Annotated in this window: 53 protein-coding genes and 2 pseudogenes; 32 read left to right on the forward strand and 23 right to left on the reverse strand. The window is 70.5% G+C overall.

Annotation, left to right across the window (positions count from 1 at the left end):
• Window positions 1-117: 117 nt before the first annotated feature.
• The 3 genes from ACFV9O_RS13080 to ACFV9O_RS13090 all read left to right on the forward strand — a co-directional run bounded on the left by ACFV9O_RS13080 (window position 118) and on the right by ACFV9O_RS13090 (window position 2,870).
• Window positions 118-969 (forward strand): hypothetical protein, encoded by an 852-nt coding sequence (locus ACFV9O_RS13080; protein ID WP_385416320.1) that lies wholly within the window; start codon window positions 118-120, stop codon window positions 967-969.
• 121 nt (window positions 970-1,090) lie between these two features.
• Window positions 1,091-2,197 carry a serine hydrolase domain-containing protein gene (locus ACFV9O_RS13085; protein ID WP_385416322.1) on the forward strand — a complete coding sequence of 369 codons (1,107 nt, stop codon included), beginning with the start codon at window positions 1,091-1,093 and terminating at the stop codon, window positions 2,195-2,197.
• A 76-nt stretch (window positions 2,198-2,273) separates the two neighbouring features.
• Complete coding sequence (locus ACFV9O_RS13090) at window positions 2,274-2,870, forward strand: hypothetical protein (RefSeq protein ID WP_385416324.1); 597 nt, start codon at window positions 2,274-2,276, stop codon at window positions 2,868-2,870.
• A 52-nt stretch (window positions 2,871-2,922) separates the two neighbouring features.
• Here ACFV9O_RS13090 and ACFV9O_RS13095 read toward each other — a convergent pair.
• Together ACFV9O_RS13095 and ACFV9O_RS13100 are read right to left on the reverse strand one after the other, a co-directional pair.
• Window positions 2,923-3,753 (reverse strand): annotated as a pseudogene (locus ACFV9O_RS13095) (IS5 family transposase).
• Window positions 3,754-5,078: 1,325 nt separating this feature from the next.
• Window positions 5,079-6,536 (reverse strand): M1 family metallopeptidase, encoded by a 1,458-nt coding sequence (locus ACFV9O_RS13100; protein WP_385416581.1) that lies wholly within the window; start codon window positions 6,534-6,536, stop codon window positions 5,079-5,081.
• Between the two features lie 744 nt (window positions 6,537-7,280).
• Between ACFV9O_RS13100 and ACFV9O_RS13105 the strand changes: the two genes are divergently transcribed.
• Both ACFV9O_RS13105 and ACFV9O_RS13110 read left to right on the forward strand, forming a co-directional pair.
• Window positions 7,281-9,059, forward strand: coding sequence for a trypsin-like serine peptidase (locus tag ACFV9O_RS13105; RefSeq protein ID WP_385416328.1), 1,779 nt, complete (start codon window positions 7,281-7,283; stop codon window positions 9,057-9,059).
• Between the two features lie 227 nt (window positions 9,060-9,286).
• Window positions 9,287-9,358, forward strand: a pseudogene (locus tag ACFV9O_RS13110) (hypothetical protein); the annotation flags it as partial.
• A gap of 160 nt (window positions 9,359-9,518) precedes the next feature.
• On the opposite strand, the gene ACFV9O_RS13115 reads toward ACFV9O_RS13110, so the two are convergent.
• Window positions 9,519-9,923 carry a DUF5958 family protein gene (locus ACFV9O_RS13115; RefSeq protein WP_385416330.1) on the reverse strand — a complete coding sequence of 135 codons (405 nt, stop codon included), beginning with the start codon at window positions 9,921-9,923 and terminating at the stop codon, window positions 9,519-9,521.
• Between the two features lie 249 nt (window positions 9,924-10,172).
• Here ACFV9O_RS13115 and ACFV9O_RS13120 point away from each other — a divergent pair, with 249 nt between their 5' ends.
• Window positions 10,173-11,750 carry a glycosyltransferase family 39 protein gene (locus ACFV9O_RS13120; protein ID WP_385416333.1) on the forward strand — a complete coding sequence of 526 codons (1,578 nt, stop codon included), beginning with the start codon at window positions 10,173-10,175 and terminating at the stop codon, window positions 11,748-11,750.
• 75 nt (window positions 11,751-11,825) lie between these two features.
• On the forward strand, window positions 11,826-12,782 hold the full coding sequence (locus tag ACFV9O_RS13125) for an aminoglycoside phosphotransferase family protein (protein ID WP_385416335.1): 957 nt from the start codon (window positions 11,826-11,828) through the stop codon (window positions 12,780-12,782).
• Window positions 12,783-12,837: 55 nt separating this feature from the next.
• Here the strand turns inward: ACFV9O_RS13125 and ACFV9O_RS13130 are convergent, their stop codons facing one another.
• Window positions 12,838-14,199 carry a BTAD domain-containing putative transcriptional regulator gene (locus ACFV9O_RS13130; RefSeq protein WP_385416338.1) on the reverse strand — a complete coding sequence of 454 codons (1,362 nt, stop codon included), beginning with the start codon at window positions 14,197-14,199 and terminating at the stop codon, window positions 12,838-12,840.
• 124 nt (window positions 14,200-14,323) lie between these two features.
• Here ACFV9O_RS13130 and ACFV9O_RS13135 point away from each other — a divergent pair, with 124 nt between their 5' ends.
• Both ACFV9O_RS13135 and ACFV9O_RS13140 read left to right on the forward strand, forming a co-directional pair.
• Window positions 14,324-14,893: a hypothetical protein gene (locus tag ACFV9O_RS13135; protein WP_385416341.1), complete on the forward strand. Its 570-nt coding sequence runs from the start codon at window positions 14,324-14,326 to the stop codon at window positions 14,891-14,893.
• Between the two features lie 84 nt (window positions 14,894-14,977).
• Window positions 14,978-15,814 carry an MBL fold metallo-hydrolase gene (locus ACFV9O_RS13140; protein ID WP_385416343.1) on the forward strand — a complete coding sequence of 279 codons (837 nt, stop codon included), beginning with the start codon at window positions 14,978-14,980 and terminating at the stop codon, window positions 15,812-15,814.
• Between the two features lie 164 nt (window positions 15,815-15,978).
• Here the strand turns inward: ACFV9O_RS13140 and ACFV9O_RS13145 are convergent, their stop codons facing one another.
• Complete coding sequence (locus ACFV9O_RS13145; protein ID WP_385416345.1) at window positions 15,979-16,335, reverse strand: DUF1330 domain-containing protein; 357 nt, start codon at window positions 16,333-16,335, stop codon at window positions 15,979-15,981.
• A 68-nt stretch (window positions 16,336-16,403) separates the two neighbouring features.
• Window positions 16,404-17,456 (reverse strand): NAD(P)-dependent alcohol dehydrogenase, encoded by a 1,053-nt coding sequence (locus ACFV9O_RS13150; protein WP_385416347.1) that lies wholly within the window; start codon window positions 17,454-17,456, stop codon window positions 16,404-16,406.
• 128 nt (window positions 17,457-17,584) lie between these two features.
• On the opposite strand from ACFV9O_RS13150, the gene ACFV9O_RS13155 reads away from it, so the two are divergent.
• Entirely contained in the window at window positions 17,585-18,448 is an 864-nt protein-coding gene (locus tag ACFV9O_RS13155) for a helix-turn-helix transcriptional regulator (RefSeq protein ID WP_385416349.1), read from the forward strand.
• A gap of 101 nt (window positions 18,449-18,549) precedes the next feature.
• On the opposite strand, the gene ACFV9O_RS13160 is transcribed toward ACFV9O_RS13155, so the two are convergent.
• Both ACFV9O_RS13160 and ACFV9O_RS13165 read right to left on the reverse strand, forming a co-directional pair.
• A complete protein-coding gene (locus ACFV9O_RS13160) occupies window positions 18,550-19,818 on the reverse strand; it encodes an Ig-like domain-containing protein (RefSeq protein ID WP_385416352.1) in 1,269 nt (422 codons plus the stop codon).
• Window positions 19,819-20,050: 232 nt separating this feature from the next.
• Window positions 20,051-20,419, reverse strand: a complete 369-nt coding sequence (locus ACFV9O_RS13165; protein WP_385416354.1) for a hypothetical protein — start codon at window positions 20,417-20,419, stop codon at window positions 20,051-20,053.
• Window positions 20,420-20,538: 119 nt separating this feature from the next.
• Between ACFV9O_RS13165 and ACFV9O_RS13170 the strand changes: the two genes are divergently transcribed.
• The gene (locus ACFV9O_RS13170; protein ID WP_385416356.1) at window positions 20,539-20,853 is read left to right on the forward strand and encodes a hypothetical protein; all 315 of its coding nucleotides are present in this window, start codon (window positions 20,539-20,541) and stop codon (window positions 20,851-20,853) included.
• 28 nt (window positions 20,854-20,881) lie between these two features.
• Here ACFV9O_RS13170 and hutH read toward each other — a convergent pair whose 3' ends face one another.
• The 5 genes from hutH to ACFV9O_RS13195 form a co-directional block, all read right to left on the reverse strand.
• Window positions 20,882-22,423: a histidine ammonia-lyase gene (gene hutH, locus ACFV9O_RS13175; RefSeq protein WP_385416584.1), complete on the reverse strand. Its 1,542-nt coding sequence runs from the start codon at window positions 22,421-22,423 to the stop codon at window positions 20,882-20,884.
• Between the two features lie 229 nt (window positions 22,424-22,652).
• Window positions 22,653-23,789: a diguanylate cyclase domain-containing protein gene (locus tag ACFV9O_RS13180; RefSeq protein WP_385416358.1), complete on the reverse strand. Its 1,137-nt coding sequence runs from the start codon at window positions 23,787-23,789 to the stop codon at window positions 22,653-22,655.
• Between the two features lie 30 nt (window positions 23,790-23,819).
• Window positions 23,820-24,620 carry an enoyl-CoA hydratase/isomerase family protein gene (locus ACFV9O_RS13185; RefSeq protein ID WP_385416360.1) on the reverse strand — a complete coding sequence of 267 codons (801 nt, stop codon included), beginning with the start codon at window positions 24,618-24,620 and terminating at the stop codon, window positions 23,820-23,822.
• Window positions 24,621-24,665: 45 nt separating this feature from the next.
• Complete coding sequence (locus tag ACFV9O_RS13190) at window positions 24,666-25,970, reverse strand: adenylate/guanylate cyclase domain-containing protein (RefSeq protein WP_385416363.1); 1,305 nt, start codon at window positions 25,968-25,970, stop codon at window positions 24,666-24,668.
• 116 nt (window positions 25,971-26,086) lie between these two features.
• Complete coding sequence (locus ACFV9O_RS13195; RefSeq protein ID WP_385416365.1) at window positions 26,087-26,971, reverse strand: biotin--[acetyl-CoA-carboxylase] ligase; 885 nt, start codon at window positions 26,969-26,971, stop codon at window positions 26,087-26,089.
• 205 nt (window positions 26,972-27,176) lie between these two features.
• Here ACFV9O_RS13195 and ACFV9O_RS13200 point away from each other — a divergent pair, with 205 nt between their 5' ends.
• From ACFV9O_RS13200 to ACFV9O_RS13215, 4 genes are all read left to right on the forward strand, one after another.
• Window positions 27,177-28,778, forward strand: coding sequence for an acyl-CoA carboxylase subunit beta (locus tag ACFV9O_RS13200; RefSeq protein ID WP_385416367.1), 1,602 nt, complete (start codon window positions 27,177-27,179; stop codon window positions 28,776-28,778).
• A gap of 24 nt (window positions 28,779-28,802) precedes the next feature.
• Window positions 28,803-29,009 (forward strand): acyl-CoA carboxylase epsilon subunit, encoded by a 207-nt coding sequence (locus ACFV9O_RS13205; RefSeq protein WP_385416370.1) that lies wholly within the window; start codon window positions 28,803-28,805, stop codon window positions 29,007-29,009.
• Window positions 29,010-29,152: 143 nt separating this feature from the next.
• Window positions 29,153-29,281 carry a morphogenic membrane protein MmpB gene (mmpB, locus tag ACFV9O_RS13210; RefSeq protein WP_385416373.1) on the forward strand — a complete coding sequence of 43 codons (129 nt, stop codon included), beginning with the start codon at window positions 29,153-29,155 and terminating at the stop codon, window positions 29,279-29,281.
• A 135-nt stretch (window positions 29,282-29,416) separates the two neighbouring features.
• Window positions 29,417-30,040, forward strand: a complete 624-nt coding sequence (locus ACFV9O_RS13215; RefSeq protein WP_385416375.1) for a Maf family protein — start codon at window positions 29,417-29,419, stop codon at window positions 30,038-30,040.
• Between the two features lie 56 nt (window positions 30,041-30,096).
• On the opposite strand, the gene ACFV9O_RS13220 is transcribed toward ACFV9O_RS13215, so the two are convergent.
• Window positions 30,097-30,576, reverse strand: coding sequence for a hypothetical protein (locus tag ACFV9O_RS13220; protein ID WP_385416377.1), 480 nt, complete (start codon window positions 30,574-30,576; stop codon window positions 30,097-30,099).
• A 472-nt stretch (window positions 30,577-31,048) separates the two neighbouring features.
• Here ACFV9O_RS13220 and ACFV9O_RS13225 point away from each other — a divergent pair, with 472 nt between their 5' ends.
• On the forward strand, window positions 31,049-32,812 hold the full coding sequence (locus ACFV9O_RS13225; protein ID WP_385416380.1) for an acetyl/propionyl/methylcrotonyl-CoA carboxylase subunit alpha: 1,764 nt from the start codon (window positions 31,049-31,051) through the stop codon (window positions 32,810-32,812).
• A gap of 73 nt (window positions 32,813-32,885) precedes the next feature.
• The gene (locus tag ACFV9O_RS13230) at window positions 32,886-33,467 is read left to right on the forward strand and encodes a TetR/AcrR family transcriptional regulator (protein ID WP_385416383.1); all 582 of its coding nucleotides are present in this window, start codon (window positions 32,886-32,888) and stop codon (window positions 33,465-33,467) included.
• Window positions 33,468-33,734: 267 nt separating this feature from the next.
• On the opposite strand, the gene ACFV9O_RS13235 is transcribed toward ACFV9O_RS13230, so the two are convergent.
• Both ACFV9O_RS13235 and ACFV9O_RS13240 read right to left on the reverse strand, forming a co-directional pair.
• Window positions 33,735-34,622 carry a DeoR/GlpR family DNA-binding transcription regulator gene (locus tag ACFV9O_RS13235; protein WP_385416587.1) on the reverse strand — a complete coding sequence of 296 codons (888 nt, stop codon included), beginning with the start codon at window positions 34,620-34,622 and terminating at the stop codon, window positions 33,735-33,737.
• Window positions 34,623-34,802: 180 nt separating this feature from the next.
• On the reverse strand, window positions 34,803-36,242 hold the full coding sequence (locus ACFV9O_RS13240; protein ID WP_385416385.1) for an NAD(P)H-quinone dehydrogenase: 1,440 nt from the start codon (window positions 36,240-36,242) through the stop codon (window positions 34,803-34,805).
• A 158-nt stretch (window positions 36,243-36,400) separates the two neighbouring features.
• On the opposite strand from ACFV9O_RS13240, the gene ACFV9O_RS13245 reads away from it, so the two are divergent.
• From ACFV9O_RS13245 to ACFV9O_RS13260, 4 genes are all read left to right on the forward strand, one after another.
• Entirely contained in the window at window positions 36,401-36,838 is a 438-nt protein-coding gene (locus ACFV9O_RS13245; RefSeq protein WP_385416388.1) for a gamma-glutamylcyclotransferase, read from the forward strand.
• A gap of 241 nt (window positions 36,839-37,079) precedes the next feature.
• Window positions 37,080-37,892 (forward strand): purine-nucleoside phosphorylase, encoded by an 813-nt coding sequence (locus tag ACFV9O_RS13250; protein WP_385416391.1) that lies wholly within the window; start codon window positions 37,080-37,082, stop codon window positions 37,890-37,892.
• A 521-nt stretch (window positions 37,893-38,413) separates the two neighbouring features.
• Window positions 38,414-40,063 (forward strand): phospho-sugar mutase, encoded by a 1,650-nt coding sequence (locus ACFV9O_RS13255; protein ID WP_385416393.1) that lies wholly within the window; start codon window positions 38,414-38,416, stop codon window positions 40,061-40,063.
• A gap of 142 nt (window positions 40,064-40,205) precedes the next feature.
• The gene (locus ACFV9O_RS13260) at window positions 40,206-41,402 is read left to right on the forward strand and encodes a hypothetical protein (protein WP_385416396.1); all 1,197 of its coding nucleotides are present in this window, start codon (window positions 40,206-40,208) and stop codon (window positions 41,400-41,402) included.
• Between the two features lie 28 nt (window positions 41,403-41,430).
• Here the strand turns inward: ACFV9O_RS13260 and ACFV9O_RS13265 are convergent, their stop codons facing one another.
• Genes ACFV9O_RS13265 through ACFV9O_RS13275 form a run of 3 tightly spaced genes read right to left on the reverse strand, consistent with a single transcriptional unit; the run spans window position 41,431 to window position 42,668 of the window.
• On the reverse strand, window positions 41,431-41,727 hold the full coding sequence (locus ACFV9O_RS13265) for a sensor histidine kinase (RefSeq protein ID WP_385416589.1): 297 nt from the start codon (window positions 41,725-41,727) through the stop codon (window positions 41,431-41,433).
• A complete protein-coding gene (locus tag ACFV9O_RS13270; protein WP_385416398.1) occupies window positions 41,655-42,290 on the reverse strand; it encodes a PH domain-containing protein in 636 nt (211 codons plus the stop codon). Before ACFV9O_RS13270 ends, ACFV9O_RS13265 begins: the two co-directional genes overlap by 73 nt.
• Window positions 42,291-42,314: 24 nt before the next feature.
• The gene (locus tag ACFV9O_RS13275) at window positions 42,315-42,668 is read right to left on the reverse strand and encodes a sortase domain-bontaining protein (RefSeq protein ID WP_385416401.1); all 354 of its coding nucleotides are present in this window, start codon (window positions 42,666-42,668) and stop codon (window positions 42,315-42,317) included.
• Between the two features lie 174 nt (window positions 42,669-42,842).
• Between ACFV9O_RS13275 and deoC the strand changes: the two genes are divergently transcribed.
• From deoC to ACFV9O_RS13290, 3 genes are read left to right on the forward strand one after another with little or no spacing between them, the layout of a single operon-like run.
• Window positions 42,843-43,790: a deoxyribose-phosphate aldolase gene (gene deoC / locus ACFV9O_RS13280; protein ID WP_385416592.1), complete on the forward strand. Its 948-nt coding sequence runs from the start codon at window positions 42,843-42,845 to the stop codon at window positions 43,788-43,790.
• A complete protein-coding gene (locus ACFV9O_RS13285; protein ID WP_385416595.1) occupies window positions 43,790-45,226 on the forward strand; it encodes an aldehyde dehydrogenase family protein in 1,437 nt (478 codons plus the stop codon). The genes deoC and ACFV9O_RS13285 overlap by 1 nt, the downstream gene beginning before the upstream one ends.
• Entirely contained in the window at window positions 45,219-46,115 is an 897-nt protein-coding gene (locus ACFV9O_RS13290) for an aldehyde dehydrogenase family protein (RefSeq protein ID WP_385416403.1), read from the forward strand. The genes ACFV9O_RS13285 and ACFV9O_RS13290 overlap by 8 nt, the downstream gene beginning before the upstream one ends.
• 72 nt (window positions 46,116-46,187) lie before the next feature.
• On the opposite strand, the gene ACFV9O_RS13295 is transcribed toward ACFV9O_RS13290, so the two are convergent.
• Window positions 46,188-46,511 carry a hypothetical protein gene (locus ACFV9O_RS13295; protein ID WP_385416406.1) on the reverse strand — a complete coding sequence of 108 codons (324 nt, stop codon included), beginning with the start codon at window positions 46,509-46,511 and terminating at the stop codon, window positions 46,188-46,190.
• Between the two features lie 83 nt (window positions 46,512-46,594).
• Here ACFV9O_RS13295 and ACFV9O_RS13300 point away from each other — a divergent pair, with 83 nt between their 5' ends.
• Window positions 46,595-47,299 (forward strand): uridine kinase, encoded by a 705-nt coding sequence (locus ACFV9O_RS13300; RefSeq protein ID WP_385416409.1) that lies wholly within the window; start codon window positions 46,595-46,597, stop codon window positions 47,297-47,299.
• Between the two features lie 314 nt (window positions 47,300-47,613).
• Here the strand turns inward: ACFV9O_RS13300 and ACFV9O_RS13305 are convergent, their stop codons facing one another.
• Entirely contained in the window at window positions 47,614-48,357 is a 744-nt protein-coding gene (locus ACFV9O_RS13305) for a SigE family RNA polymerase sigma factor (protein ID WP_385416411.1), read from the reverse strand.
• A 180-nt stretch (window positions 48,358-48,537) separates the two neighbouring features.
• On the opposite strand from ACFV9O_RS13305, the gene afsQ1 reads away from it, so the two are divergent.
• The 5 genes from afsQ1 (at window position 48,538) to ACFV9O_RS13330 (ending at window position 52,320) form a co-directional block, all read left to right on the forward strand.
• Window positions 48,538-49,215, forward strand: coding sequence for a two-component system response regulator AfsQ1 (gene afsQ1, locus ACFV9O_RS13310; protein ID WP_351229557.1), 678 nt, complete (start codon window positions 48,538-48,540; stop codon window positions 49,213-49,215).
• Window positions 49,212-50,756, forward strand: a complete 1,545-nt coding sequence (locus ACFV9O_RS13315) for an ATP-binding protein (protein ID WP_385416415.1) — start codon at window positions 49,212-49,214, stop codon at window positions 50,754-50,756. Before afsQ1 ends, ACFV9O_RS13315 begins: the two co-directional genes overlap by 4 nt.
• Window positions 50,753-51,397, forward strand: a complete 645-nt coding sequence (locus ACFV9O_RS13320; RefSeq protein WP_385416417.1) for a hypothetical protein — start codon at window positions 50,753-50,755, stop codon at window positions 51,395-51,397. The genes ACFV9O_RS13315 and ACFV9O_RS13320 overlap by 4 nt, the downstream gene beginning before the upstream one ends.
• A 65-nt stretch (window positions 51,398-51,462) precedes the next feature.
• Window positions 51,463-52,029, forward strand: a complete 567-nt coding sequence (locus ACFV9O_RS13325) for a VanZ family protein (protein ID WP_385416420.1) — start codon at window positions 51,463-51,465, stop codon at window positions 52,027-52,029.
• 90 nt (window positions 52,030-52,119) lie between these two features.
• The gene (locus tag ACFV9O_RS13330; RefSeq protein WP_385416422.1) at window positions 52,120-52,320 is read left to right on the forward strand and encodes a PspC domain-containing protein; all 201 of its coding nucleotides are present in this window, start codon (window positions 52,120-52,122) and stop codon (window positions 52,318-52,320) included.
• A 68-nt stretch (window positions 52,321-52,388) separates the two neighbouring features.
• Here the strand turns inward: ACFV9O_RS13330 and ACFV9O_RS13335 are convergent, their stop codons facing one another.
• Complete coding sequence (locus ACFV9O_RS13335) at window positions 52,389-52,670, reverse strand: hypothetical protein (RefSeq protein ID WP_385416425.1); 282 nt, start codon at window positions 52,668-52,670, stop codon at window positions 52,389-52,391.
• Between the two features lie 134 nt (window positions 52,671-52,804).
• Window positions 52,805-53,992: an adenosine deaminase gene (locus tag ACFV9O_RS13340; RefSeq protein WP_385416427.1), complete on the reverse strand. Its 1,188-nt coding sequence runs from the start codon at window positions 53,990-53,992 to the stop codon at window positions 52,805-52,807.
• A gap of 295 nt (window positions 53,993-54,287) precedes the next feature.
• Here ACFV9O_RS13340 and ACFV9O_RS13345 point away from each other — a divergent pair, with 295 nt between their 5' ends.
• Entirely contained in the window at window positions 54,288-54,968 is a 681-nt protein-coding gene (locus tag ACFV9O_RS13345; RefSeq protein WP_385416597.1) for an alpha/beta hydrolase, read from the forward strand.
• A 191-nt stretch (window positions 54,969-55,159) separates the two neighbouring features.
• Window positions 55,160-55,717: an amidase domain-containing protein gene (locus ACFV9O_RS13350; protein WP_385416430.1), complete on the forward strand. Its 558-nt coding sequence runs from the start codon at window positions 55,160-55,162 to the stop codon at window positions 55,715-55,717.
• Window positions 55,718-56,155 lie beyond the last annotated feature (438 nt).

The following is a 56,155-nucleotide window of genomic DNA, read 5'->3' on the forward strand; positions in this document are numbered from 1 at the left end:
GAACAGGCTCACCCGCGCTAAGGCCAGCCGACGTCGACCGGACAGCACACCCAGTTTTCCCCAAGATCACGCCGCCCCGAAAGGGCCCCAGATGCTTTGGGGTAATTGGACTGCGTTGTGAATCCGAAAGGCTCCTGCGCCGCCAACCCTTTGTGGAACGCCCCGGTCTGGGGGGTAATTGCCGCTACGGGCCTGCTCTCACTACTCCGCGTCTCCCACATCTGGATCGCTGGAGCCGATTACGGCGTCGTGGACAACTCCGTTGCCTCGCTGAAACAGCCGGCAGCAGCTCTCCAGGCCGCCGCCTGGCAGTTCTCTACCCTGCTGGGCCTGCTCTGTGCCGGGATTTTGGTCGGTACAGGGCTGGGCCAGGCGCTTGAGGGCGGTACCTGGAGCATGCTCCGTCTGCATGAGCAGCGGGTGAGCATGCTCCTGTTCCGCAAGATTGCTGCCGCACTCATCGTTCAGACATCAGGTCTGGTGCTGACCGCAGGAGCCCTGTGGGCAGGCGTCATCACGCTCTCCCGTGTGTTCCCCGTCCGAGCCCGTACGCTGCCCTCCGGCGCTGGCGCTGTGCATCCTGTGCCGCCGGATGTGGTGACGTGGGGCGACGCTTTCGCAGCCGTCGCCTCAGCACTACTGGTGCAAATCTTCTTCATCGCGATGATCGCGTGCGCCACAGCGCTACTGCGCAGCGTCATCGGATCGCTGGCCCTCGGACTGGGCCCCATTGTGGTCACAGCCCCACTGGTACTGCTCCCAGTAGCGCCGCTACTCCCCCACAGGTGGATCGCCGACCTGCTCAACCTGCCGTCAGAGGCGCAATACCAGTTGTACTTCTGGAACCAAGCCCCACCCAACCCGTCGACCACTGTCGGAGGCCTGGCTCTTGGAGCAACCGCTGCTCTGCTGCTTGCGGCGGCCTGGAGTCTGCTGCGCTCTGAACACGCTCTCAAGCCTGTCGACTGAGTCGGGTCGGGCCAAGTGGCGATGTATCGCCCCTGCGCCGGAAGCCACTGACGGATAGCCGCCCCTAGCGGGCCGGGAATTCAGTTGCCTCGCGTCACCCCAAGCTGGCTGGATTCTTCGTATGGCGGACATTCAGGGCTCATACGATGATCTGTTCGCTGCCGTGCCCAGCGCGTTGGCGGCATTGCTGGACGAGGGAGACGCCGGTGGCTCGGTGGCCGTCTTCGTGGACGGCCGGCCGGTGGTGGACGTCTGGGGCGGATTCACCGACGCCGACCGTACGATGTCGTGGCAGCGCGACACGATCGTCAACGTCTGGTCCGTCACCAAGACGATGACCGCGCTGTGCGCGCTGGTTCTCGCCGACCGTGGCGAACTCGACCTGGCCGCGCCGGTCGCCCGGTACTGGCCGGAGTTCGCCGCGGCGGGCAAAGAGAAGGTGCTGGTACGCCACCTGCTCGCGCACACGGCTGGCCTGCCCGACTGGGACGGGCCGGTGGCGGAGCTGTACGACTGGACGTCCGCCACGGCACGACTGGCCGCGCAGGCTCCGCAATGGGAGCCGGGCAACGAGGCCGGATACCACTCGCTCACCCAGGGATTCCTCGTGGGCGAGGTCGTACGCCGCATCACCGGCCGGAGTCTGGGCGCGTTCTTCGCCGACGAGGTTGCCGACCCCCTGGGCGCGGACTTCCACATCGGCCTGCCCGCCGAGCACGACCACCGGGTGGCGCTCACAATCCCGCCACAGTCCCGGGACGACGGCTACGCCGCGAGTGCCCCCGCCAGCGGCGCGACTCCCGCCGCCGGGACCCCGATACGGGTCCACGACGGGAACAGCGTGGCCTGGCGCCGTGCGCAAATCCCTGCGGCGAACGGGCTCGGCAACGCCCGCTCGGTCGCCCTCGTCCAGTCCGTGATGGCCTGCGGAGGATCGGTGCGGGGGGCGCGGCTGCTGTCGCAGGCGGGTTGTGACCGTGCCCGGGAGGAGCAGTTCCACGGCGATGACCGCGTCCTGGGCATGCCGATGCGCTGGGGTCTGGGCTACGGACTCTTCGGCAACACCTACGGGTGGGGCGGTTGGGGCGGCTCACTGGTCATGATCGATCCTGACGCCCGTATGGCAGTGGCGTACGTGACACATCAGATGCGCGAACCGGCGGACGACAATCGGGGACTAGAGATCGTCACGGCCGCGTATGACGGGCTCACGGGTCTGCGCGCCTGATCCCACGGGTCACATGGCAGCACAGGCTCGCCGGGACCGGCGTGTCCTGCCCGATCGGCGTGGCGAAGGCCGACGGGTGACCGCTGGCGTCACACCTTCGCTGCTCGCGACGCTGTGGCGGGAACGACGGCCGTCGGGCCCGCCCATCGCCCACACCTTTCGTGGCACGCACGCGGATGGCTGGGTGCGCTTCCACAGCCTTCCCGGTTCGAAGCGCTACCCCGAGTCCGAGGACGAGTACGCGATCGTGCTGGACCGGTACAACACGATCCTCGACGAACTGTTCGCGGGCATGGACGTGTTCGTGGTGACCATGGACTGGTCGAACACGCCGACCGGGCCCGCCGGCTACCCGACACCACGACAAGAACTCCACCCCGACAGCGTGCACTGGTGGACCGAAGCGGAACTGGACGACCCTGACCCCGAGTTCCACACCCACACACGTCTCTACGCCGACCGGCGACCGTGGCGACATGGCTGCATCGACGACTTGTTGCGCGCCGTAGCGGACGAAGCGGTCGTCGAGGTGTTCATCACCGACACAGAACTCCACCGCATCCACCATCCCTACGACGGCGGCGCAGACGTCATCCTCACCACGCCTGCCGAACGAGACCGTATCCGGAACCGCCATAGCTCCTGGCTCTCCACCCACCCGTCCGGTCTCTGAGAGGGCGCTTCGTCCCGTTGCTTCATCCCGCTATGCGTGGTTGCTGGGGGTTTCAGGTGCCGCGCCATGTGGGGGTGGATTCGCCGGTGCGGCGTCGCGTCATGAGATTGATCATCGCGAGGTGGATCGTGGCTGCGGAGCGGTGGGGATGGGTTGCGTAGACGCGGGCCAGGCGACGGAGTTGCATCAGCCGGCCCAGCGTGCGCTCGACTGTCCAACGGCGCGGGCGGACGGTGAATCCCCTGGTGGTGGGATCGCGGCGGACGATGTGCATGTCGATGCGGGGTGGCGGCGTGCTCGACGAGGTGCTGACGGTAGCCGCCGTCGACCCAGGTCTTGCGGATCGTGGGGTGCTCGGCGGCCACCTTTTCGATGAGGGTCTGGCCGGCGACGGAGTCCTGCACGCTGGCCGCGGTGACCACGGCCAGCAGGAGGCCGACGGTGTCGATGACGATGCTCCGCTTGCGGCCCACGTCCTTCTTCCCTGCGTCGGTTCCCTGCCCGATCGCGGGGGCGTGGGTGGAGGTCTTGATGCTCTGGGTCGATGACACAGGCCGAGGTTCGGCCTCGCGACTCTCACGCTGCCGCACCTGTCGCCTCAGCAGACTGGTGAGTTGGCCGAAGACGCCCTCCTCCTGCCGGCGGGCGAGGTAGGCGCAGATGGTGGGCCAGGGTGGATAGTCGTGCGGGAGGTAACGCCAGGGGATGCCAGTGCGGTTCACGTAGAGGACCGCGTCCAGCAGGACCCGCAGGTCATGGTCGGGTGGCCGGCCGATAGCCAGCCCCGGCCGCGACGCTCGGCCCGCCAGGCTGTCAGGACCGGTTCGACCAACGCCCAACGGGCATCGGACAGATCACTGGGATAGCGGCGACGCTCAGCCATGATCCTGGAGTACCGCCCAGCCTGTCGCCGGCCCAGGCGTGAGGACCCCGCGCCAGAAGCGCATCGACTTCGCTGGTCCCCCTGCTCGCCTATGACTCCAGGTAGGGAGAGCTCAACCGGCGCCGAAGGGTTCCATCGAGATGCGGCCAAGTTTCCGAAAGGACTGGTTGGTCGGGCAACCCCCAAATACGATCTTGAGCCTGATCGCAAGAGGCTGGTCCGGCTGACCATCGGGCCACTCGCATGTCCATCAAGGGGGAAGCATGTTCCATGCGACTTGGACGCGCTCTGCCCGCGACGATGCTCGCCAACCGGGCCCCTGGTGACATCGGCTCGGCGGCCGAGTTCTGGGGCCTGGACCGCAAAGCACGCGGGTGCGCTCCGTCTCCTTCTCGTCGGGGTCGCGTCTCAGTCCGGCTAGACGGGCGCCACGGGCCACGCTCCGGCCGGGACGGCGTCCACCTTCTCGTACGCCGCCCTCAACGTCTCTTCGCCGAGCCTTAGTCGTCGGCCCGCAAATAGCAGCATCAGGCGTAGCCAGCAGCGAAGGCCTGTGGAGCCGACGCCAAGCTCGTGGCCCGGTTCGGCAACGAACTACCTCTGGGACACGACTTCAATGTCAAGGCCGACGTTCGCGCCACTCCTGATGAATCCGCAGCCTAATTCCCGCAACATTTAAAAATCACGTTGCATGGTTAGCAGGCACCGAGATAACTTTCGCGCGAAGATTCGATCATTTGGGAGGGGAATTGAAGTCATCTATTGCGACGGGAGTAGCCGCGGGAATGGCAGCCGTCGCTATCCTTGGTTCAGCCGGCACGTCCGACGCGGCAGACCGTTGCACCAAGTCGATCTATTCGGCTGGCGGGAAAAACTACGGGAAGGTCATATGCGACGCAGGCAGCGCCGTAATTCGGCACAAAGCCATGGCTACGTGCCGGGCGAGTGACGGCCGGACATGGGTAGCTGAAGGGCCATTCGTAAATCGGCTCCGTGCATCCATAGTTACGTGCGGAACGGCTAAAGTCACGTACGTGACCTGGATTCAGAGGGGTCACGGAGGATTTTAGCCATCGCACTCCGGGAGGTGGTTCCCGTTCTCGCCGGACGGGAACCGCTTCCTTGGGTATCTACTCCTGCCGAGGTTACACCTCGTCGGCTTCTAGACTTACGGCTCGAGTAGTTCCCCTCGAGTACCGAGATGTCTTTTGTTGGTTGCTGTCTTCTCAGCAGCGTGCGTCCGTGCGTCCGTGCCAATGCAGCAACTTACCAGTGGGATGCTCGGCGAATTGATCCTGGACGCCCGCAGGATCATGAAGAGTCTGTCACGCCGGCGCGTTAGGGGGCTTTCCCTCGCCGAAGAGCCAGGCGTCGAAGAGTCCCCTCAGGTCCTTCGCCGACATCTCTTCGCACAGCTTGATGAACTGGCTGGTGTCGGCATTCTTGTGGCGGTGCCGTTCCGCCCACGTCTTCAGAATGGAGAAAAACGTGTTGTCACCGACTGCCTCGCGCACTTTGTGCAGTGCCAGCGCACCGCGGCCATAGACAGGCGGGTCGGACACATGGCCGGCATCCGGCGGGTCCGCCGGCGGGAAGTCCCATATGCCCTTGCTCTCCGGGTGGGTGCCAGAATAGAAGGCATCGAAAGTTTCGCGGGCCGATTCACCACCCTGCTCTTCTTCCCACAGCCATTCGGCGTATGTCGCGAAGCCTTCGTTGAGCCACATGTCCTTCCACGATCGTGGCGTCACCGAGTTGCCGAACCACTGGTGGGCGATCTCGTGGAGCACAAGGCCATCCCCGGGGGCCTTCTGGAAGTACGGTTTGGTCTGCGTCTCAAGCGCATAGTCGAGTTCGGGAAAGTGGTCGACAATCGCGCCGGTGGAAGCGAACGGGTAAGGGCCGAACCGTGAAACGCTCCAAGCGGTCATTTCTCCTATCAGCGAAGGCATGTCCTGCGCCTTGTCCGCTTCGTCCGGGTCTGTCGCCACGTATACGGGCAGGCCGCCGGTGGTGGTCTCGCTGATGTCGAAGACGCCAACGGCTACCGTGGCCGCGTAACTGGGCATGGGTTCCGGGTTCTTCCATGCATATGTCGCCAGTCCCCCTTCCTCCGTCCGGCGTTTCAGGGTGCCGTTGGAGATGGCTTTCAATTCGGCGGGGACCGTGATGGTGATGTCGTAGCTAGCCTTGTCCGAAGGGTGATGGTTTCCGGGGAACCATGCCGTGGACCCCGTGGGTTCTCCCAGTCCCACCGCACCGTCGTCAGTCTCCATCCAGCCTTCAATCGAGCCGTCTTCACCCTCAATGGTCGCCGGCAGACCGTCATAAGAGACGGCGGTGGTGAACTCCTGCCCTCGGCCCACTGGGGCGGACGGCGTCACCACCAGCTCATCACCGCGACGCTCTGTTCGTGCCACGCGTTCGTTCACCGTGGTGTTGCGGACGGAGAGGCCGTGCAGATCCAGATTGAAGGAGCTCAGAGCCTGGGTGGCGCGTGCAGTAATCACTGCTGTGGCCTTGAGCGTGTTCGCCTCGGGCTGATAGGCGAGTGTGAGGACGTAGTGGGAAACGTCGTATCCGCCGTTGCCCAGTCCGGGAAAAAGCGGGTCGCGAAGGCTCGCCGCGCCAGATGAGGCGGCGGCAGGTGGCGCGGAGTTCCCTGAAGGGGTCGAGTTGGTGCATGCCGAGCACGTCAGCAGCACAGCGGCAGTGGGCAGGGCAACCCGCCGGAGCGCGCGGGACACTCGGCCTCCTTGTTGCAGCAGGTGTGGAGTAGTCATTGTGGGCCGAAGGAACGCGTGGTCGCGCAATGCGGAGCTCCATCGGAGAAATCTGTCAGGACTTCCTAGTCGTGGGACCGATTGGAGCGGGAGCGCGACCGTCTGATGAGTCTCCGAACCCCCGCTACAGCCAAGACGGCAAGCGTGGCGCCAAGCGCACCGACGGCTGCGCCCTGCCCGAATCCTGACGTGTCCGATACACCTCTAGCCTTGGCTACGACGGTTACTTTGCTCCACAGGACGGTAGGTTCGTAATCGCAGACGCTTTCCCGGTCCTCCTCGTTCATGCAGTGAGCGCTCTCGTAGGCCAGCCGCAACTTGACCTTGTAAGTTCCGGGCTTTGTTGCCGCAGGAATGCGAGCCGCGCCGATCCAGGCCCTGCCTGTGTCTCCGAGGGACACATGGGGTTCCAACGCGGGACTGGATAGCGCCACAGCTGTCGGGTGTGGATTCCCAGGTTCCTCTTTCACGGTGATTGCGACGAGCCCACCAGGTTCAACTGGCCCCTCGATGCGCACATATCCGGCTCCGGGAAACGGAATCTGTTCGGCGATCGCCGTCTCCCCACCGGCCACCAGTGCGGCAGCCACCCCGATTGCCGGCACCCACCGGCGGACGCGTTGTGGTGTGATCCTGGTCATTTAAGTCGTCCCCCTACGGCTCTCGGTCGTACGATCATGGCTCACTCCGGGGGATCTCGCTACAAAGGGTGATCTGCCTCTCACTTGACCAGGAGAAGCAACCATGCGAATACGTACGCTCATCGGGGCCTTATCGGTTGCGACCACACTGGCATTACTGCCGATGGCCCCAGCACACGCCGAACCAACGCCGCCCGCCACACCCGTGCCTGCAGCAGGAGATGACGACGCCAGAGGGTTCACACCTGCCGACGCAGACGCTTACTGGACTCCAGAGCGCATGCGGGCCGCCAAGCCCGTCAAGGAAGATGAGGCTGTTCCTTCCGGCACACGCAAGGCGCTGGCTGCCTCACCGAGCAAGCCGTTCGAAGGCCTACCCATAGTGGGCACGTTCTTCTGGAACGACGGCACGAATTCGGGTCGTTTCTGCGGCGGCACTGTGGTGAGAAGTCCGCACAAGAACCTGGTCATGAGCGCTGGCCACTGCTTCGACGACCAGGATGCTCGAAAGAATCTGACGTTCGTCCCTCAGTACGACGACGGCAAGAAACCACACGGGGCCTTCACCGTCAAGCCGGGCAGGATCTACGTCGACAAGCGGTATTTGGCGAAGGGGGTGGATGCAGCAGCGGACCTGGACTTCAACTTCCTCCAGCTTGAGAAGCGGGGCGGTAAAGAGGTCGAGGACGTCGTCGGCGGAGCGGAACTGGTGATCAACGCCGGGTACGAGCACAAACCAGTACGCCTCATCGGCTACCCGGCCAACCAGAAGCGGCCCCTCGACTGCACCGACAAGACCGTGCGCTTCAACAGCTCGACCCCCGGCATCCCAGGCAGCTTCCTCAAGATCGAGTGCAAGGCCTATTCCGGGGGTGCGTCGGGCGGTCCGTTCCTCATCAAGCGAGGCTCCGGTTGGGGGGTCATCGGTGTCATCGGAGGCTGGAAGACGGGCGGCGACGTCGATGACATCTCCTACAGCTCCTACCTCGACGGTGACGCTAAGGCACTCTACGACGACGCGGTCAACAACAGGCAACCAGCTGGCCGTGGCGTCCTGGGCACAGCGGCGACATGGAAGCATGCCGAAGTCCTCGCAGGTGGCTACTTCACAGACGGCAACCCTGGCGAATGGGACTACTCCGACCTCGTCGTGCGCTGGTCTGATGGCGAGCTCACCCTCTACCGGGGAGCGGGGGAGGATGAGGACAACTTTGACAAGGAGATCAAGCTCGCTTCCGCCGGTAGCGTTTGGAAGCACGCGACGACCATAGCCGCCGGCGACTTCAGCGGTGAGGATACGGACGACCTCATCGTGCGCTGGAAGGACGGCGAACTCACGCTCTACCCGGACGTCGACGAGAAGGGGTTCCACGGCGAAGTTCAGCTCCAGAAGCCCAACACGCTGTGGACCCATGCCGTATCGATAACCGGTGGCCGGTACACGACCAACAACAAGTGGACCGACGATCTGCTGGTCCGGTGGTCCGACGGTGAAGTGACCCTGTACACCGATGTCAACCGGGACGGGTTCCACGGCGAAAAGAAGCTCTCCGCACCGAACGGAACCTGGAAACATGCAGCCACCATCGCAGCCGGTGACTTCATCGGCAGTGCACAGTACGACCTGATGGTCCGGTGGACGGATGGCGAAGTGACCATCTACCAAGACATCGACCAGAATGGCTTCCACGGGGAGACGAAGGTCAAGTCACCCAACAGGTTGTGGACCCACGCCACCATCATCGCCTCCGGCGACTATACCGAGGACCGTCGGCCGAACGATCTCATCGTCCGCTGGTCCGACGGCGAAGTGTCGATGTACCCCGAGGTGGACCAGGCGGGCATACACACTGAAATCACCCTGGTCTACCCACCCGCGTAACGGAACTGACGTAAACCACCCGGTGTCCCAGCTGCTGCAGTTGGGACACCGGCGCGTGGCTGGAGGATCTGTCGCGAAAGTAGATCTTGATCAGTGATGATCACGCGTCGTGGCGCGTGGAGATCTGACAGATGCACAGTGTGCCCGGCTGGAGCGGTTGCTGCCGACGGGGAAGAAGCCTGGAAGCCACCGATTTGGACAAGGCGGCAGCTCATAGACGGGATACGATGGCGGACCCGGGGCGGCGCGGAACTCCGTGGCGGGATGTGCCGGAGCGGTGCGGCCCCTGGGACCGGGTCGACGACCCGTTCCGCAGGTGGCAGCGTAACGGAACGTGGCAGCAGGTCCTCGACCAACTGCAGGCCGACGCCGATGCGAAACTCCTGACGATCGTGCGGGGCGACGCCGCCGACCCGGAAGGACCGCCACCGGAACCACTCCGCACCATGGCGGCACCGATCACGTGGTGGGCGTCCCCAAGTCCCGCTCGCGCGACAGCCGATGCCACTCATGACTGCACCCGCCGACCCAGGAGCGCTCGCGTCGGCGGGCATCCGCGATGCCGAGCAGCGCGACCAGCAGCCGGAATGCCTTGATGTGCTCGTAAGAAGGCAGTCCGGACATGTGGAAGCGCCCCAGGCCGGCCATGACGGCGGGTGTGTGAGTGGGCCGTATTCCCGACCGTGCAATGGCCTCCGCCGCGTCCTCCTTCGTGGCGCGGGCCTGACCGCAGAACAGTGACAGTTCATGCAGCGCGGCACGCCGCTCCTCCTCCGCGAGGCTCTCGAACCACACGATGCCCTCCGGCATCGGACGCAGCCCCTGAGCAAGCTCGTTGAGAATGACCTCGCGTTCACGCAGCACGGCTCCCCCTGACCTGGCGACACCCGGCGACTCGGCCAGGCCGATTGAAGCAGGTCGCGAGGTCCGGCCGGGGGGAATACATCTCAGCCCCGGGGGCCTGCCCGGACGACCGAGCTGCTGACGTCCGGCGCGCCGGAGGGTTGTTCCACAAGCCGGGCGATTGATCGGCCATGCTCGGTATGTCGCGGCCTGATCGGCCCGGTCTGTCCCTAAGGTCGTCGCGCTACCGCCACGACGTAAGGCTCGGACATGGCTCTTCTCCCCGATACCGCAACCGATGCCGCATCTGCGCCGCCGGAACGGCAGGCACCACCGGCGTCGCAGACACCCCCGTCAACGGAGCGATTCCGTGGGGCGCTGCGCGCGGTCTGGCTGTGGCCTGCGGTCGCCACGCTGGCGTGCGCGCTGTACGGCATCGGTACGCCGCTGCTGTGGTCCGACGAACTGAACAGCTGGGACGTGTCCTCCCGCGACATCGGGCAACTGCTGGACACGGTCCGGCAGGTGGACGCGGTGCTGGGCGGGTACTACCTGTTCCTGCACGGCTGGATGGCGGTGTTCGGGGACTCCGCGGTGATGCTGCGTCTTCCCTCGGCGCTCGCGATGGCCGGTGCGGCGGCGTGCACCGCGCTGTGCGGGAAGCGGCTTTTCGGGCGGCGGCGGGCCGGGGTGGCCGCCGGGCTGCTGTTCGCGTTGATCCCGGCGGTGAGCCGGTACGCCCATGAGGTCCGTCCGTACGCCCTGGTGGTGTGTGCCGTGTCGCTGGCCACGTTGCTGCTGCTGCGGGCGCTGGACCGGCCGGGGAGCCGGTGGCGCTGGGCAGCGTACGGACTGTGCGTCGCGGTGGTCGGTCTGCTCAATCTGCTGGCGCTGACGGCGCTGGTCGGACACGCGGCCGTGGTGGTCCTGCGGACGAAGGCCGAGCGGCGGCGGCTGTGGGGCTTCGGCCTGGCGGCCGCGGCCGGTGTGGCGGCCGTGGCTCCGGTGGTGCTGCTGGGCCGGGCGCAGAGCCGGCAGATCGCCTGGATCCCCGAGCCCGACGCATTGAGCCTCGTCTCCGTCTGGCCGGAGCTGTTCGGGTCCTCACTGCTGGTGGGCGCGGTGCTCGCGCTCGCGGCGTCGGCGTGGGGGCGCAGCCGTGGTCCGGTGCTGGTCTGCGTCGCGCTGGGACTGTTGCCGGCGCTCGTGCTGTGGGCGGTCTCGCACGGCGACGTGTCGTACTTCTTCAACCGCTACCTTCTGATCACCGTGCCGGCGTGGGCGATGCTCGCCGGGGCCGGTATCGCCGCGCGGTCCCGGGCCGTTGCGGCGTCGGTGCTGGTGGTGCTCACGCTGCTGACCCTGCCCGAGCACCGGGACCTGCGGATGCCGTTCACACACACCGGCGGCCTCGACTATGCGGGGGCCGCGCGGATCATCGAGAGGTTCCGTGCACCCGGGGACGCGATCGTTCTCGACCGTGAGCGGCCCTGGGGGGACGTGCTCGACGTGGCGCTCCGCTTCTATCTGCCGGACCATGTGCGGATGCGCGATGTGTTCCTGGCCGAGTCGGCCGCGGAACGGAACCATCTGCGGGCGAACGAGTGCCCGGACCCGGCCGCCTGTGTGGGCAGCGAACCCCGCGTCTGGCTGGTCGTGGCGGGCGACCAGCCGAACCCGCTCATGGGTCTGCCCCTGGCCCAGCGGCAGGCGCTGCGCGCGAAGTACATGCCGACCCGCGCCGAGCACGTGCAGGGTCTGACGGTGGCGTTGCTGGAACGGATGCCTGATGCCCTGAGCCGCACCGGGGGCCCGCCCCCTTCGCTTCATCACCCGGGCGGGAATTGAGTTGCCCCGGCTCGGACCGAACCGCTTGCATGGCCGTTCAAGGTGCGGTGGTTTCCGTCCAGACCAGGAGTGCGCATGGGTGCCGGCAAGATGCACGCAGACGAGGTCGACACCGATGTGTCTCTCGTACGACGCCTGCTCGCCGGCCAGTTTCCGCAGTGGGCGGAGCTTCCCGTCGAGCCGGTCGACTCCGCCGGGACGGTCAACGCCGTCTACAGGCTCGGCAAGGACATGGCCGTGCGGCTCCCTCGTATCCCCGGCGGCGCCGAGGACGTGGACAGGGAGCAGCGATGGCTGCCGCGCCTCGCCCCACTGCTTCCGGTCGCCGTTCCCGTCCCGATCGGGCAGGGAAGGCCCGCCGAGGGCTATCCCTGGTCCTGGTCCGTCTACCCCTGGCTCGAGGGAGAGAACCCGGCCGTCGACGGCGTGGGCCGCATGGCCGACCGGGAAGCCGTGGAACTCGCGAAGGATCTCGCGGCGTTCGTCGTCGCACTGCAGCGGATCGCTCCGGCGGACGGGCCACCCGCGTACCGCCACGAACCCCTGGCAGTGCGCGACGCCGAGACGCGCGACGCGATCGAGGAGCTGCACGGAATCGTCGACACCGCCTCGGCCACCGCCGTGTGGGAGGCGGCCCTGCGGGCACCCCAGTGGCAGGGTCCGGCGGTATGGGTGCACGCGGATCTGTCACCGGGGAACGTGCTGGTCGACGACGGCCGGCTGGCGGCGGTCATCGACTTCGGGTGTGTGGGGGTCGGCGAGCCCGCCGTCGACCTGATCGCCGCGTGGAGCCTGCTCGACGCGGGTGCGAGGGACGTCTTCCGCACCGTCGTGGGAGTCGACGACGCGACCTGGGCCAGGGGGCGCGGCTGGGCGCTGTCGATCGCGCTCATCGAGCTCGCGTACTACCGGATCACGAACCCGGTGATGGCGGCCACCGCGCGCCACGTGATCCACCAAGTCCTCACCGATCACGGGCCGAGCGCGGGCACGGGCGCGGCGACGAGCGCGGGCGCCGCAACGGGCGCGTAGCTGAGGTGCGCTGAACCTGGCCTGAACCCGAACCTGAACCTGAATCCGAACCCGGTCACGGACCTGTGGTCCGCGCCAGTGGCTGAGGCCCGCGCCCGCACGTCGCCAGGCTGCACCATCTGCGGCGTCCGCCCTCGTCGAGGAAGAGCCAGCCGCAGTCCGAGCTGGGGCAGGCGCGGATCATGAAGCGGCGTGGGTCCGCGAGGAGTTCGGCGGCGCTGCGAGCCGTGGCGAGAGCGGGCAGGCGGAGGCCGGCGGACGGCGGGAGACGCCAAGTGCCGAGGCCGTCCTCGGCGCGGGTGAAGACCGAGAGCCGGGCCGCGTCCTGGGCGACGGCCGCCACCGCCTTGAAGGCGCGGGCGTCGTCCGGGTCGGTCAGGCCGGCGTACAGCTGGGTACGGAACTCGCGTGCCTCCTCCAGCGCTGCGGCGGCCTCGTCGGGCTGTTCCCCGGCCTGTCGGCGCAGGCGGGCGACGTCGTGGTCGTCCGCCAGGTTCATGTGGCCGGCCCACACCGCTAGGGTCTCGTAGCGGCGCAGCCAGTCCGAGCCGGGCATCGGCCCGCCGCGCTCGCCCCAGCCGGCGTACGTGTTGCAGAACTCCAGCGCCGGATGGCCGCTCGTGCTCCACGGCAGCCACTCGTCGCCGACCCGCACCGCGTACAGGGGCGCCGGTGGCCTGTCCAGTCGGGGGTCGCCGCGCAGGATGCGGTCCTGGAGTGTCCTCAGCTCGCTGCCCGGTTCGATGCCCAGCGTGTCCACCAGGGTTCTTCGGGTGTGCCGGTAGAGCTGGAGGGCGTCGGCTTGGCGGCCGCTGCGGTAGAGCGCGGTCATGTGGGCGGCGACGAGGCGTTCGCGCTCGGGGCGCTCCTGGGACAGCGGGGTCAGATCCGCCACGACCCGTTCGTGCAGACCCATGGTGAGCTGGGCCTCGGCGCGCTGTTCCAGGGCGGACAGGCGCAGTTCGGAGAGTGGGCCGCCGAGCCGCTCGCGCAGCCCGTCGTCCGCCACGTCGGCGAGCAGCGGACCGCGCCACAGCGCGAGTGCCTGGTCGTAGCAGCGCAGTCGCTCGCCGGGATCCCCGACGGCGGCCGCACGCTGGACGAGTGAGCGGAACTCCTGAGCGTCCGTCACATGCCCGTCGGGATCGACGGAGTAACCGTCGTGCCGGGTCTCGATGTGCAGCCCGTGGGGCTTGAGCCGGGCGCGCAGCCTTCCGACGTAGGTGTGGACCGTGCCGCGGGCCGAGGGGGGCGCCGCGCCGTTCCACAGCAGGTCCACGATGCGAGCGGTCGTCACGACGCTGCCCGCGTCGAGCAGCAGGATCGACAGCAGGCACCGCTCCTGGCGGCGGCTGCCCACCAGGATCCGCTGTCCCTCGTGGCGGGCCTCGAACGGCCCGAGCAGCTTGAACTCCATGGCGGGCGCCAGCCTAACCATGGCCGCGGTGCGGGTGTGGTGAGAGTGTGGTCAGCGGCCGCGGTGAGGCTGAGGTCGCTGAGGTCCTTGTCGTCCTCAGAGCCCACTTCACCAGGGAGCATCCATGCGACGCACCATCATTGCGCTCTCGGCGCTCGCCGCCGTCCTCCTCTCCGCGGTGCCCACCTCGGCCGCCACCGCCGCCACCGCCGCCACCGCCGCCTCGGCCGCCACCGCTGCCTCCGAAGCCGCCACCGTCACGCTCCCCGGCTGGGAGCCGGCGCCCTCGGCCCCCTGGACCGTGCCCGCCGGTGCGCGGTGCGACTTCCCCGTCCACGGCGAGCCCGTCGTCGACGAGGTCGTGCGGCGCGTGCTGGAGCGGCGGCCGGACGGCTCCGCGAAGCGGGTCGCGTACACGGGGGATCTGGTCGTACGGGTCACGAACACCGACACCGGCGCCTCCTACGACGCGGACGCGAGCGGCACCGCCGTCGTCGAGTACCGGACCGACGGATCGCAGTTCTGGTCCGTGCTCGGGCCCGTGCTCGTCGGGTTCGCGGAGGGCGGGGGCACACTGGCGCGCGGCCTGTACGTCATCGACGGGGCGTACACGATGGACATCAGCGCCACCGGGTACAAGACCGTGACCATGGCCCACGCCACCAGCGACGACCTCTGCGCACGCATCGACTGACGCCCGTGGCCCCGCGCCCGGACCCGCGCACCCCGCGTCCGGGCGCGGGGTGCGCGGGTCTGGGCGGGGGCCGACGATGGACGTATGCGCATTCACAAGGTCCGCCCCGACATCGGCGTCCTCAGTGACAGCCTGCAGGTGCCGGGGATCGGGTATCTGCCGGTCAACGCCTTCGTGCTGCTCGCCGCGCAGCCCGTCGTCGTCGACACCGGGCTCGGGCTGCCCGACAGGGACTTTCTGGAGGCGCTCGGGTCCGTGATGGACCCCGCCGACGTGCGCTGGATCTGGCTGACGCACGATGACCGGGATCACACCGGCGGGATCTTCGATCTGCTCGCGGCGGCACCCGAGGCCCGTGTCGTATGTACGTTCGGGACGGCCGGGCGCATGGCGAGCGAGCGGCCGATCCCGGTCGACCGGCTGTACCTGCTGAACCCCGGCCAGTCCCTGGACGTCGGCGACCGGACGCTCACGGGCTTCCGGCCGCCCTTGTACGACAACCCCACGACCGTCGCCTTCTTCGACGACCGGTCGGGGGCGTGCTTCAGCGCCGACTGCTTCGGCGGGCCCATGCCCACCGTGGACCTCGCCGAGGCCGACGACGTGGGCGAGGTCGACGACGATGATCTGCATGCCGCGCAGCTGCTCTGGGCGACCGTGGACAGCCCATGGGTGGAGAACGTCGATCCCGGGAAGTTCCTCGCCACCTTCCGGCCGATACGGGACCGGGACCCCGGCCTCATCCTCTCCGCCCATCTGCCGCCCGCCACGGGCCTCACCGCCCCCATGCTCGACACGCTGGGCGCGGCGGCGGGTGCCTCGCCGTGGGTGCCGCCGGACCAGGCCGCCCTGGAACTGTTGCTCTCCGGGTTCGAGCCGGAGGGGGACGACGAGGACGACGAGGACGGCGGCGCGCAGTGAGACGGGGAGCCCCGTGCCGCCCTGCCGGCCGATCCTCCAACTCCTCTGTGGAGCAGGCGACTTGACGGTTCGGCGGGGCCCCTGCCCGGCAATGGCGCCCCGGCCGGCACTACGGGCGGGCCGCCCGTTCCGACGGTGACGTCGGCACAGGCGGCCTCGAGCGGTCACGCCGCGTTCTGCTGCGCCTCCCTGAGGCGCGCGGCGGTCTCGGCGGCGTCGTATCCCGGCGGAACAGCGTCGATCAGGACGACGGCGCCCTTCATGTGCCGGGCGCGCAGCGGGGCGAGCTCCTGGTAGGCCTCGGAGTCGTACCAGGAGCGGGCGGCGTCCATCGACGGGAAGCCGATGATCACGAGCGCACCGGGCCACTCCCCCTCGCGCACGTCACGCTCCGGGGCGCCGTGCACGAGGAACCGGCCGCCGTAGGGGTCGAGGGTGGCCCCGATGCGCTCCATGTAGGTGAGGACCTCGTCGTCGAGACGGGCCGGGGGGAACAAGTTGGCGATGGCGTATGCGCTCATGCACCCGATCGTGCCCCCGGCCCGCCCGGCCGGTCGATTACCTCGGAGGTCGTGCCACCTCGGGGTCGTCAGATCGTCGAGGTGTCGATCACGAAGCGGTAGCGGACGTCACTCGCCAGCACCCGCTCGTACGCCTCGTTGATCCGGTCGGCCCTGATCACCTCGATCTCCGCGCCCAGCCCGTGCTCGGCGCAGAAGTCGAGCATCTCCTGGGTCTCCGGGAGGCCGCCGATGCCCGACCCGGCGAGCGACTTGCGGCCGCCCATCAGGGAGAAGACGTTCAGCGACACGGGCTCCTCGGGAGCGCCCACGTTCACCAGTGCCCCGTCCGTCTTCAGCAGGCCGAGGTACCTGTCCAGCGGGAGCGGCGCGGAGACCGTGTTGATGATCAGGTCGAGGGTGCCCGCGAGGGCCTCGAACGTCGCGTCGTCGCTGGTGGCGTAGTAGTGGTCGGCGCCCAGCTGCAGCCCGTCGTCCTTCTTCCCCAGCGTCTGTGACAGCACGGTCACCTCGGCGCCCAGCGCGTGCGCGATCTTGACGCCCATGTGGCCGAGGCCGCCGAGGCCGACGACGGCGACCTTCTTGCCGGGGCCCGCGTTCCAGTGCCGCAGCGGGGAGTAGGTCGTGATCCCGGCGCACAGCAGCGGCGCGGCCACGTCCAGGGACAGCCCGTCGGGGATGCGGACGGTGAAGGCCTCGTCGACGACGATGTGCGTGGAGTAGCCGCCGTAGGTCGGCTCGCCGTTCTTGTCGAGGCCGTTGTACGTGGGGACGCTGCCGCCTGTGCAGTACTGCTCGAGTCCGGCCTTGCAGTTGTCGCACTCACGGCAGGAGTCGACGAGGCAGCCGACGCCGACCCGGTCGCCGACGGCGAACTTCGTGACGCCGGGGCCCACCTCCGTGACGATGCCGGCGATCTCGTGGCCGGGGACCATCGGGAAGATGCCTTCGCCCCAGCCGTTGCGGGCCTGGTGGATGTCGGAGTGGCAGATGCCGGTGTACTTGATGTCGATCAGTACGTCGTGCTCGCCGACCGCCCGGCGCGCAATGGTGGTGCGCTCCAGCGGCGCACCAGCGGCGGGGGCGGCGTATGCGGGGACAGTGGAAGCATGCGTGGTCATGGTGTCCAGCGTGCCCGGATCCTCGCCGGTCACCCAGTGCTCTGTCGTACGTACGTCCGCTGTGCCTACCACTGACAGGGTCAGGCTCCGAGGCCTCCCTCCGGATGCGGAGCGGAATACTTGGCGGTATGGACCAGCGTGCCGAACTCAGCGAATTCCTGCACACGCGGCGGGCCCGGCTGAAGCCGGAGGACGTGGGCCTGCCTTCGTTCGGCCGCCAACGCCGGGTGCCCGGGCTGCGCCGCGAGGAGCTGGCGCAGCTGGCCGGGGTGTCCGTCGCGTACTACACCCGGCTGGAGCAGGGCCACGGCCAGAACGTGTCCATCGAGGTGCTCGACTCGATCGCCCGGGCCTTGCGCCTCTCGGACACGGAGCGCGACCATCTGGTCCATCTCGCGAAGCCGAACCAGAAGAAGAAGAAAAGGGCGGCGCGGGCGGTGCAGAAGCTGCGGCCGCAGCTCCAGATGCTGATCGACGCGATGGACGGGGTGCCCGCCTTCTTCGTCGGGCGGCGGATGGACATCCTGGGGTGGAACCGGATGGCGCGGGCGCTGCTCGGCGACTTCGCGGGGATGGCGCCGGAGGAGCGGAACGTGGCGCGGCTGGTGTTCCTCGACCCGGGCGCACGTGATCTGTACGTCGACTGGGAGTGCAAGGCGGTCGAGGTGGTGAGCGTGCTGCGGCTGTGCGCGGGCTGCTACCCGGACGATCCGCAGCTGACGGCGCTGATCGGCGAACTGTCGGTCAAGAGCGACGAGTTCCGCACCCTGTGGGCGGCGCACACGGTGCAGGAGAAGGGCCACGGCACGAAGCGGCTGCACCATCCGCTGGTGGGCGAACTGACCCTGTCGTACGAGACGTTGCGGCTGCCGGACGACGAGGACCTGTCGCTGGTGACGTATCACGCGGAGCCGGGGACGGCGTCGGCGGAGTCGCTGGGGCTACTGGCGCAGTGGGGAGTGGACGAGGTCGCCGCGATCGACCGGCGCTGAGCCGCGATCGACGGGCGCTGATACGAGGACGGCGGCTCCCGGAGTGTTCCGGGAGCCGCCGTCGTCCTGTCAACGGGCCGTCGACGTGCTGTCGACGGGCCTCAGGCCGCGGAGCCGGCCTTCCAGTCCGCCCAGCTCAGGTTCCAGCCGTTGAGGCCGTTGTCGGGGGCGATCGTCTTGTCCTTGGAGTTCTTGACGATCACGACGTCGCCGACCATGGAATTGTTGAAGAGCCAGGCGGCAGGCTGGTTCGCGTCACCCGCGCCCTTGACGTCGTTCAGGCCGACACAGCCGTGGCTGGTGTTGACGCTGCCGAAGATCGAGTCGGCACCCCAGTAGTTGCCGTGGATGAAGGTGCCCGACGTGGACAGCCGCATGGCGTGCGGGACGTCCTTGATGTCGTACTCGCCCTTGCCGTCGTCGTCCGTGAAGCCGACGGTCGCGCCGTTCATCCGGGTCTCCTTGAACTTCTCGGAGATCACCATCTGACCGTTGTAGGTCGGGTTCTCGGGGGAGCCGGCGGAGATCGGGATGGTCTTGACCGTCTTGCCGTCCTGGGTGACCGTCATGGTCCTGGTGGCGACGTCGACGGTGGAGACCTGGTTGCGGCCGATGGTGAAGGTCACCGTCTTCTGCTGGACGCCGAAGACGCCCTCGGCACCCTCGACGCCGTCGAGTTCCAGCTTCAGCGTGACGGTGGAACCCTCCTGCCAGTACTGGTCGGGGCGGAAGTCGAGGCGCTGGGAGTTGAACCAGTGCCCGACGACCTCCTGGCCGCTGCTGGAGGAGACGGTGATACCGCCCTGGACGGCCGCCTTGTCCGTGATCGGCTTGTTGAAGGTGATCGAGACCGGCATGCCGACGCCGACCGTGGAGCCGTCCTCGGGCGTGAAGTTGCCGATGAAGCTGTTCGCGGGCGAGACGGTCGTGAAGGACGAGTTCTCGTGCGCCTCGCGGCCCTTGGCGTCCTTCGCACTGGCGGCGATCTTGTAGGTGGTCGCACGCTCCAGCTGGCCGTCGGGTGTCCAGCTCTTGCCGTCGGCGGCGAGCGTGCCCTTGACGCTCTCGCCGGCGGCCGTGGTCATGGTGACCTCGGTGAGGGTGCCATCGCTGACGGTGACCTTGGCGTCCTTGTTGATGGAGGCGTTGGTGGCGCCGTTCTTGGGCGAGATGACTATTCGGGCGTCCGACGCGTCCTTCGCGGCCGCCTCGTCCACCTGCTCCTGTGACTTCTTCGAGCTCTCGGCGGAGGCACCCGAGTCGGCGTTGCTGCTGCTGCAGCCGGTGAGCACGAGCACACCGCCGAGCATCGCGGACGCGGCCATGAGCCTCTTGCGCCGCTTGCTGTCCGTCATCACACGCTTCTCCATCGTTGCCGATTCCCTGCCAACTCTTTCAAGAAGACCCAGAAAGGTCCGTCCGGTTCCACATCTGGGAAAAGATGTGGGCAACACCACTGATCGACGCACGCCGTGGGGCTCCGGTTCCCGCTCGGGGGCTCCGGGTCGTATGCCCCGGACCTCCCAAGGGATGCACGGATACGAACGGGCCCCGGTTCGCGGTGCGGCGACCCCGGGCCCGTTGCGCTGCTGCCACGGTGTGTCACGACCGTGTGCTGCCGCCCTCGCCCTCGTCCTCGAGGTCCTCGTCCTCGAGATCCTCATCTTCCTCGTCGAGGTCCCACTCCTCGGCATCGGGGTCGTACTCGACCTGCTCGCAGCTCCAGGACGCCTGGGCGAGCTCCACCCCGGGGACCTCGGTGACCAGATCGAAGGGATCGATGAGATAGGCGAGCGCCTCGGCGGAGTCCTCGCGGACGGTGGAGCGTGCGTGGGCGCGCTCGCCGTCGGGCATGTAGTCGTCGCCCTCGACGCGCTCCAGCGCGGCGTCGGTCAGGGCCTCCGGTTCCGCGACCTCGAGTACCAATTCGACGTGTAGGCGCACATAGCGTGATGTCTCAGAAGTGGTCATACGACGGAGCGTAGGCCCCGGGGTACCTCGACTTTCCTGCGACCCGCTGCTTTCACTAGCATCGCGGCAGCATCACCGCACGCGGCCAATTCGCCGTTGTCACAAGGGGGATCGATTTCGTGTCCGTCGCTCGCCGCCCGCTGCTGACCGCCACCGCGGCAGGGACCCTGCTCTGCGCGCTGTGGTTCGTCCCCTCGGCGAACGCGACGGCCGGGGCCGAAGGTGCCGAGCAGGCATCCGGAGCTTCCGCTTCCGCCGCCGCCCCGGCTTCTGCGTCCGCTTCCGCGTCCCGGCAAGGCGGCTCCGATGAGCTGCGCCTCGCCGAGACGGGCAGCGTGGACACGACGCCGTATCTGATCGGCGGCGTGACGTTCCTGGGGATCGGCGCGGGGTTCGTGTCCTTCGCCGTACGCCAGGGCGCGCGTATCTACTGACCGTACGGTCTGCCGACCGTACGGCCCGTCACGCCAGCGGGCCGGTGACCGGCTCCACGGCCGCGACGAGCTGTCCGTCCCGTACGAACACCTCCGCGGCGGCCAGATCGGGCGCGAGGAAGCGGTCGGGGCCGGGACCCTCGACGCCCGCCGCGCGCAGTGCCTCGATGGCCGCCTTCGACGCGGGGGCCGGGGTGAGGCCGCGCCGCAGCTCGATCGCGCGGGTCGACGCGTACAGCTCCACCGCGATGATCCGGGCGAGGTTGCCGACGGCGGTGCGCAGCTTGCGGGCGGCCGACCAGCCCATGGAGACGTGGTCCTCCTGCATGGCCGAGGACGGGATGGAGTCGACGGAGGCCGGGACGGCCAGCCGCTTCATCTCGCTCACCAGCGCGGCCTGCGTGTACTGGGCGATCATCAGGCCCGAGTCCACGCCGGCGTCGTCGGCGAGGAACGGCGGCAGGCCGTGGGAGCGGTTCTTGTCGAGGAGCCGGTCGGTGCGGCGCTCGGCGATGGAGCCGAGGTCGGCGGCGGCGATGGCGAGGAAGTCCAGGACGTACGCGACGGGGGCGCCGTGGAAGTTGCCGTTGGACTCGACGCGTCCGTCGGGGAGCACGACGGGGTTGTCGACGGCGGAGGCGAGCTCGCGCTCGGCGACGAGCAGCGCGTACGCGAGGGTGTCGCGCCCGGCACCGGCGACCTGGGGCGCGCAGCGCACCGAGTAGGCGTCCTGGACGCGGGGCGCCTCCTCCTCCTGGAAGTGGCCGGTGAGCTCGGAGCCCTTGAGCACGGCGCTCATGTTGGCGGCGGAGGCGGCCTGGCCGGGGTGGGGGCGGATGGCATGCAGCTCGGGGGCGAGGACCTTGTCCGTGCCGAGCAGCGCCTCGAGGGAGAGGGCGGCGGTGATGTCGGCGGAGGTGTAGAGCCGCTTCAGGTCGGCGATGGCCATGATCAGCATGCCGAGCATGCCGTCGGTGCCGTTGAGGAGGGCGAGGCCCTCCTTCTCGCGCAGCTCGACGGGGGCGATGCCATGGGCGGCCATGAGCTCGCCTGCGGGGCGGACGGTGCCGTCGGGGCCTTCCGCGTCCCCCTCCCCCATGAGCGTCAGCGCGCAGTGCGACAGCGGGGCGAGGTCGCCGGAGCAGCCGAGCGAGCCGTACTCGTGGACGACGGGGGTGATCCCGGCGTTGAGCACGTCCACCATGGTCTGGGCGACCTCGGGGCGTACGCCGGTGTGCCCGGAGGCCACGGTCTTCAGCCGCAGGAACATCAGCGCGCGGACGACCTCGCGCTCCACGCGGGGGCCCATGCCGGCGGCGTGCGACCGCACGATGTTGCGCTGGAGCTGGGTGCGCAGGTCATGACCGATGTGCCGGGTCGCGAGCGCGCCGAACCCGGTCGACACCCCGTACACCGGCTCGGGCTTCGCGGCCAGTGCGTCCACGATCCCGCGTGCGGCGGCGAGCGCGGTGACGGCGTCGTCGGAGAGCTCGATGCGGGCGTTGCCGCGGGCGACGGCGATGACATCCTCGACGGTGGTCCCGGATGTCCCCACCACGACAGTGTGCATATCCATATTCAGCACCCTACGGATTGAATCCCTCTCTGTCACCACCCCTCGGGGGAGGGACTCCTTACACCCGGCCCGGGCGGGTGCGCGGGGCTCCTCGGAGCCCGTCCGGCGTTCGAGGACGGACGCCCGGGCCCGCCCAGGCCGTACCGGCCCGGCGTCACCGGCGCCGCCGAACCGGGCGACGGGGGCACCGCCCCCGTCGAGGGGAACGGGGCACCGCCCCCCGTCAGGGGCGACGCGCGTCCCGGAAGCGGCGGCGGTCCTGCGAGGTCGCCGGCGGCGTGTCCGCGAGGGAGAGGACCGTGTCGTCGCGCCCCGCCACCACCGGCCCGCGCGACCGCGCCGCCTTCGCGCGGTACTGCGCCGCGTCCGCGAGACGGAAGAGCCGGCGGGCGGACCGTACGGCCCCGATGGGATCGCCCGTCGACGCGACACCGCACGCCACACCCTCACCCAGCTTCAACTCACCGGCCCGCTCGCAGAGTTCGTCCGCGACCTTGACCACCTCGTCCGCCGTCGGTCCCACCGTCAGCAGACAGAACTCGTCGCCGCCGAGCCGCGCCGCCAGCGCCCCCGGCAGCATCGCACCGCACAGCGACAGCACCGAGCCGAAGCGCTCCAGCAGGCGGTCGCCCGTCGCGTGGCCGAGCGTGTCGTTGACCCGTTTGAGACCGTTCAGGTCGCAGACCACCAGCGACACCACCGCCCCGTCCGACCGGTGCCGCTCGATCGCCTCGTCGAGCCGTACGTCGACGGCGCGCCGGTTCGCGAGCCCGGTCAGCGGGTCCGTGAAGGCGAGCCGCCGCACCTCCTCCAGGCGTTCCTGCTGCGCGATCCCGGCCGCCACCACCGACGCCAGCACCGTCGCGAAGTCCGCGTCGTCGCGGTCGAACACGGGCTGCCCCACTGCCCTGGCCACGTAGAGCTCGCCCCACGCCCGCCCGTGCAGCACGATCGGCGCGACGACGCAGCAGCCGCGCCCGCGCTGCCGCAGCGCGTCGACGCGCTGGTGGCTGTACCCGTGCTCGTCGGCCGCCGGGCCCTCCGCCGTCTCGACCCATGCGCGCGGCGCACCGCCCCCCGCCCACTGCTCGTGCAGGAACTCCGTGATCTCCGGGAAGCGGTGCACGGGATAGGTCTCCCCGTCCGGGAACTCCTCCTCGTCCGCGGCCCTTTCCCCCGCGTTGACGAGCACCTTCAGCCGGCCGTGGTCCCGCTCCCAGACCGACAGCGCGGCGAAGCTCCCGGCCAGCGCGGAGCACGCGCCCGCCGCGGCCGCCCGCCACGACTCGCGCGGAGTGTGCGCGGCGGCCATCGACTGTGCGAGCGCCACGACGGCTCGCAGTCGCACATCCTCACCCATCACCCCAGCTTAGGGACAATTGAGTCAAACTCACTCTCCGGGCCACTCCGGCTTGCGCTTCTCGTTGAACGCCGCGACGCCTTCGGCCCGGTCGCCCGAGAACGCCACCGACCGCCACGCCGCGTCCTCGACCTCCAGACCGGCCCGCAGGTCGAGTCCCTGCCCGAGCCGCAGCGCCCGCTTGGCCGCCCGCAGCCCCACCGGGGAGTTGGCCGCGATCGCCTCCGCCAGGGCCAGGGCGCGCTCGCGGTCACCGCCGGCCGCCACCAGTTCGTCCACCAGACCCAGGGCCCTCGCCTCCGGACCCTCCACCCGACGCGCCGAGAAGATCAGCTCCGCGGCCCGCGCCGCACCCACCCGGCGCGGCAGCAGCTGCGTACCGCCGCCGCCCGGGATGACGCCCACCGAGACCTCCGGCAGGCCCACCACGGCCGTGTCGTCGGCCACGATCAGATCGCAGGCGAGCGCGAGCTCGAACCCGCCGCCCAGCGCGAAACCGTGCACCGCCGCGATCGTCGGCATCGGCAGCTCCAGCACCCCGGTGTACGCCGCACGGGCGGTCGGCCGCTGCCGCACCAACTCCGCGTCCGTGAAGGAGTTCCGCTCCTTGAGGTCGGCGCCCACGCAGAAGGCCCGCTCGTGCGAGGACGTCAGCACGGTCACCCGTACCGTCGAGTCCGCCGCCAGCGCCTCGCACGCCGCGCCGATCGACCGCGCCATGTCCGTGGAGACCGCGTTCATCGCCATGGGCCGGTCGAGTACGAGTTCCGCGACGTGCCCGTCCCCATGGCGGCGTACGACGACGAACTCCCCGAAGCGCTGCTCGGACATGATCAAAGCCTCCCGGCGTGTTAACGATGGTTCACCGGGAGGATCCTAGGTGGACCGCCTCGTCAGCAGCCAGGGCTCCACCACACCGAGCCCGCGCACCGGCCGCTGCCACATCGGCTGCAGCGCGAAGCGGTACTTCGGCAGGGAGGCCGGCTCCTCGCCGTTCTTCTCGGCCTCGGCGGCCTCCTCGGCCGCCTGCGCCTCCGACACCGGCGCATCGCCCGTGCGCGACAGCTCCTCCGCGAAGGCGCCGTCCACCAGGACCGCGTCCCTCGGCGCTATCGAGGTGAGCCGGCTCGCGAGGTTCACCGTCGTCCCGAACACATCGCCCATCCGGGTCGTGACCGTCCCGAACGCGATCCCGACCCGCAGCGCCGGCATCGTCTCGTCGTGCGCCATCGTCTCGATCAGCCGCAGCGCGATCTCCGCGGCCGTACCCGCGTCGTCCGCCGCGTACAGCACCTCGTCGCCGAGGGTCTTGATCAGCCGGCCGCCGTGCGCGGCGACCAGGTCCGCGCAGGTCGTCTCGAACGACTCGACCAGCTCGCCGAGCTCCTCCTCCTCCAGCCGGCGGGTCAGCCGCGTGAAGCCGACGAGGTCCGCGAAGCCGACCGCGAGCCGCCGGTCGACCATCTCCTCGTCGTCCGCGGCCTGGACGACCCGGCCGGTCGCGGCGGCGAGCTGGCGCCGCCAGACGTAGACGAGGAACTCCTCCAGCTCCGGCAGCAGCAGCTCGACCAGGGGATACGTGACCTCGGTACGGGTCATCCCGGGCTCCGGCGGCTCGGTCAGGCCCTCCAGGAAGGAGTCGATCTGCCACTCGGCGAGCCGCGCCGTCGTCTGCCCCGTCGACCGGGCCACCTGTACGGCCATGGGCTCGCTCAGCAGCCCCGCCTCGACGAGACCGGCGAGGCGGCGCAGGGCGAGGACGTCGGCCTCGGTGAGGGCCTTGGCCTGGCCGATGTCGGCGAAGCCCATGGCCCGCCAGAAGCGGGAGGCGAGATCCATCGACACCCCGGCCGTCCGGGCGGCCTGGAAGGGCGTGTAGCGGCGGTCGGCACCGAGGATCAGCTGCTCGAGGCGGATGGCGAGCGGGTCCTTGGTGGGCTCGGCCGTGTGGTCGACCTCGTGGTGCGGGGTCGGGTGCGAGTCCGACGACTGCTGCCGGCGCCCGCCCGAACCGCCGGAGCTCCGGGAGCCACCGGAGCCGCCCGAGCCGCCCGAACCACCGGACCCGCCGGCCCCGCCCGAGGACGCGCCGGAACCGCCGGAGGACCCTGAGGAGCCGGAAGACCCGGAAGGTCCGGAAGCGCCCGCGCCGGAACCGGAAGTCGTGTCGTCGACGGTCACCGGCCGCCTCCTGCCCGTTCCCTGCGCACTGCCCTGCCGATCTGTCATGCCGTGCCGATCCGCGCATGCCGCGAACCCCCGGCGCGGCCTCAACGATACGGCAGGTGTGCCCTAGCTCACGTCCCCGTGCCCTGGCCGGTTCCGCCGCCCGGCCGCAGGTGGACGATGTCGCCCGCCCCGATGGGGTGATCCTCGCCGTCCGGGGTGGTCACCACCAGCCGTCCGTCCCCGTCTATGGCGACCGCCTCCCCCGTGAGCGCACGGCCGCCGGGCAGCTCGGCACGGACCGTGAGGCCCAGGGTCGAGCAGCCCGCCGCGTACGTCTCCTGGAGCCGCGAGAGGTGCGGGTCGCCGTTCGCGGCGCGCCACTCCCCGTACCAGTGCTCGAGCGAACGCAGCAGGGCCCTCAGCAGGGTGTCGCGGTCGGTGGAGACGGCATCGGCGAGGGCGAGGGACCCCGCCTGGGGAACCGGCAGCTCGTCCTCGCGCAGAGTGACGTTGACGCCGATCCCGATGACGACGCCGTCCTGCCCGATGCGCTCGGCGAGGATGCCGCCGGTCTTGCGGTTCTCGCCGCCGACCTTGACCAGCAGGTCGTTCGGCCACTTGAGGGTGAAGTCGGCGCCCGCGGCGCGGGCGAGTCCGGTCGCGACAGCGACGCCGGTGAGCAGCGGCAGCCAGCCCCAGCGCTCGACCGGCACATCGGGCTTGAGCAGTACGGAGAGGAAGAGCCCGGAGCGCGCGGGCGCCGTCCAGTCGCGGTCGAGGCGGCCGCGTCCGGCGGTCTGCTCCTCGGCGACGAGCACGGCGCCCTCGGGGAGCCCGGGGGTCCCGGCGGCCCGCGCCGCGAGGTCGGTGTTGGTGGAGCCGGTCGACTCGACGACGTCGAGCGAGGTCCAGAGGCCGCCCGGACGCAGCAGGGCGCGGCGCAGCGCGGGTGCGTTCAGCGGGGGCCGGTCGAGATCGGACCAGCGGCCTTCGGAAGCGGCAGGAGGCGTCATGCCGCCCAGCTTGGCCTCTTCGGCCCCGATGACGCGAACCAGGGGGCGCGTGCGGCGGGGCGGGAAGGAAAACCACGGCGCACCACCCACGCAAGCGCACCCGGGTGTGGCAAACGCCGCACTGCCGAACCGTATCCGCGCCGATACGCTACGAGTCAGTAGCCACACCCAACATCCCCGTGACCAGGCAGGGAGCCGCATCGCGATGTCCGAGCCGGCAGAGCCCCAAAAGATCGACATCCACACCACCGCTGGCAAGCTCGCGGATTTCCAGCGCCGCATCGACGAGGCGACGCACGCGGGCTCCTCGCGCGCGGTCGAGAAGCAGCATGCCAAGGGCAAGCTGACGGCTCGTGAGCGGATCGAACTTCTCCTGGACGAGGGGTCGTTCGTCGAGCTGGACGAGTTCGCCCGGCACCGCTCCACCGATTTCGGCATGGAGAAGAACCGCCCGTACGGCGATGGAGTGGTCACCGGCTACGGGACGGTCGACGGCCGCCCCATCGCGGTGTTCTCCCAGGACTTCACGGTCCTCGGCGGCTCCCTGGGCGAGGTCTTCGGCCAGAAGATCATGAAGGTGATGGACTTCGCGCTGAAGACCGGCTGTCCGGTCGTCGGCATCAACGACTCCGGCGGCGCCCGCATCCAGGAGGGCGTCATGGCCCTCGGCATGTACGGCGAGATCTTCCGCCGCAACACCCACGCCTCCGGTGTGATCCCGCAGATCTCGCTGATCGTCGGCCCCTGCGCGGGCGGTGCGGTCTACTCCCCCGCGATCACCGACTTCACGGTGATGGTCGACCAGACCTCGCACATGTTCATCACCGGACCCGACGTCATCAAGACGGTCACCGGTGAGGACGTGGGCTTCGAGGAGCTGGGCGGCGCCCGGACGCACAACACCACGTCCGGTGTCGCGCACCACATGGCGGGCGACGAGAAGGACGCGATCGACTACGTCAAGTCCCTCCTGTCGTATCTGCCGTCGAACAACCTGTCCGAGCCGCCGGCCTTCCCCGAGGAGGCCCTCCTCGACCTCACGGACGAGGACCGCGAGCTGGACACGCTGATCCCGGACAGCGCCAACCAGCCGTACGACATGCACACCGTCATCGAGCACGTGCTGGACGACGGCGAATTCCTCGAGACGCAGGCGATGTTCGCGCCGAACATCCTCACGGGCTTCGGCCGCGTCGAGGGCTTCCCGGTCGGCGTCGTCGCCAACCAGCCGATGCAGTTCGCGGGCTGTCTCGACATCAACGCGAGCGAGAAGGCCGCGCGCTTCGTGCGCACCTGCGACGCGTTCAACATCCCGGTGCTGACCTTCGTCGACGTCCCCGGCTTCCTGCCGGGCGTGGACCAGGAGTACAGCGGCATCATCCGCCGCGGCGCCAAGCTGATCTACGCCTACGCGGAGGCGACCGTTCCGCTGATCACCGTGATCACGCGGAAGGCCTTCGGCGGCGCGTACGACGTCATGGGCTCCAAGCACCTCGGCGCCGATCTGAACCTCGCCTGGCCGACCGCGCAGATCGCCGTCATGGGCGCGCAGGGCGCGGTGAACATCCTGCACCGGCGCACGATCGCGGCCGCCGGTGACGCGGAGGCGCAGGAGGCGGTCCGCGCCCAGCTGATCACGGAGTACGAGGACACGCTCCTCAACCCGTACATCGCGGCCGAGCGCGGCTACATCGACGCGGTGGTCATGCCGTCGGAGACCCGCGCGCAGATCGTGAAGGGCCTGCGTCAGTTGCGGACGAAGCGGGAAAACCTCCCTCCGAAGAAGCACGGCAACATCCCCCTGTAAACCTCCGGACCGAGAGGAGCCGCTGTGATCAAGGTCGTACGGGGCAACCCGACCCCGGAGGAGCTGGCCGCCGCACTGGCGGTGGTCCAGGCGCGCGCCGCGGCGACGGCTTCCGCCGCGTCCGGCGCGCCCCGGGTGCCGGAGGAGTGGTCGGATCCGGCGCGCATCGCGCGGGCACGGGCCCTGCGTCCCGGCCCGCGGGCGTGGACGCGCACGTTCTGGCCGGGATAGCGCGGAACGGCGGTGGTCACCCACGCGGGAACCTTCGCCACGGCTTCAGCGGCTTCACCGGCCCGTGATGAGTCCGTTGTCACCGGGGCGCCTGAGTACGGATACTCAGGCGCCCCGGGCGTCACCGCAGCACGATCGGAAGCATGCTGTGGTCCGACCCGGAGAACGAACCTCCCAAGGAAATGCGCGACATGCAGGCGATGCTGCGCCGCGCGGGCATTCTGCTGGCGCTCGCGATGATCGTCGCGATGTTCGCCGCCGGGCTGCGCTGAGCCGGCTGCCCGGGGTCGGCCTCCGCCTGGTCCGCGTGCGCCTGGTCCGCGTGCGCCGGGTCGGCCTGCCCGGGGCCGGCCCGGTCGGCAGGATCTCCCGGACGGCCGCCCGCGCCGCCCCCTACGATTGCCCGCATGACCGATCAGTCGCGCCGCCGTGTCGTCCTCGCCTCCGCCTCCCCCGCCCGCCTCACCCTGCTCCGGCACGCCGGGCTGGCCCCCGAGGTGATCGTCAGCGGTGTCGACGAGGACGCCCTGACCGCCCTGAGCCCGGGCGAGCTGGCCCTGGTGCTCGCCGAGGCGAAGGCCGCCACGATCGCAGGCCGCGACGAGGCCGCCGGGGCGCTGGTCATCGGCTGCGACTCCGTGCTGGAGCTCGACGGCGAGGCCCTGGGCAAGCCGGCCGACGCGGAGGAGGCCACGGCCCGCTGGAAGTCCATGCGCGGCCGTGCGGGCGTCCTGCGCACCGGCCACTGCGTCATCGACACCGCCACCGGCCGCCGCACCTCCGCGATCGCCTCCACCACGGTGAACTTCGGCGACCCGACGGACGACGAGATCGCCGCGTACGTCGGAAGCGGCGAGCCGCTGCACGTGGCGGGCGCGTTCACGCTGGACGGTCGCTCGGCGCCGTTCGTCGACTCGATCGAGGGCGACTACGGCAATGTCATCGGCCTGTCGCTGCCGCTGCTGCGGCAGCTGCTCGGCGAGCTGGGGATCCGGATCACGGACCTCTGGGCCGAGCGCGACGAGGCGTAGCACGTACGTCGTACGGACCAGGGCACGCGGTATGCGCCTCGGCACCTGGTACGGGCCTACTGGGCGGGCGCCGTCCCGTTCGTCGCCGCCGGGGCCGCCCCGTCCGCCGGGGCCTGGCCCTTCGGCTCGGCCTTCTCGCGCTTGCCGTACGCCAGCAGGGTCAGCACGATCAGCCCGAGCACGACCATCATGAACCCGAAGGCGGACCAGCCGACCAGGCCGACGCAGAGCGCGCCCAGTACGCCGTGCACGACCGCGCAGACGATCAGCAGGACGCGCGCGAACCGGCCCGGCGCGCGGTCGCGCAGACCGGCGAGCAGCAGGACCAGTCCGCAGGCGGCGAGGTAGGCGCCGAAGACGCCGCCCATCACCCAGGTGCCGGCCGACATGACGTCGGGGTCCAGGCCGTCCAGGGACATGCTCTGGTTGTCCACGACGGTGGCGAGGATCCCGTTGATCACGACGATCCCCACGGCTTCCAGGAAGAGCACGAGCGCGGCCACCACGGCCACCGGTCTGCGCGCCACGGCGCCCACCCCTCAGTTCCGGTTCCCAGCGAGTGTTACCTGCAGTACGAACGACACCGCGAACGCTACTAACGGGTAAACCTCCGGACAAGGGCCCGGACACAGGCAAAGAATCATTCGGCTATTCGTAGGGACTCCACAAAGAAACGTGTCGCGCCGCTGACCGCCTGCGCAGAGACCTTGACCACATCCGAGGGCTACGCTGCACAGCAGGAACCCGGCGTACCGTGGTGCGACAAGGGGTTTCGCGGCACGGGTGCGTCCCGAATCACCCTCCGTGTGGGCAAGCTCACGACTGGGAACGGGTCGAAACGTCGTGTCGGTAGTCCCTAAACTCAGCGTGTTTCAGCGAAGTCTTCGGCGCGGTGACCCGCCGAGTGCTTCGGCAGGGTGAACGAGCCCGGCCGGAGGCCGGCCCGCGGCGTAGCCGCACACCGGGGGTGGTATCCCCCGGGATTAACACAGCAAGGAGGGAGCCATCGTGCGCAAGGTGCTCATCGCCAACCGAGGCGAGATCGCTGTCCGCGTTGCCCGTGCATGCCGGGACGCCGGGATCGCGAGCGTAGCCGTCTACGCCGATCCGGACCGTGACGCACTGCACGTCCGCGCGGCCGACGAGGCGTTCGCCCTGGGCGGTGACACCCCGGCGGCCAGCTATCTGGACATGGGCAAGGTCCTGCAGGCCGCGGCCGATTCGGGTGCGGACGCGATCCACCCCGGTTACGGCTTCCTCTCCGAGAACGCCGATTTCGCGCAGGCCGTCATCGACGCGGGCCTGACCTGGATCGGCCCGCCGCCGTCCGCGATCCGCGACCTGGGCGACAAGGTGGCGGCCCGTCATATCGCCCAGCGCGCCGGGGCCCCGCTCGTCGCAGGAACGCCCGACCCGGTCTCGGGGGCCGACGAGGTCGTCGCGTTCGCCAAGGAGCACGGGCTCCCGATCGCCATCAAGGCCGCCTTCGGCGGCGGCGGACGCGGCCTGAAGGTCGCCCGCACGCTGGAGGAAGTGCCCGAGCTGTACGACTCCGCGGTGCGCGAGGCGGTCGCCGCCTTCGGGCGCGGCGAGTGCTTCGTCGAGCGCTACCTGGACAAGCCGCGCCACGTGGAGACCCAGTGCCTCGCCGACCGGCACGGCAACGTCGTCGTCGTGTCGACGCGTGACTGCTCGCTCCAGCGCCGCCACCAGAAGCTGGTCGAGGAGGCGCCCGCGCCGTTCCTGACCGACGAGCAGAACGCGGAGCTGTACCGCGCTTCCAAGGCCATCCTCAAGGAGGCCGGTTACGTCGGCGCCGGCACCGTCGAGTTCCTCGTCGGCACGGACGGCACGATCTCCTTCCTGGAGGTCAACACCCGGCTACAGGTCGAGCACCCGGTCACCGAAGAGGTCACCGGCATCGACCTGGTCCGCGAGATGTTCCGGATCGCCGACGGCGAGGAGCTGGGCTACGACGACCCGGCCGTGCGCGGGCACTCGTTCGAGTTCCGCATCAACGGCGAGGACCCGGGCCGCAACTTCCTTCCGGCGCCCGGCACCGTCACCGTCTTCGCGCCGCCGTCCGGCCCGGGTGTCCGCCTGGACGCCGGTGTCGAATCCGGCAGCGTCATCGGCCCGGCCTGGGACTCCCTGCTGGCCAAGCTGATCATCACGGGCGCCACCCGTGAGCAGGCGCTCCAGCGCGCCGCCCGCGCCCTGGCCGAGTTCACCGTGGAGGGCATGGCCACCGCCATCCCGTTCCACCGCGCGGTCGTCGCCGACCCGGCGTTCGGTCCCACCGACGGCACCCCGTTCAAGGTCCACACCCGCTGGATCGAGACCGAGTTCGTCAACGAGATCCCGGCCTTCTCCGCGCCCGTCGGCGAGGAGACGGAGGAGGAGTCGGGCCGCGAGACCGTCGTGGTCGAGGTCGGCGGCAAGCGGCTCGAGGTCTCGCTGCCGTCGTCGCTGGGCATGACGCTCGCGCGCACCGGTCTCGCGGCGGGCGCGAAGCCCAAGCGCCGCGTGGCGAAGAAGTCCGGCCCGGCCGCCTCCGGCGACACCCTCGCGTCCCCGATGCAGGGCACGATCGTCAAGGTCGCGGTCGAGGAGGGCCAGGCGGTCAACGAGGGCGACCTCGTCGTCGTCCTCGAGGCGATGAAGATGGAACAGCCGCTGAACGCGCACCGTTCCGGGACGATCAAGGGCCTGGCGGCGGAGGTGGGCGCGTCGCTCACGTCCGGTGCGGTGATCTGCGAGATCAAGGACTGACGTTTCGTCTCCGTGTGGGCCCGCCGGGTAACCCGGCGGGCCCACACGCGCAACGGGCGCTGGGGCGTGCGGCATGCTGGATGCCATGACCACGAGCACGAGCACGGAGGCGGGTACGGCACGGCCGATGCGGGCCGACGCCCGGCGCAACTACGAGCGGCTGCTCGTCGAGGCGCGTGCCGCGTTCGCGGAGCACGGTACGGACGCGTCGCTCGAGGACATCGCGCGACGGGCGGGGGTCGGGATCGGGACGCTGTACCGGCACTTCCCGAACCGGCACGCGCTCATGAACGCGGTCTTCCAGGACGCGCTGGCGTCGCTGCTCCAGCGGTCGAGGGACCTGGCATCGGCGGAACAGCCCTGCGCGGCGCTCGTGGAGTGGCTGCGCGCCATCATCACCCATGCGGGTGAGTACCGGGGCGTAGCGCGGGCCCTCATGTCCGCGTCCCTGTCCCAGTGCAGCGTCCCCCTGCGCGAAGCCGGCGCCCAACTGCTGGCGCGGGCGCAGGAGGCGGGCACGGTCCGTGCCGATGTGTCGATCGGCGACCTCATGCAGCTCACCAACGCGATCGCCCTGGCCGCGGAGCAGGCCCCCACGGACCCCGGCCTCCCTGACCGCCTCCTCACCCTCACCCTCCGCGGCCTGCGCCCCTGACCTGGTGGGCGGCAGGGTCGTTGCCCGTCAGCGGCCGGTGGGTGCGCACAAGCCAATGGCAGTGCGGCTCCGGGCGCCGGTGCACCTCATGCCCGCGGCGCGAAGCCGCCGCAACGGCGGCGGGGTCGGGCCCGCGTCTCACGGCGCGAAGCTGCCGCGGGAGGGGTCGGGGGCGTCAGCCCCCGGCGGGCTTCCCCCGGAGGGGGGCGGAGCCCCTCGTTCGGGAAGGGGCGGGGTGGGGGAGAGACGCACCCGCCCCCGAGAGCCTCAGCGGCGCCGGAGGTCCGCCACGCGCGGGCGGTCCGGCTGGTCCGCCGTGAGGGACGCCGCCGCGGGGGCCGGGCGCAGGCCCGGGTGGGTGCGGCGCTGTCCCGGGAGGGGGACCTCACGGCGAGGGCGCGCGCTCTCACCACCGCCCGCCACCGCCACCTGCACCCCTTGGTCAGCCAGCGCCTGGAGCTCCGTCGCCGCCCGGTCGTCGTGCGGCGGCGGCTCGTCCGTCACCAGTCGCGTGATCACGTCCGTCGGCACCGTCTGGAACATCGTGTCCGTGCCCAGCTTGGTGTGGTCCGCGAGGACCACCACCTCCGCCGCGGCCTGGACCAGCGCCCGGTCCACACTCGCCGACAGCATGTTGGACGTGGACAGCCCGCGCTCGGCGGTCAGACCACTGCCGGAGAGGAACGCACGGGACACCCGCAGCCCCTGCAGCGACTGCTCCGCCCCGCTGCCGACGAGCGCATAGTTCGAGCCACGCAACGTGCCCCCGGTCATGACGACCTCGACACGGTTCGCATGCGCCAGCGCCTGCGCCACCAGCAGCGAGTTGGTGACCACGGTCAGCCCCGGGACCCGCGCGAGCCGGCGCGCCAGCTCCTGCGTGGTCGTCCCCGCGCCGACCACGATGGCCTCGCCTTCTTCGACCAGGGCCGCGGCTGCGTCGGCGATGGCCGTCTTCTCCGCGGTCGCGAGATGGGATTTCTGCGGGAAGCCGGACTCTCGCGTGAATCCGCCCGGCAGTACCGCACCGCCATGCCGGCGGTCGAGGAGTCCTTCTGCCTCCAGTGCCCGCACGTCGCGCCGTACGGTCACTTCGGAGGTCTGGACGACACGGGCGAGCTCACGGAGCGAAACCGCCCCGTTGGCGCGCACCATTTCGAGGATCAGTTGACGACGTTCTGCAGCGAACACGAAACTGACAGTAACCCCAGCGGCCGATAGTTTTCAGCACTATGCGCCGAATTAGCGAAGTTGCGCACACAGCGGATCGACATGTGGTACGGCGCCGCGGGACGGCCTCGGGGGGCGTCCCGCTCGACGGCGGCTGACCCGGCCTTACACCACGGACGTCGTCTTCCGCGTGTGCAGCTGGCGCGCGACCTCCGCGATCGAGCCCGACAGCGAGGGGTACACGGTGAAAGCGTTTGCGATCTGTTCGACCGTCAGATTGTTGTCGACCGCGATCGAGATGGGGTGGATCAGTTCCGATGCGCGGGGCGACACGACCACACCGCCGACGACGATCCCGGTGCCGGGGCGGCAGAAGATCTTGACGAAACCGTCCCGGATGCCCTGCATCTTCGCGCGCGGGTTGCGCAGCAGCGGCAGCTTGACGACACGGGCGTCGATGACACCGCCGTCGACGTCCGCCTGGGTGTAGCCGACGGTCGCGATCTCGGGGTCCGTGAAGACGTTCGACGAGACCGTCTTGAGGTTCAGCGGGGTCACCGCGTCGCCCAGGAAGTGGTACATCGCGATCCGGCCCTGCATGGCGGCGACCGAGGCGAGGGCGAAGACGCCGGTGACGTCACCGGCGGCGTACACGCCCGGCGCGGAGGTGCGGGAGACCTTGTCGGTCCAGATGTGGCCGGACTCGGTGAGGCGGACCCCGGCCTCCTCCAGGCCCATGCCCGCGGAGTTGGGGATCGCGCCGACGGCCATGAGGCAGTGCGTGCCGGAGATGACACGGCCGTCGGCCAGGGTCACCTCGACGCGGTCGCCGACACGCTTGGCGGACTGGGCTCGCGAGCGGGCCATGACGTTCATGCCACGGCGCCGGAACACGTCCTCCAGGACGGCCGCGGCGTCCGGGTCCTCGCCCGGGAGCACGCGGTCGCGCGATGAGACGAGGGTGACGCGGGAGCCCAGTGCCTGGTACGCACCGGCGAACTCGGCGCCCGTGACACCCGACCCGACCACGATGAGCTCCTCGGGGAGCTCGGTCAGGTCGTACACCTGGGTCCAGTTGAGGATGCGCTCCCCGTCGGGCTGCGCGTCCGGGATCTCGCGCGGGTGGCCGCCGGTCGCGATCAGGACCGCGTCGGCGGTGAGCCGCTCCTCGCTGCCGTCCGCCGCGGTGACGACCACCTGCCGGGACCCGTCCATGGCCTGCTGGCCCTCGAGCCGGCCGCGGCCGCGCATGACGCGGGCGCCCGCACGCGTGACGGATGCGGTGATGTCGTGGGACTGGGCGAGCGCGAGCCGCTTCACACGCCGGTTGACCTTGCCGAGGTCCACACCGACGATCCGGGCGGCCTGCTCGATGTGCGGGGTGTCGTCCGCGACGATGATGCCGAGCTCCTCGTGCGAGGAGTCGAAGTTGGTCATCACCTCGGCGGTGGCGATCAGGGTCTTCGAGGGTACGCAGTCGGTGAGGACGGAGGCTCCGCCGAGGCCGTCGCAGTCGACGACGGTCACCTCCGCGCCGAGCTGGGCGCCCACCAGGGCCGCCTCGTATCCGCCGGGTCCGCCACCGATGATCACGATCCGGGTCACTGGGGTTACGCCTCGCGCTCTCGCTCTGCCGGGTGGTTCGTCGAACCCATTGTCCCGCACGCTTCAAGGTGCTTCGCGCCGGGGCCTTCGCACCCGCCGGTGCCGGGCCGGGGATCGTGACGGGCGGCCACCGCTCCCCCTCCCGTACCCTCGATCCCATGTCGCTCTACGCCGCGTACGCCGGCAACCTCGACGCGCGGCTGATGACCCGCCGCGCACCGCACTCCCCGCTGCGCGGCACGGGCTGGCTCAACGGCTGGCGGCTGACGTTCGGCGGCGAGCAGATGGGCTGGGAAGGAGCGCTGGCCACCATCGTGGAAGCGCCGCGTTCCCAGGTCTTCGTCGCGCTGTACGACATCGCGCCGCTGGACGAGGACTCCATGGACCGCTGGGAGGGTGTCGGCCTCGACATCTACCGGCGGATGCGGGTACGGGTGCACACGCTGGACGGCGAGGAGCCCGCATGGGTGTACGTCCTGAACGGCTATGAGGGCGGCCTGCCCTCGGCGCGCTATCTGGGGGAGATCGCCGACGCGGCGGAATCGGCGGGTGCGCCGCACGACTATGTGATGGAGATGCGCAAGCGTCCGTGCTGATGCCCGCGCGGCCGCGGTGAGGTGCGCGTGGATCCCTGTGCGGCTTGTGCGGCCCCTGTGGCGTCTGCCCCTTGTGCGGCGCGGCCTCCTGCGCGTCGCCCCCTTGTGCGTCGCACGCCCTCCTGCGCGTCGTCCCCTTGTGCGGCGCGCGGCCCTCTTGTGCGTTACGACGAGGAAAGCGCTACCGACTCGTAAGCATCGTCATCTACGCGCGTAGGGGTTCACGGGATACCCTTTTCCCGTGAACGTTTCTGTTACCCACCCGGACCCCCACGCCGCGGCCACCGACGCCGCCGCACGCCTGCGCGAGCTCACGGGCGCCGAGACCCACGACGTCGCCCTGGTGATGGGCTCCGGCTGGGCGCCGGCCGTCGACGCCCTCGGCGCGCCCGAGGCCGAGTTCCCGGTCACCGAGCTGCCCGGCTTCCCGCCGCCCGCCGTCGAGGGCCACGGCGGCAAGATCCGCTCGTACAAGATCGGCGAGAAGCGCGCGCTGGTCTTCCTCGGCCGTACGCACTACTACGAGGGCCGTGGCGTCGCCGCCGTCGCCCACGGTGTGCGCACCGCCGTCGCCGCCGGCTGCAAGACCGTCGTCCTGACGAACGGCTGCGGTGGTCTGCGTGAGGGCATGCGCCCCGGTCAGCCCGTCCTGATCAGCGACCACATCAACCTGACGGCCGCGTCCCCGATCGTCGGCGCGAACTTCGTGGACCTGACCGACCTGTACTCGCCGCGGCTGCGCGCGCTGTGCAAGGAGATCGACGCGTCGCTGGAGGAGGGCGTGTACGTCCAGTTCCCCGGCCCGCACTACGAGACCCCGGCCGAGATCAACATGGTCCGTGTGATGGGCGGCGACCTCGTCGGCATGTCCACGGTCCTGGAGGCCATCGCGGCGCGCGAGGCGGGCGCGGAGGTGCTGGGCATCTCCCTGGTCACCAACCTCGCGGCGGGCCTGTCGGGCGAGCCCCTCAACCACGAGGAGGTCCTGCAGGCGGGGCGCGACTCGGCTGCGCGGATGGGTGACCTGCTGACCCAGGTGCTGGACCGCATCTAGAAGTACCGGGGGCCGGCGCCCCCGGACCCCCGCGTGCGCCCCCGGGGGGTGCGGGGCCGTGGTGCGCCCGGTGCCGCGACGGTGGGCCGGCATGTCCGTCCTCGAACACCGGACGGGCTGGGTGGTCGGGGGCCCGGCACCGGGTTGGTGCCGTTGGGGGCGCTCCGGGGTCACCGGCTCTGGGCTCGCCCCGGTGGGTCGCTGATCGCCGGTGGTTTGTGGACAGGCGTTCGTCCTGGGGGTCCCCCCAGGACGAACGCCTAGAGGGAGGGACGGGTGGGCACAACCACCCACCGGGCCGCAGTCGGCAGCGTGCCCCACCCCCACCGACAGCAGCCGCCCCAAGGGACGGACACACCGGCCGCCCGCGCGGTGCCGGGCACACCGCACCCCGCACCCGCCGGAGGCCCACCGCACCGCGCAACCCGAGAACCGCACCCCGGAGCGGGTAGGCGTAACCGCAGACGCACAGACGGCAACCCCGGCACGGGGCACCGACAACCACACCAGAGAGGCACACCGTGGCGCAGGACCTGATCGCGCGGGCCCAGGCTTGGCTGGCCGAGGACCCCGATGCGGAGACCCGGGACGAGCTGGGCAAGCTCATCGAGGCCCAGGACACGGAGGAGCTCGCCGCCCGGTTCGCGGGGACGCTGCAGTTCGGGACCGCCGGGCTGCGCGGGGAACTGGGCGCCGGGCCGATGCGGATGAACCGCGTCGTGGTCATCCGGGCCGCCGCCGGGCTCGCCGCCTACCTCAAGGCCCAGGGCCACACCGGCGGGCTCGTCGTCATCGGCTACGACGCCCGCCACAAGTCCGCCGACTTCGCCCGGGACACCGCCGCCGTCATGGTCGGCGCCGGCCTGCGCGCCGCCGTGCTGCCGCGCCCGCTGCCGACGCCCGTGCTGGCGTACGCCATAAGGCACCTCGGCGCCGTCGCCGGCGTCGAGGTGACCGCCAGCCACAACCCGCCCCGGGACAACGGCTACAAGGTCTACCTCGGCGACGGCTCCCAGATCGTGCCCCCGGCCGACGGCGAGATCGCGGCCGAGATCGACGCGGTGGGCAGCCTGCACGACGTACCGCGCCCGGAGGCCGGCTGGGAGACCCTCGGGGACGAGATCCTGGACGCGTATCTGGCGCGTACGGACGCCGTACTGAGCCCCCACTCCCCCCGTACTGCCCGCGTCGTCTACACGGCCATGCACGGCGTCGGCAAGGACGTGGTCCTGGCGGCCTGGGAGCGGGCCGGGTTCCCGGCGCCCGTGCTCATCGAGGAGCAGGCCGAGCCGGATCCCGCGTTCCCGACCGTCGCCTTCCCCAACCCGGAGGAGCCGGGCGCGATGGACCTCGCCTTCGCGAAGGCGCGCGAGGCCCAGCCGGACATCGTCATCGCCAACGACCCGGACGCCGACCGCTGCGCGGTTGCCGTTCCCGACGACGGCGTGGACGGCGGCTGGCGCATGCTCCGCGGCGACGAGGTCGGAGCGCTGCTCGGCGCCCACCTCGTCCACAAGGGTGCCCGCGGCACCTTCGCCGAGTCGATCGTCTCGTCCTCGCTGCTCGGCCGGATCGCGGCGGCGGCAGGTCTCGGGTACGAGGAGACCCTGACGGGCTTCAAGTGGATCGCGCGCGTCGAGGGCCTGCGGTACGGGTACGAGGAGGCGCTCGGCTACTGCGTCGACCCCGACGGAGTACGCGACAAGGACGGCATCACCGCCGCGCTGCTCGTCGCCGAGCTGGTGTCGGAGCTGAAGGGGCAGGACCGTACGCTCTCGGACCTGCTCGACGACCTCGCCGTCGAGCACGGGCTGCACGCCACCGACCAGCTGTCGGTGCGCGTGGAGGACCTCGGCGTCATCGCGGACGCGATGCGGGCGCTGCGCGAGCGGCCGCCCGTGCTGCTGGCCGGGCTGCAGGTCGTCGAGGCGGAGGACCTGACGAAGGGCAGCGAGAAGCTGCCGCCGACGGACGGCCTGCGGTACTACCTGGAGGGCGAGTTCACGGCGCGCGTCGTCGTCCGCCCGAGCGGCACCGAGCCGAAGCTGAAGTGCTACCTGGAGGTCGTGGTCCCGGTCGCCGACGCGAGCGGGCTGGCGGCCGCGCGGGCGCGTGCCACGGAGGTGCTCGGGGCGATCAAGCGCGACCTGGCGGCCGCGGCCGGCATCTGACCGCGGGGCATCCGACCGCGGTGGCGTCCACCTTCGTACGGGTGAATCCCGTACGGCAGTTGACGCAGCCACCTGTGCCCTCGCGGGGCCCACGGGTGAAGGTGACCCGGGTACCGCCCGCCGAGTCACCGGAGCAGCCGCAGTGCCCCCGATCGCGACACATCACCCCACCGTCCCCGCCTCCCGTCGGCCACCGGCCCCGGGGGGCGGTGGCGTACCGGGTGCGGAGAGCCGGTTGGTCCGGGCGCTGGGACGGGCCGCGCCCGCGCTGGTCGGCTACCTCATGGTGCGGCTGTTCGGGCTGCTGGTGCTCGCGCGCTGGGCGCATGTCCAGGGGCGCGGTGTCTGGCCGACGCTCGCCACGACGTGGGACTCCGACTGGTACCTCGGGATCGCCGACCACGGGTACCAGCGGGAGCTCGGGACGGCCCTGGACTCGAACAACCTGGCGTTCTTCCCGCTCTACCCGGCCCTGGTGAAGGCCGCCGCGGCGGTCACACCCGGCACGCGGGCGTCCGTCGCGCTCGTGATCGCGGTCGTGGCGTCGCTGGTCGCGGCGTGGGGGATCTTCTCGGTGGGCGACCGGCTGCACGGGCAGCGGGTCGGGACCGTGCTCGCGGTGCTGTGGGGCGCGTACCCGGTCGCGGTCGTCCAGTGGATGGGCTACACCGAGTCGCTCTTCACGGCGTTCACGGCGTGGTGCCTGTACGCGGCACTCAAGGGCCGCTGGCTGTGGGCCGGTTCGCTCGCGACGCTGGCGGGGCTGACCCGTCCGACGGGCATCGCCGTCGCCGCGGCCGTCGCCGTCGCAGGGCTCGTGGCGTACGTACGCACGCGCGAGCGACGGGCGCTCGCGGGGGCGCTGCTCGCACCGCTGGGGTGGTGCGGATACGTCGCCTGGGTCGGGCACCGCGTCGGGCGCTGGGACGGGTACTTCGCCGTACAGAAGCTGTGGCGCAACCAGTGGGACGGCGGGCGGTCGACGCTGGTCGAAATGCGAGAGCACCTCGCCTACGACGCGAGCCCGATGTTCTTCCTGGTGCTGGTGTCGGTCGTCCTGGTGGTGTCGGCGGGGCTGTACCTGCTCTGTCTGACGGACCGCCAGCCACTGGCGCTGCTCGTCTTCACGGGTGTGCTGATGGTGATCGTCCTGGGCAGCGGCGGTGTCTACTTCCCGCGCGCCCGCTTCCTCCTGCCCGCCTTCCCGCTGCTCCTGCCGATCGCGGTGGCCGTGGCCCGGGCCCGGCGCCCGGTCGCGCTGGTGGTGCTGGGCGGGGCGGCGCTGTCGTCGGCGTGGCTCGGTGCGAATGCGCTGCTGGTGTGGCCGGGGCCGCCGTGAGGGCCGTCCGTCGGGCCTCGCCGGAAGCTCAGCCGGCCAGGGCCGGCAGCGAGAGCCGCATCCGCAGACCGCGCTCCAGCGGCTCGGCCGCGACACTGCCGCCGTACGTCTCGGCGACCTGGCGCACGATGGCGAGGCCGAGCCCCGAGCCCGGCAGCGAACGCGCCGCCGGGGAGCGGTAGAAGCGGTCGAAGACGTACGGCAGGTCCGCCTCCGGGATGCCCGGGCAAGGGCCGGGCGCGGGCCGCGGGCTCAGCCCGTCGCCATCAGCACCGCGAGGAACACCGCACCGGCGACCGCGGGGGCGAGGATCTCGTACGCCCAGCGCACCTGGGGCTCGCCCTGCGCGCCCGGGCGGGACGCGCTGCGCTCGGCCAGGTCCCGCAGCTCCGCGACCGTCCGGTCGGCGGGCGCCAGCCGGGAGGTGGAGTCGCTGACGTCCGCGGTCACGGACGTACGGCCGTGGGGGTCGTCCTGGGCGGCGATCGTCTGGCGGCGTGCGGCCCGCTTGCGCTGCCGCAGCGACACCGGCACGGCCCACAGCTGGTACTTGGCGCCCTTCTGCGTGAAGACCTCGCTGGAGTATCCGGCGCGCACGTCCGCGACCGCGCCCCACGGGACCGTGATCGTGCGGAACGGGTTCCGGATCCGCAGCCGGTCGTCGTTGACGTACACGGCGGGCCGCAACGTGAAGGCGACGATCAGCGGCACCACCAACAGCAGCCCCGCGACCCCCCACCAGGGCGTGCGGCCCGCGCCGCTCACCAGCGCGTCCACGCCCATCCAGGCGACCAGCGCCAGCATCAGCGCGCCGGCGGCCATGCCGGGGGTCGACCGGAAGACACGGTCGGCGTAGGTCGGCTCGGGGTCCGGGGTGGGGCTCGTCATGCTCCCGATTCTGCCTCACGCGTCTCAGGGGACGAGACCGGCGTACACGATGATGTTGTCGGGGCGGTGGCCGCCGGAGAGCTCTCCCGCCGCAGGTGATGAGCCGCAGCCCGGGCGGGGCGTGTCGCCGTAGACCTTCCGGGTCGGAAAGGCCTTCTTGCTCACCTGCTCCAGCTCCCGGACGCGGAAGACGGCAGTGCTGCCGCCGGCGCGCGCGACGCTGATCTCGTCGCCTACGCGGACCTTCGCGATGTCCTTCAGCACGGCGGGGCCCTTCACGGTGTCGACGTGGCCGATCAGGACCGCCGGTCCGGTCTCACCGGGCGTGACGCCCTTGCCGTACCAGCCGATGCGGTCCGCGTCCGCAACGGACGGCACCTCGACGTTGCCGTCGACGGCGAGGCCGAGCTCCAGGACGGGCCCGGTGTCCGGTGCATGTCACAGGCGTGTGACGGGCGTCACGGGCACACGTGTCCACCTGCGCGTTTCCGTCCGGATCCGACCCGGGGGTGTACAGGCTGCTACGCGCGTAGATATGCTCCCCTGGTGACCATGCCCACCATTGCACCTGCATTCGCTGACGTGACCTCGTCCGACAGCGCACTGCGCCGCTTCCTGCACGGGCTCCCCGGTGTCGACCCCGTCGGCCTGGAAGCGCGCGCCGCGTCTCTCGGCACCCGTTCGATCAAGACGACGGCCAAGGCCTACGCCATCGATCTGGCCATCTCGATGATCGACCTGACGACGCTGGAAGGCGCGGACACCCCGGGCAAGGTCCGGGCGCTCGCCGCCAAGGCCGTCAATCCCGACCCGACCGACCGTACGGCCCCGAAGACGGCCGCCGTCTGCGTCTACCCCGACATGGTGGCCACCGCCAAGGCCGCCCTGGGCGGGGCCGACGTCAAGGTCGCCTCCGTCGCCACCGCCTTCCCGGCCGGCCGCGCCGCGCTCGACGTGAAGCTCGCGGACACCCGTGACGCCGTCGCCGCCGGGGCCGACGAGATCGACATGGTGATCGACCGCGGCGCCTTCCTCGCGGGCAAGTACCTGAAGGTCTTCGAGGAGATCCGCGCCGTGAAGGAGGCCTCCGGCGCCGCGCGCCTGAAGGTCATCTTCGAGACCGGCGAGCTGTCCACGTACGACAACATCCGCCGCGCCTCCTGGCTCGGCATGATGGCCGGGGCCGACTTCATCAAGACGTCGACCGGAAAGGTCGCGGTCAACGCGACCCCGGCGAACACCCTGCTCATGCTCGAGGCCGTCCGCGACTTCCGGGCGCAGACTGGGGTACAGGTGGGCGTGAAGCCCGCCGGCGGCATCCGCACCAGCAAGGACGCGATCAAGTTCCTGGTGCTGGTCAACGAGACCGCGGGCGAGGACTGGCTGGACAACCACTGGTTCCGTTTCGGCGCGTCCAGCCTGCTGAACGACCTGCTGATGCAGCGCCAGAAGCTGGCGACCGGCCGTTACTCCGGCCCCGACTACGTGACGGTGGACTGATCACCATGGCCTTTGAATACGCACCCGCACCCGAATCGCGGTCGGTCGTCGACATCGCCCCGTCGTACGGCCTCTTCATCGACGGCGAATTCACCGACGCCGCCGACGGCAAGGTCTTCAAGACGGTCTCCCCGTCCACCGAGGAGGTCCTCTCCGAGGTCGCCCAGGCGGGCACCGAGGACGTCGACCGCGCCGTGAAGGCCGCGCGCAAGGCCTTCGAGAAGTGGTCCGCGCTGCCGGGCTCCGAGCGTGCCAAGTACCTCTTCCGCATCGCCCGGATCATCCAGGAGCGCAGCCGTGAGCTGGCCGTCCTGGAGACCCTGGACAACGGAAAGCCGATCAAGGAGACCCGCGACGCGGACCTGCCCCTGGTCGCGGCGCACTTCTTCTACTACGCGGGCTGGGCCGACAAGCTCGACCACGCGGGCTACGGGCCGAACCCGCGCCCGCTGGGTGTCGCCGGCCAGGTCATCCCGTGGAACTTCCCGCTGCTGATGCTCGCGTGGAAGATCGCCCCGGCGCTCGCCACCGGCAACACGGTGGTGCTGAAGCCCGCCGAGACCACCCCGCTGTCCGCCCTGTTCTTCGCGGACATCTGCCGCCAGGCCGGGCTGCCGAAGGGTGTCGTCAACATCCTTCCCGGTTACGGCGACGCGGGCGCCGCGCTCGTCGAGCACCCGGGCGTCGACAAGGTCGCCTTCACCGGCTCCACCGCGGTCGGCAAGGCCATCGCGCGCTCCGTGGCCGGTACGGACAAGAAGGTCACCCTGGAGCTGGGCGGCAAGGGCGCCAACATCGTCTTCGACGACGCCCCCATCGACCAGGCCGTCGAGGGCATCGTCGGCGGCATCTTCTTCAACCAGGGCCAGGTCTGCTGCGCGGGCTCCCGTCTGCTCGTACAGGAGTCGATCCAGGACGAGCTGCTCGACTCGCTGAAGCGCCGTCTGTCCACGCTCCGCCTCGGCGACCCGCTGGACAAGAACACCGACATCGGCGCCATCAACTCGGCCGAGCAGCTGGCGCGCATCACCGCCCTCACCGAGACCGGCGAGGCGGAGGGTGCCGAGCGCTGGACCGCGCCGTGCGAACTGCCGTCGTCCGGCTACTGGTTCGCGCCGACGCTGTTCACGAACGTCACGCAGGCGCACACCATCGCCCGCGACGAGATCTTCGGCCCGGTGCTGTCGGTGCTGACGTTCCGTACGCCGGACGAGGCCGTCGCCAAGGCCAACAACAGCCAGTACGGGCTGTCGGCGGGCATCTGGACGGAGAAGGGTTCCCGCATCCTCGCGGTGGCGAACAAGCTCCGGGCGGGTGTGGTGTGGGCCAACACCTTCAACAAGTTCGACCCGACCTCGCCCTTCGGCGGCTACAAGGAGTCGGGCTTCGGCCGCGAGGGCGGCCGCCACGGTCTGGAGGCCTACCTCGATGTCTGAGTCGTCGACGCGTCTGAGTGTCTTCAAGACCTACAAGCTGTACGTCGGGGGCAAGTTCCCCCGGAGTGAGAGCGGCCGGGTGTACGAAGTGACCGACTCCAAGGGCAACTGGCTGGCCAACGCCCCGCAGTCGTCCCGCAAGGACGCCCGCGACGCCGTCGTCGCGGCGCGCAAGGCCTTCGGCGCGTGGTCGGGTGCGACCGCGTACAACCGGGGCCAGATCCTCTACCGCATCGCCGAGATGCTGGAGGGGCGCAGGGAGCAGTTCGTGCGCGAGGTCGCCGACGCCGAGGGCCTGTCGAAGTCGAAGGCGGCCGCGGTGGTGGACGCCGCGATCGACCGGTGGGTCTGGTACGCGGGCTGGACGGACAAGATCGGCCAGATCGTGGGCGGGGCGAACCCGGTCGCGGGCCCGTTCTTCAACCTGTCGACGCCCGAGCCGACCGGTGTGGTCACGGTCCTGGCCCCGCAGAAGTCGTCGTTCCTGGGCCTGGTGTCGGTGATCGCCCCGGCGATCGCGACCGGCAACACGGTGGTCGTGATCGCCTCGGAGAAGGCTCCGCTGCCGGCGCTCTCGCTGGGCGAGGTGCTGGCCACGTCCGACCTGCCCGGCGGCGTGGTCAACGTCCTCTCCGGGCGTACGGCCGAGATCGCGGCCCCGCTCGCCGCCCACCAGGACGTCAACGCGATCGACCTGACCGGCGCGGACGAGCAGCTGGCGAAGGAGCTGGAGGTCGCCGCCGCGGACAACCTCAAGCGGGTGCTGCGGCCGCGCGCCGGCGAGGACTGGTCGGCCGACCCCGGCACCCAGCGCATGACCGCGTTCCTGGAGACGAAGACGGTGTGGCACCCGACGGGTTCGCTGGGTGCGTCCGGCTCGGCGTACTGACGTATCACGTGACGGCGACGGGCCCGCAGGAGGTTTCCTGCGGGCCCGTCGCCGTGGCGGCCGGGGTTGTCCTCAGCCGGGCAGCAGGCCGCCCAGCAGCGGACCGGCCACCGGGAGGTCCGGCGCACTGGCCAGGTCGCCGGTGAGGCTCCGCGTGTTGACCCCCTTGAAGCCTGCGCCCTGGGTGGCGACGCCGTTGTCGAGCGGGTCGACGCCGGTGTTCGCGAGCGGGTTCAGCGGGAGGTGCTCGGCGGTGGCCGCGGTGGTCTGCAGGGCCGCCGCCGGGTCGAGTTCGCCCGCCTGACCCGCCTGTGCCACGCCGGCACCGGCACCGAGCGCCGCGCCGATGGCGGTGACGGTGAGACCGGCGGCCCTGAGCAATGTGTGACGTGCCATGAGAATCCTGTCCTCGACGGGAAGTGGACCGAAGCGACCGCCACCGAAGTGACCGACTGGGCACGCAGCGTAGTTCCCGTGTGATGCTCGATACCAACAGGACCCCAGGGGGGTCACCCACACGGCGCAATGCCTCAGACTGGTGTCCCGTGAGTTCCCAACCCCTTCCGACGCGCGTCGTCCTGCTCACCGGGCCCTCGGGTTCCGGAAAGTCGTCCCTCGCCGCCCGCTCCGGCCTCCCGGTACTGCGCCTCGACGACTTCTACAAGGAGGGGGACGACCCCACGCTCCCGCTCATGGCGGGTACCACGGCCGTCGACTGGGACTCCCCGGCGTCCTGGGACGCGGACGCGGCGGTCGACGCGGTCGTGGAACTGTGCCGTACGGGGCGGACGACCGTGCCCGTCTACGACATCGCCACCAGTTCGCGGGCCGGGACCGAGACCCTCGACATCGAGCGCACCCCGCTCTTCGTCGCCGAGGGCATCTTCGCGGCGGAGATCGTCGACCGCTGCCGGCGGGCGGGGGTCCTCGCCGACGCGCTGTGCCTGCGCGGGAGGCCGTCCACGACCTTCCGCCGCCGGCTGCTGCGCGATCTGCGCGAGGGGCGCAAGTCCGTGGCTTTCCTGGTCCGCCGCGGCTGGCGCCTGATGCACGCGGAGCGCGGCATCGTCGCCCGCCAGTCCGCGCTGGGCGCCCACCCGTGCGGCAAGGACGAGGCCCTCGGCCGCCTCGCGGCCGCGGCGGCGGGCCGGTGCCGCCGTACGCCTGCGGCGAGCGAGGCGTAGCCGCTACGGGTACGGCGTGACCCGGTGCCGTAGCTGCGGCGTGGGGGCCTGTCCAGGTGCCCCGTGCCGGGTCAGCGGCCGGTGCGTCCGTCCTCAACCGCCGGGACGGCCTTGAAAAGCGCCCAGCACCGCCCGGGCAGCCCGTGTGTCCGTCCTCGAACGCTGGACAGGCTGGGATGGTCGGGGTGACTCGGCACGGGTTGGTTGCCGCTGGGGGCCGCTTCGGAGTCACCGCACAACGACCCCGGGGCCGGTCAGGACCTCTCGGTCCTGGCCGGCCCCGGGCTCCCCCGTGTCCCCCGTACCTACCGCCCTCAGGCCACCAGCTCGCCGAAGGCGTCCTCCTCGTCACGGCCGAAGCTGAGGACCTCGTCCTCCCGCAGCCGGCGGAGCGACCGCCAGATGCTCGACTTCACCGTGCCGACACTGATGTCGAGGATGTCCGCGATCTCAGGATCCGTACGGCCCTCGTAGTAGCGCAGCACCAGCATCGTGCGCTGCAGCTCGGGCAGCCGCGCCAGGGCCTGCCACAGCACCGCCCGCAGCTCCGTGCCGCGCATCGCGTCCGTCTCGCCCACCGTCTCCGGGAGCTCCTCGGTCGGGTACTCGTTCAGCTTGCGGCGGCGCCACGCGCTGATGTGCAGGTTGGTCATGGTCCGGCGCAGATAGCCGCCGACCGCCGCCTTGTCGCTGATCCGGTCCCACGCCCGGTACGTCGAGAAGAGCGCGCTCTGCAGCAGGTCCTCCGCCTCGAACCGGTCACCGGTCAGGTGATACGCGGTCGCGTACAGGGAGGCGCGGCGCTCCTGCACGTAGGCGGTGAACTCCGCCTCCGACAGGTTATCCCGCTCCCCCTTGACCTCCCCGTACGCGGATCCCCCGTGGCCCCCCTCGTTCGTGGCGTCAACGACCGTCATGTACGCCGACGGCTTGTGCTGACGCCCGGCGCCGCGAACGCACCCCCGCCCGTTCACGGCGCCGGACTTCTCGGTGCTCCGCACGACGTCGTGCAGACGCGTGACAACTGCGCTGGAGGTGGTGCTGTGCAGTGCGTTCATCTCGCGCCCCCCGTCGGTTGGAGTCTGTGTCGGGCCGCCTTCCTGCCCTGTGCGAAAAGACTGCCCGGGCACCTTCACGCCGGTGTCCGCCGACTGTCACAGGGCTGTCACAGGGCCCGGTGTCGGCTGGAGAGCCCCCAACTGTCGAACTCCGGCTCCCCCATGGGTCAGAATGACGCCGTGCCTTTCCTGTTGCTGATCGAGGACGACGACGCCATCCGCACGGCCCTCGAACTCTCGCTGTCACGCCAGGGCCACCGTGTGGCCACCGCGGCGACGGGCGAGGACGGCCTGAAACTGCTGCGTGAGCAGCGGCCGGACCTGATCGTGCTGGATGTGATGCTGCCCGGCATCGACGGTTTCGAGGTGTGCCGGCGGATCCGGCGCACGGACCAGCTGCCGATCATCCTGCTCACCGCGCGCAGCGACGACATCGACGTCGTGGTCGGGCTGGAGTCCGGTGCCGACGACTATGTGGTCAAGCCGGTGCAGGGGCGCGTGCTGGACGCCCGTATCCGGGCCGTGCTGCGCCGCGGTGAGCGCGAGTCCACGGACTCGGCGACTTTCGGGTCGCTGGTGATCGACCGCTCCGCGATGACGGTCACCAAGAACGGCGAGGATCTGCAGCTCACGCCGACCGAGCTGCGGCTTCTCCTCGAGCTGAGCCGCCGGCCGGGCCAGGCGCTGTCGCGCCAGCAGTTGCTGCGGCTGGTGTGGGAGCACGACTACCTGGGCGACTCGCGCCTGGTGGACGCCTGCGTGCAGCGGCTGCGGGCGAAGGTGGAGGACGTGCCGTCCTCGCCGACCCTGATCCGTACGGTCCGTGGCGTGGGCTACCGACTGGACGCCCCTCAGTGACGCAAGCCGAGAAGAAGGGTCCCGCGAAGAGAGGGGTGCTCGCGGGATTCGGGTGGACCAGCCTGCGGCTGCGGCTCGTCGTGGTGTTCGGTCTGGTCGCGCTGACGGCCGCGGTGTCCGCCTCGGGGATCGCGTACTGGCTCAACCGCGAGGCCGTACTGACGCGTACGCAGGACGCGGCACTGGGTGACTTCCGGCAGGAGATGCAGAACCGGGCCGCGTCGCTGCCCGCGCGGCCGACGCAGAGCGAGCTGCAGACGACCGCCGAGCAGATGGCGAGCGGCAGTGCCGGGTACAGCGTGGTGCTGCTCGGCAAGCGCGAGGCGGGCAAGCCGATCGTCGGGGCGTCGAACCCGGACGTGTTCACGCTGGACGACGTGCCGAAGGCGCTACGGGACGCGGTCAACGAGCCGCAGCCGGTCACGGCCGGCAACGCGTACCCGTACCACCTGTTCTGGCTGCGGACGCAGCGCGGCAACACGCCCTATCTCGTGGGCGGCACGAGGATCATCGGCGGCGGCCCGACGGGCTACATGTTCAAGTCGCTGGACCAGGAGCGGGCCGATCTGAACTCGCTGGCCTGGTCGCTGGGCATCGCCACGGCGCTGGCGCTGGTCGGCTCCGCGCTGATCGCACAGGCCGCGGCGACGACCGTGCTGCGGCCGGTGCGCCGCCTCGGCGAGGCGGCGCGGCAGCTCGGCGAGGGCAAGCTCGACACCCGGCTGAACGTCTCCGGTACGGACGAACTTGCCGAGCTGTCACGGACGTTCAACCGCGCGGCGGAATCGCTCGAGAAGAAGGTCGCGGACATGAGCGCGCGGGAGGAGTCGAGCCGCCGCTTCGTCGCCGACATGTCGCACGAGCTGCGTACGCCGCTGACCGCGCTGACTGCCGTGACGGAGGTCCTGGAGGACGAGCAGGAGAGCCTCGACCCGATGATCGCGCCCGCGGTCGCGCTGGTCGTGAGCGAGACGCGGCGCCTCAACGACCTGGTGGAGAACCTGATGGAGGTCACCCGCTTCGACGCGGGCACGGCCCGGCTCGTCCTCGACGACGTGGACGTCGCCGACCAGGTCACCGCCTGCATCGACGCACGCGCCTGGCTGGACGCGGTCGAACTGGACGCGGAGCGCGGCATCGTGGCCCGCCTCGACCCGCGCCGCCTCGACGTCATCCTGGCCAACCTGATCGGCAACGCGCTGAAGCACGGCGGCTCCCCGGTGCGGGTGGCGGTCCGCACGGAGGACGACGAGCTGGTCATCGAGGTACGGGACCACGGGCCCGGTATCCCCGAGGACGTACTGCCCCATGTCTTCGACCGCTTCTACAAGGCGAGCGCCTCCCGTCCGCGCTCGGAGGGCAGCGGTCTGGGCCTGTCGATCGCGATGGAGAACGCCCTGATCCACGGCGGCAGCATCAGCGCGGCGAACACGACGGACGGCGACGGCGGTGCGGTCTTCGTGCTCCGCCTCCCGCGCGACGCCTCGGACATCACGCCCGCGGACGCGAACGGCGGGGAAGGGGCAGGTGAGGCACAGTGACCATCCGTGGTGTGCGGTCGGCCGCTCCGGCCCGGTTGCGGCGTGGCGCGGTCACCTTCGCGGGGGCCGTTCTGGCCGCCGCGGCTGTCGGAGGCTGCGGGATCCGGACCACGTCCGTCCCCGTCGACGCCGGGCCCGCGCCCTCGCGGGTGCCGTGCTCGCTGGCCGGGAAGGAGACGGCCACGCCGGCCGAGCCGGGCGCGGTGCCGGTGCGGGTGTATCTGGTGTGCGCGTCGGGGCTGGAAGCCGTGGACCGTACTGCGACGGTCTCGGAGAAGGCCGCCGGCAACCGGATCCTCGTCGCGAGGGCCCTCCTCGACCAGTTGCAGGCCGAGCCGTCGGCGGCCGAGCGCGAGGCCGGGTTCGCCACCGACGTACGGGGCCCGCTGACCGTGGCGCCGGGGCGGGAGGGCGACCCCGAGGGCACGCTGCGGCTGAACCGTCAGCCGGAGGACCTGCCGCCCGTCGCGCTCGCGCAGATCGTGTGCACGCTCGCGGACAGCGAGGCCGCGGCGGATGGCGGGACGGTGGTCCTGGGCGGGCCCGGCGAGTACGCGCCGCGCGGCTACCGCTGCACGGACGCGGCCAAGGAGCGCCCCGAGACGGTGCTCCCGACGGTCGGCCCGCTGCCCGCTTCCTGAGGTACGACCTGACGTACGCGTCACACGGCGGAACCGATCCCGCCGGTCGTGTCGTCTTGGGGGTCGTGCAGCGTCAAGGTTCGGGCGGCAGTGCCGCCATCCGCTTCCGCGTGGCGGGGGTCGTCCTCCTCCTCGCGCATCTGGCACTCGTGGGGTGGCTGACACTTCGCCCCCTCGACGTGATGTGGGTGACGGCGGCGAATCTCGAGCCGCTCGCGGGCATCAAGGCGGACCTCGCCCTGGGTCCGGTGCAGGCGGCCCGCCGGATGGGCGAGGGACTGCTGCTGCTCGCCCCGCTCGGCATACTGCTGCCGATGGCGGGCGGGCGGCTCGCCGTCTCCCCCTGGGCCTCACTGGCCCGTACGGTCGCCGCGGGCGCGCTGCTGTCGCTGGGCATCGAGCTGCTGCAGACCGGGGTGCCGGGGCAGGTCGTCGACGTGGACTCGCTGCTCCTGAACACGGCCGGCGTCGCCCTGGCCCATCTGGCGGTCGTCCCGGCGGGCCGCGCCCGGCTGCGGCGCAGGCGGCGCGGGCCGTCCGCGGACCCCGGGAAGCAACGGAAACCCCTGCTCCGGGACGACGCCTCTCAGGGGCCGACCCCGACGATTCCCAGGGTCGGGATCGCCCCGTAGAGCGACGCTTCGTCCCCCTTCGCGGCGGCAGCATGGAGTCATCGGGAGCACAGTGGAGTGGCTCCCGGCCGAGGACTCGAGGAGCCCACCATGGCCGCACTTACCCGCCCCCGTGACGGACGCATGATCGGCGGAGTGTGCGCAGCGCTGGCACGGCGCTTCGGCACCTCCGCGACCACGATGCGCGTGATCTTCGTGGTCTCGTGTCTGCTGCCCGGCCCGCAGTTCCTGATCTACCTGGCGCTGTGGCTGCTGCTGCCGGCCGAGAAGAGCGCGTCGACCGCCTGGTGACGGCGCCGTGACAGCACGCTGGGGCGCACACCCGGAACCGGGTGTGCGCCCCATCTGTCATCCGCGGGTCAGCGCAGCGGCAGACCGCCGAGGAGGCCGGCGGCCGCCCCCGCGGGACCGAGGAGACCAGTGGCCTGCTCGGTGGCGCCCGGCGGCAGCGCGTTCGGGCCGACGCCTTCGGCGGCCTGCTGGACGGCGGAGGCGACCGCCTGGTCCTGGAGGAGGGAGACGGCGTTGAGCGGGGTGCCGACCTCGGGGAGCTGCGGGGCGGCGGAGGCCGTGCCGGCAGTGGCAGCGGCGAAGGCGGCACCGAGCGCGGCGACACCGAGGGTCTTGGCAGCGTGCTTCATCAGCGACTTTTCCTTGGGGAGGGGGAATATGAGCGGCTTTGCAAGCTAGCCAGCGCGAACTCCGCCCCGCAAACGGCCGCGTCGGAGAAAAGGGCCGGGAGTTGACGCTCCCGGCCCTCTGCGTATGTCCGCGCTCAGCTCTCGCCGGAGGGAGACCCGCTGGTCGTGACGGTCTGGCTGAACAGCCATTCGGACTTCAGCTCCGCATAGCCGGGCTTGATCACGTCATTGATCATCGCGAGGCGTTCATCGAAAGGAATGAACGCGGACTTCATCGCATTGACGGTGAACCACTGCATGTCGTCGAGCGTGTAGCCGAACGCCTCGGACAGCAGCTCGAATTCACGGCTCATGCTGGTGTTGCTCATCAGCCGGTTGTCCGTGTTGACGGTCGTCCGGAAGTGGAGCCGGCGCAGCAGTCCGATGGGGTGCTCCTCGTACGAGGCGGCCGCACCGGTCTGCAGATTGGACGTCGGGCACATCTCCAGCGGGATGCGCTTGTCGCGTACGTACGCGGCGAGACGGCCGAGCTTCACCGTGCCGTCGGCGGCGACCTCGATGTCGTCGATGATGCGGACGCCGTGGCCGAGTCGGTCCGCGCCGCACCACTGGAGGGCCTGCCAGATCGACGGCAGCCCGAAGGCCTCGCCCGCGTGGATGGTGAAGTGGTTGTTCTCGCGCTTGAGGTATTCGAAGGCGTCGAGGTGGCGGGTGGGCGGGTAGCCCGCCTCGGCGCCCGCGATGTCGAAGCCGACGACGCCGGAGTCCCGGTAGCGGTTGGCCAGTTCGGCGATCTCCAGCGCACGGGCGGCGTGCCGCATGGCGGTGAGCATGGCGCCGACGCGGATGCGGTGTCCGCTCGCCCGGGCGCGGCGCTCGCCTTCACGGAAGCCCTCGTTGACGGCCTCGACGACCTCTTCGAGGGTCAGGCCGGCCTCCAGGTGCTGCTCGGGGGCGTAGCGCACCTCGGCGTAGACGACACCGTCCTCGGCGAGGTCCTCGGCGCACTCGACGGCGACGCGCTTGAGCGCCTCACGGGTCTGCATGACGGCGCAGGTGTGGGCGAACGTCTCCAGGTACCGCTCCAACGAGCCGGAGTCGGCGGCCTCGTGGAACCAGATGCCGAGCTTGTCGGGCTCGTTCTCCGGGAGGGACTCGTAGCCCGCGTCACGGGCGAGATCGATGATCGTGCCGGGGCGCAGCCCGCCGTCGAGGTGGTCGTGCAGGAGCACCTTCGGGGCGCGGCGGATCTGGTCCGCGGTGGGCCTCTCAGGTCCGGGGGCGGTTCCCCGGGATGACACATGGGTGGTCTGCCTCGTCATCTCCGCACTCTAATCCCTACGCGCGTAGAGGGCAGCTCCACGAACCACCCGTCGATACGTAACAGTGACCGTGCGGACGGGTGGAGTACACCTGCACTTCTGAGACTGTTCTGCCATGGCACACCACGCACTGCCCCAGCGGTGGGGACGTTCGGCCGGGAAGGCCAAGGCGGCACGGGCCCGGCTCGAAGCGAGCGTAACGCGGGGAGGCGGCTCAGTGGTAGGGCCGAGGCTGGGGCGGCCGGTCCGGGGGACGGTGTCCGGTCCTGCGCCCGTGGACGGGGCCGTGAGCGGGGTGGTGCTGCTGCTCCCGGACGGTGAACCGGAGTCGGGCCGGGGGCCGTCGGCCGTGTCGCACGCGGCCGCGCTGCCGCTGGCGCGCTCGCTGGCGCGGGCGGGACGCGAGGACGGCCTCGTCGCCCACGTCGTGCGCTACCGCGGGCGTGGCTGGAACGGTCCCGACGCGCGGCTCGCCGCGGACGCGGCGTGGGCGGCGGACGAGGCGGTACGGCGGTACGGGGACGTCCCCGTGTGCCTCGCCGGGCACGGCATGGGCGGCCGCGCCGCCCTGCACGCCGCCGGGCACGGGGCCGTCAACTCCGTGGTCGCCCTCGCCCCTTGGCTTCCCGAGGACGACGTCGCGGTGCAACCCGAACCGGTGAAACAGCTCGTCGGCCGCCAGGTCCTCATAGTCCACGGCACGAACGACGCCCGTACCGATCCGGAGCTCTCCTACCGCCTGGCCGAGCGCGCCAAGAAGACCAACCGCGACACCTGCCGTTTCGAGGTGCACTCCGACGGCCACTCCCTGCGTCAGTACCAGGCCGAAGTCCAAGCGCTGGCCGCCGACTTCGTCCTCGGTGCGCTCTTCTCGCGCGCGTACGCCCGCCCGGTCGCGGACGCGCTGGCGGCTCCGCCGCCGCTGGGACTGAGGATGCCGCTCGCGGCGGGCTTCGGGCGATCGCTGCGGCGCTGAGGGCGATCGGGGGGCGCCCCCGGACGTGCGGCCCGGCGCTGCCGCCTTCCACCCTGACGCCTCTTCACTGACGCCTCGTACGGCCCCCGTAAACGGGTCGCCCCGGCCGGCGCGCGGGGACGCGACAGGCAACAAGGCCTGATACGCGGTGGACGTCGGCACCCGCGCCACCATGCCGTCGAGGGGCACGGATGACCATCGAGCCGCCGAGCGGCTCGGTGCCCCCAAAGGCGGTTCCCGGCCTGCAGGCTTCTGCGGCGGCCGCTTCGTACAACTACAGCGCGATGGTGCGCTACGCCGACAAGTACTGGAAAACGCCGAGCGATGACTGGCGCACGTACGGCAACGACTGCACGAACTTCATCTCCCAGGTGATGTGGGCCGGCGGTTGGCGGGCGACGTCGGGCAGTGTCATGAGCCGCAAGGACAACAGGAAGTGGTTCTACGGAAGCCACGCCTGGAACACGAGCTACACCTGGGCTGGTGCCGAGAACTGGTACTGGTTCGCGCTCAAGCACTCCAAGCGGACCAAGTTCCTCGACAATGTGCGGAAGCTCGCCCTCGCCGACGTGCTTCAGGCGAACTGGAGGCCTCGGAGCGACAACGTCATCGATCACACCATGGTCGTCACCAAGGTCTACAGAGGTACCCATTACCTCACCTACCACACGGGGAACACTCACAACAAGAGCCTCCGCAAGCTGCTCGCTGACCATCCGAACGCGGCCTGGTACGCGCACCGGACCTGAGACCGTCCTGCCTGACACCCAGGCTGAACCACCTGTGAGGGACACATGAAGAGGCGCTATTTCGTCGGCGTCACCCTCGCCGCGTTGCTCGCCCTGACCGGGTGCGACAGCGGCGACTCCGGGTCGAAGGCGAGCGGTGACCGCGAGACGGCAGAGGCGTACATCACCGCCCTCAACGACCGAGACGCGGACGCCCTGCTGAAGTTGGACGGAGCTACCGGCGCTGACGCCGAGCGGGATGCACAGAAGATCATCAAGGAGAAGGGCGGCCGCGGCCTCAAGGTCGAGGACATCCGGATCAGTTACGATCTCGGCCCGACGTCGGGTCCGCGAAGATCACTGCCCGGGACAGCAAGGGCGCCGACTACAGCGAGAGTCTCACCATCACTCGTGATGGCGGGAGTTGGCACCTCACCATCCTGCCGGCGCCGACACAGG

The organism is Streptomyces sp. NPDC059909 (genome assembly GCF_042730885.1).
Lineage (GTDB): Bacteria > Actinomycetota > Actinomycetes > Streptomycetales > Streptomycetaceae > Streptomyces.

Bases quoted from the DNA above. Each gene is read 5' to 3' on its own strand.
- ACFV9O_RS13125 (WP_385416335.1), top strand. From the start codon at position 11,826: ATGGGTGCCGGCAAGATGCACGCAGACGAGGTCGACACCGATGTGTCT.
- ACFV9O_RS13290 (WP_385416403.1), top strand. From the start codon at position 45,219: ATGTCTGAGTCGTCGACGCGTCTGAGTGTCTTCAAGACCTACAAGCTG.
- ACFV9O_RS13155 (WP_385416349.1), top strand. From the start codon at position 17,585: ATGGACCAGCGTGCCGAACTCAGCGAATTCCTGCACACGCGGCGGGCC.
- ACFV9O_RS13200 (WP_385416367.1), top strand. From the start codon at position 27,177: ATGTCCGAGCCGGCAGAGCCCCAAAAGATCGACATCCACACCACCGCT.
- ACFV9O_RS13105 (WP_385416328.1), top strand. From the start codon at position 7,281: ATGCGAATACGTACGCTCATCGGGGCCTTATCGGTTGCGACCACACTG.
- ACFV9O_RS13245 (WP_385416388.1), top strand. From the start codon at position 36,401: ATGTCGCTCTACGCCGCGTACGCCGGCAACCTCGACGCGCGGCTGATG.
- ACFV9O_RS13085 (WP_385416322.1), top strand. From the start codon at position 1,091: ATGGCGGACATTCAGGGCTCATACGATGATCTGTTCGCTGCCGTGCCC.
- ACFV9O_RS13145 (WP_385416345.1), bottom strand. From the start codon at position 16,335: ATGAGCGCATACGCCATCGCCAACTTGTTCCCCCCGGCCCGTCTCGAC.
- ACFV9O_RS13120 (WP_385416333.1), top strand. From the start codon at position 10,173: ATGGCTCTTCTCCCCGATACCGCAACCGATGCCGCATCTGCGCCGCCG.
- ACFV9O_RS13295 (WP_385416406.1), bottom strand. From the start codon at position 46,511: ATGGCACGTCACACATTGCTCAGGGCCGCCGGTCTCACCGTCACCGCC.
- ACFV9O_RS13150 (WP_385416347.1), bottom strand. From the start codon at position 17,456: ATGACCACGCATGCTTCCACTGTCCCCGCATACGCCGCCCCCGCCGCT.
- ACFV9O_RS13130 (WP_385416338.1), bottom strand. From the start codon at position 14,199: ATGGAGTTCAAGCTGCTCGGGCCGTTCGAGGCCCGCCACGAGGGACAG.
- ACFV9O_RS13300 (WP_385416409.1), top strand. From the start codon at position 46,595: ATGCTCGATACCAACAGGACCCCAGGGGGGTCACCCACACGGCGCAAT.
- ACFV9O_RS13340 (WP_385416427.1), bottom strand. From the start codon at position 53,992: ATGACGAGGCAGACCACCCATGTGTCATCCCGGGGAACCGCCCCCGGA.
- ACFV9O_RS13185 (WP_385416360.1), bottom strand. From the start codon at position 24,620: ATGTCCGAGCAGCGCTTCGGGGAGTTCGTCGTCGTACGCCGCCATGGG.
- ACFV9O_RS13230 (WP_385416383.1), top strand. From the start codon at position 32,886: ATGCTGGATGCCATGACCACGAGCACGAGCACGGAGGCGGGTACGGCA.
- deoC (WP_385416592.1), top strand. From the start codon at position 42,843: ATGCCCACCATTGCACCTGCATTCGCTGACGTGACCTCGTCCGACAGC.
- ACFV9O_RS13180 (WP_385416358.1), bottom strand. From the start codon at position 23,789: ATGGGTGAGGATGTGCGACTGCGAGCCGTCGTGGCGCTCGCACAGTCG.
- mmpB (WP_385416373.1), top strand. From the start codon at position 29,153: ATGCTGTGGTCCGACCCGGAGAACGAACCTCCCAAGGAAATGCGCGAC.
- ACFV9O_RS13195 (WP_385416365.1), bottom strand. From the start codon at position 26,971: ATGACGCCTCCTGCCGCTTCCGAAGGCCGCTGGTCCGATCTCGACCGG.
- ACFV9O_RS13350 (WP_385416430.1), top strand. From the start codon at position 55,160: ATGACCATCGAGCCGCCGAGCGGCTCGGTGCCCCCAAAGGCGGTTCCC.
- ACFV9O_RS13330 (WP_385416422.1), top strand. From the start codon at position 52,120: ATGGCCGCACTTACCCGCCCCCGTGACGGACGCATGATCGGCGGAGTG.
- hutH (WP_385416584.1), bottom strand. From the start codon at position 22,423: ATGCACACTGTCGTGGTGGGGACATCCGGGACCACCGTCGAGGATGTC.
- ACFV9O_RS13135 (WP_385416341.1), top strand. From the start codon at position 14,324: ATGCGACGCACCATCATTGCGCTCTCGGCGCTCGCCGCCGTCCTCCTC.
- ACFV9O_RS13235 (WP_385416587.1), bottom strand. From the start codon at position 34,622: ATGGTGCGCGCCAACGGGGCGGTTTCGCTCCGTGAGCTCGCCCGTGTC.
- ACFV9O_RS13165 (WP_385416354.1), bottom strand. From the start codon at position 20,419: ATGACCACTTCTGAGACATCACGCTATGTGCGCCTACACGTCGAATTG.
- ACFV9O_RS13270 (WP_385416398.1), bottom strand. From the start codon at position 42,290: ATGACGAGCCCCACCCCGGACCCCGAGCCGACCTACGCCGACCGTGTC.
- ACFV9O_RS13100 (WP_385416581.1), bottom strand. From the start codon at position 6,536: ATGACTACTCCACACCTGCTGCAACAAGGAGGCCGAGTGTCCCGCGCG.
- ACFV9O_RS13215 (WP_385416375.1), top strand. From the start codon at position 29,417: ATGACCGATCAGTCGCGCCGCCGTGTCGTCCTCGCCTCCGCCTCCCCC.
- ACFV9O_RS13305 (WP_385416411.1), bottom strand. From the start codon at position 48,357: ATGAACGCACTGCACAGCACCACCTCCAGCGCAGTTGTCACGCGTCTG.
- ACFV9O_RS13160 (WP_385416352.1), bottom strand. From the start codon at position 19,818: ATGGAGAAGCGTGTGATGACGGACAGCAAGCGGCGCAAGAGGCTCATG.
- ACFV9O_RS13140 (WP_385416343.1), top strand. From the start codon at position 14,978: ATGCGCATTCACAAGGTCCGCCCCGACATCGGCGTCCTCAGTGACAGC.
- ACFV9O_RS13335 (WP_385416425.1), bottom strand. From the start codon at position 52,670: ATGAAGCACGCTGCCAAGACCCTCGGTGTCGCCGCGCTCGGTGCCGCC.